Source organism: Mesorhizobium montanum (assembly GCF_033977145.1).
In the GTDB taxonomy this organism is placed as follows: domain Bacteria; phylum Pseudomonadota; class Alphaproteobacteria; order Rhizobiales; family Rhizobiaceae; genus Mesorhizobium; species Mesorhizobium montanum.
Window position 1 is genome coordinate 338,200 of the sequence record NZ_JAVIJF010000003.1, and the last position, 53,049, is coordinate 391,248.

General features: G+C 63.3%; 53 protein-coding genes, 1 tRNA gene and 2 pseudogenes (2 of these 56 cut by a window edge). 20 read left to right on the forward strand and 36 right to left on the reverse strand.

The annotated features are described in order from the left end of the window. Nucleotide 1, forward strand: partial view of a cobyrinic acid a,c-diamide synthase CobB gene (locus tag RFM68_RS06005; protein WP_320231788.1) — a 1-nt sliver only. 1,316 nt of this gene lie to the left of the window's left edge; a 1-nt sliver of its 1,317-nt coding sequence is all that appears in the window; the start codon falls outside the window, past its left edge; its stop codon straddles the left edge of the window (only 1 of its three bases is visible, at nt 1). After that, a protein-coding gene (locus tag RFM68_RS06010) for an adenosylcobinamide-GDP ribazoletransferase (RefSeq protein WP_320231789.1) crosses the window boundary here: on the forward strand, nt 1–765 show its 3' portion. Its footprint begins 3 nt before the window's first position; 765 of the gene's 768 nt are visible here — the last part of the coding sequence; its start codon lies beyond the left edge, outside the window; it ends in the stop codon at nt 763–765. Before RFM68_RS06005 ends, RFM68_RS06010 begins: the two co-directional genes overlap by 4 nt. 24 nt (nt 766–789) lie before the next feature. After that, nucleotides 790–1,815 (forward strand): nicotinate-nucleotide--dimethylbenzimidazole phosphoribosyltransferase, encoded by a 1,026-nt coding sequence (gene cobT / locus RFM68_RS06015; RefSeq protein WP_320231790.1) that lies wholly within the window; start codon nt 790–792, stop codon nt 1,813–1,815. Between the two features lie 212 nt (nt 1,816–2,027). Beyond that, complete coding sequence (locus RFM68_RS06020) at nt 2,028–2,288, forward strand: hypothetical protein (RefSeq protein WP_320231791.1); 261 nt, start codon at nt 2,028–2,030, stop codon at nt 2,286–2,288. A gap of 80 nt (nt 2,289–2,368) precedes the next feature. On the opposite strand, the gene RFM68_RS06025 is transcribed toward RFM68_RS06020, so the two are convergent. Beyond that, nucleotides 2,369–2,444, reverse strand: a tRNA-Lys gene (locus RFM68_RS06025). Nucleotides 2,445–2,549: 105 nt separating this feature from the next. After that, nucleotides 2,550–3,452, reverse strand: coding sequence for a PhzF family phenazine biosynthesis protein (locus tag RFM68_RS06030; protein ID WP_320231792.1), 903 nt, complete (start codon nt 3,450–3,452; stop codon nt 2,550–2,552). Nucleotides 3,453–3,585: 133 nt separating this feature from the next. Between RFM68_RS06030 and RFM68_RS06035 the strand changes: the two genes are divergently transcribed. Genes RFM68_RS06035 through RFM68_RS06045 form a run of 3 tightly spaced genes read left to right on the forward strand, consistent with a single transcriptional unit; the run spans nt 3,586 to nt 6,797 of the window. Continuing rightward, nucleotides 3,586–4,872: an efflux RND transporter periplasmic adaptor subunit gene (locus RFM68_RS06035; protein WP_320231793.1), complete on the forward strand. Its 1,287-nt coding sequence runs from the start codon at nt 3,586–3,588 to the stop codon at nt 4,870–4,872. Between the two features lie 3 nt (nt 4,873–4,875). After that, nucleotides 4,876–5,583 carry an ABC transporter ATP-binding protein gene (locus RFM68_RS06040; protein WP_320231794.1) on the forward strand — a complete coding sequence of 236 codons (708 nt, stop codon included), beginning with the start codon at nt 4,876–4,878 and terminating at the stop codon, nt 5,581–5,583. Then, nucleotides 5,580–6,797, forward strand: coding sequence for an ABC transporter permease (locus RFM68_RS06045; RefSeq protein ID WP_320231795.1), 1,218 nt, complete (start codon nt 5,580–5,582; stop codon nt 6,795–6,797). The genes RFM68_RS06040 and RFM68_RS06045 overlap by 4 nt, the downstream gene beginning before the upstream one ends. Before the next feature lie 26 nt (nt 6,798–6,823). Here the strand turns inward: RFM68_RS06045 and RFM68_RS06050 are convergent, their stop codons facing one another. Together RFM68_RS06050 and RFM68_RS06055 are read right to left on the reverse strand one after the other, a co-directional pair. Further along, a complete protein-coding gene (locus RFM68_RS06050; protein ID WP_320231848.1) occupies nt 6,824–7,540 on the reverse strand; it encodes a hypothetical protein in 717 nt (238 codons plus the stop codon). Between the two features lie 5 nt (nt 7,541–7,545). Beyond that, a complete protein-coding gene (locus RFM68_RS06055) occupies nt 7,546–8,658 on the reverse strand; it encodes an endonuclease/exonuclease/phosphatase family protein (protein WP_320231796.1) in 1,113 nt (370 codons plus the stop codon). A 166-nt stretch (nt 8,659–8,824) separates the two neighbouring features. Here RFM68_RS06055 and RFM68_RS06060 point away from each other — a divergent pair, with 166 nt between their 5' ends. Together RFM68_RS06060 and RFM68_RS06065 are read left to right on the forward strand one after the other, a co-directional pair. After that, entirely contained in the window at nt 8,825–9,400 is a 576-nt protein-coding gene (locus tag RFM68_RS06060) for a BA14K family protein (protein ID WP_320231797.1), read from the forward strand. Nucleotides 9,401–9,673: 273 nt separating this feature from the next. Next, entirely contained in the window at nt 9,674–9,958 is a 285-nt protein-coding gene (locus RFM68_RS06065; RefSeq protein WP_320219322.1) for a PilZ domain-containing protein, read from the forward strand. A gap of 54 nt (nt 9,959–10,012) precedes the next feature. Here the strand turns inward: RFM68_RS06065 and ilvC are convergent, their stop codons facing one another. Together ilvC and RFM68_RS06075 are read right to left on the reverse strand one after the other, a co-directional pair. Continuing rightward, nucleotides 10,013–11,032 carry a ketol-acid reductoisomerase gene (ilvC, locus tag RFM68_RS06070; protein WP_320231798.1) on the reverse strand — a complete coding sequence of 340 codons (1,020 nt, stop codon included), beginning with the start codon at nt 11,030–11,032 and terminating at the stop codon, nt 10,013–10,015. A gap of 129 nt (nt 11,033–11,161) precedes the next feature. Then, a complete protein-coding gene (locus tag RFM68_RS06075) occupies nt 11,162–11,824 on the reverse strand; it encodes a TetR/AcrR family transcriptional regulator (RefSeq protein ID WP_320231799.1) in 663 nt (220 codons plus the stop codon). Nucleotides 11,825–11,960: 136 nt separating this feature from the next. On the opposite strand from RFM68_RS06075, the gene RFM68_RS06080 reads away from it, so the two are divergent. Then, nucleotides 11,961–12,395 (forward strand): anthrone oxygenase family protein, encoded by a 435-nt coding sequence (locus RFM68_RS06080; RefSeq protein ID WP_320231849.1) that lies wholly within the window; start codon nt 11,961–11,963, stop codon nt 12,393–12,395. Between the two features lie 20 nt (nt 12,396–12,415). Here RFM68_RS06080 and RFM68_RS06085 read toward each other — a convergent pair whose 3' ends face one another. Further along, entirely contained in the window at nt 12,416–12,871 is a 456-nt protein-coding gene (locus RFM68_RS06085; protein ID WP_320231800.1) for a MarR family winged helix-turn-helix transcriptional regulator, read from the reverse strand. Between the two features lie 95 nt (nt 12,872–12,966). On the opposite strand from RFM68_RS06085, the gene RFM68_RS06090 reads away from it, so the two are divergent. Continuing rightward, nucleotides 12,967–13,272 carry a Rieske (2Fe-2S) protein gene (locus RFM68_RS06090; protein ID WP_320231801.1) on the forward strand — a complete coding sequence of 102 codons (306 nt, stop codon included), beginning with the start codon at nt 12,967–12,969 and terminating at the stop codon, nt 13,270–13,272. A 1-nt stretch (nt 13,273) separates the two neighbouring features. Beyond that, on the forward strand, nt 13,274–13,993 hold the full coding sequence (locus RFM68_RS06095) for a glutathione S-transferase family protein (RefSeq protein ID WP_320231802.1): 720 nt from the start codon (nt 13,274–13,276) through the stop codon (nt 13,991–13,993). Between the two features lie 27 nt (nt 13,994–14,020). On the opposite strand, the pseudogene RFM68_RS06100 reads toward RFM68_RS06095, so the two are convergent. Beyond that, nucleotides 14,021–14,170: pseudogene (locus RFM68_RS06100) on the reverse strand (FAD-dependent oxidoreductase); the annotation flags it as partial. Between the two features lie 110 nt (nt 14,171–14,280). Beyond that, nucleotides 14,281–14,688, reverse strand: coding sequence for a winged helix-turn-helix transcriptional regulator (locus tag RFM68_RS06105; protein ID WP_320231803.1), 408 nt, complete (start codon nt 14,686–14,688; stop codon nt 14,281–14,283). A 135-nt stretch (nt 14,689–14,823) separates the two neighbouring features. On the opposite strand from RFM68_RS06105, the gene RFM68_RS06110 reads away from it, so the two are divergent. Further along, nucleotides 14,824–15,714 carry an SDR family oxidoreductase gene (locus RFM68_RS06110; protein WP_320231804.1) on the forward strand — a complete coding sequence of 297 codons (891 nt, stop codon included), beginning with the start codon at nt 14,824–14,826 and terminating at the stop codon, nt 15,712–15,714. Nucleotides 15,715–15,748: 34 nt separating this feature from the next. On the opposite strand, the gene RFM68_RS06115 is transcribed toward RFM68_RS06110, so the two are convergent. The 4 genes from RFM68_RS06115 to RFM68_RS06130 all read right to left on the reverse strand — a co-directional run bounded on the left by RFM68_RS06115 (nt 15,749) and on the right by RFM68_RS06130 (nt 21,699). Beyond that, a complete protein-coding gene (locus RFM68_RS06115) occupies nt 15,749–16,789 on the reverse strand; it encodes an SDR family oxidoreductase (RefSeq protein ID WP_320231805.1) in 1,041 nt (346 codons plus the stop codon). 117 nt (nt 16,790–16,906) lie between these two features. Beyond that, nucleotides 16,907–18,820, reverse strand: coding sequence for a potassium transporter Kup (locus RFM68_RS06120; RefSeq protein WP_320231806.1), 1,914 nt, complete (start codon nt 18,818–18,820; stop codon nt 16,907–16,909). 138 nt (nt 18,821–18,958) lie between these two features. Next, nucleotides 18,959–20,872 (reverse strand): potassium transporter Kup, encoded by a 1,914-nt coding sequence (locus RFM68_RS06125; RefSeq protein ID WP_320231850.1) that lies wholly within the window; start codon nt 20,870–20,872, stop codon nt 18,959–18,961. An 86-nt stretch (nt 20,873–20,958) separates the two neighbouring features. Continuing rightward, nucleotides 20,959–21,699 (reverse strand): pyridoxine 5'-phosphate synthase, encoded by a 741-nt coding sequence (locus RFM68_RS06130; RefSeq protein WP_320231851.1) that lies wholly within the window; start codon nt 21,697–21,699, stop codon nt 20,959–20,961. A gap of 107 nt (nt 21,700–21,806) precedes the next feature. Here RFM68_RS06130 and RFM68_RS06135 point away from each other — a divergent pair, with 107 nt between their 5' ends. Next, nucleotides 21,807–22,202, forward strand: coding sequence for a SpoIIAA family protein (locus RFM68_RS06135; RefSeq protein ID WP_320231807.1), 396 nt, complete (start codon nt 21,807–21,809; stop codon nt 22,200–22,202). 12 nt (nt 22,203–22,214) lie between these two features. Here the strand turns inward: RFM68_RS06135 and RFM68_RS06140 are convergent, their stop codons facing one another. The 10 genes and pseudogenes from RFM68_RS06140 to RFM68_RS06185 all read right to left on the reverse strand — a co-directional run bounded on the left by RFM68_RS06140 (nt 22,215) and on the right by RFM68_RS06185 (nt 34,022). Continuing rightward, entirely contained in the window at nt 22,215–23,342 is a 1,128-nt protein-coding gene (locus RFM68_RS06140) for an ATP-dependent DNA helicase (RefSeq protein WP_320231808.1), read from the reverse strand. Nucleotides 23,343–23,514: 172 nt separating this feature from the next. After that, nucleotides 23,515–24,387 (reverse strand): annotated as a pseudogene (locus RFM68_RS06145) (translation factor GTPase family protein); the annotation flags it as partial. A gap of 136 nt (nt 24,388–24,523) precedes the next feature. Next, entirely contained in the window at nt 24,524–24,868 is a 345-nt protein-coding gene (locus RFM68_RS06150) for a nitrile hydratase accessory protein (RefSeq protein WP_320231809.1), read from the reverse strand. Beyond that, nucleotides 24,855–25,514 carry a nitrile hydratase subunit beta gene (gene nthB, locus RFM68_RS06155; RefSeq protein WP_320231810.1) on the reverse strand — a complete coding sequence of 220 codons (660 nt, stop codon included), beginning with the start codon at nt 25,512–25,514 and terminating at the stop codon, nt 24,855–24,857. Before nthB ends, RFM68_RS06150 begins: the two co-directional genes overlap by 14 nt. Continuing rightward, nucleotides 25,511–26,116, reverse strand: a complete 606-nt coding sequence (nthA, locus tag RFM68_RS06160; protein ID WP_320231811.1) for a nitrile hydratase subunit alpha — start codon at nt 26,114–26,116, stop codon at nt 25,511–25,513. Before nthA ends, nthB begins: the two co-directional genes overlap by 4 nt. 79 nt (nt 26,117–26,195) lie before the next feature. Beyond that, the gene (locus tag RFM68_RS06165; RefSeq protein WP_320231812.1) at nt 26,196–29,357 is read right to left on the reverse strand and encodes an efflux RND transporter permease subunit; all 3,162 of its coding nucleotides are present in this window, start codon (nt 29,355–29,357) and stop codon (nt 26,196–26,198) included. After that, the gene (locus RFM68_RS06170; protein ID WP_320231813.1) at nt 29,354–30,640 is read right to left on the reverse strand and encodes an efflux RND transporter periplasmic adaptor subunit; all 1,287 of its coding nucleotides are present in this window, start codon (nt 30,638–30,640) and stop codon (nt 29,354–29,356) included. Before RFM68_RS06170 ends, RFM68_RS06165 begins: the two co-directional genes overlap by 4 nt. Nucleotides 30,641–30,852: 212 nt before the next feature. Continuing rightward, nucleotides 30,853–31,449 carry a LysE family translocator gene (locus tag RFM68_RS06175; protein ID WP_320231814.1) on the reverse strand — a complete coding sequence of 199 codons (597 nt, stop codon included), beginning with the start codon at nt 31,447–31,449 and terminating at the stop codon, nt 30,853–30,855. Between the two features lie 118 nt (nt 31,450–31,567). Further along, nucleotides 31,568–32,140, reverse strand: coding sequence for an acetolactate synthase small subunit (gene ilvN, locus RFM68_RS06180; RefSeq protein WP_042644054.1), 573 nt, complete (start codon nt 32,138–32,140; stop codon nt 31,568–31,570). 130 nt (nt 32,141–32,270) lie between these two features. Continuing rightward, on the reverse strand, nt 32,271–34,022 hold the full coding sequence (locus RFM68_RS06185; protein ID WP_320231852.1) for an acetolactate synthase 3 large subunit: 1,752 nt from the start codon (nt 34,020–34,022) through the stop codon (nt 32,271–32,273). Nucleotides 34,023–34,446: 424 nt separating this feature from the next. Between RFM68_RS06185 and RFM68_RS06190 the strand changes: the two genes are divergently transcribed. Further along, a complete protein-coding gene (locus RFM68_RS06190) occupies nt 34,447–36,249 on the forward strand; it encodes an NAD(P)-binding domain-containing protein (RefSeq protein WP_320231815.1) in 1,803 nt (600 codons plus the stop codon). A gap of 208 nt (nt 36,250–36,457) precedes the next feature. On the opposite strand, the gene tmpB is transcribed toward RFM68_RS06190, so the two are convergent. Together tmpB and tmpA are read right to left on the reverse strand one after the other, a co-directional pair. After that, a complete protein-coding gene (tmpB, locus tag RFM68_RS06195) occupies nt 36,458–37,042 on the reverse strand; it encodes a (R)-1-hydroxy-2-trimethylaminoethylphosphonate oxygenase (protein WP_320231816.1) in 585 nt (194 codons plus the stop codon). Then, complete coding sequence (tmpA, locus tag RFM68_RS06200; RefSeq protein WP_320231817.1) at nt 37,039–38,190, reverse strand: 2-trimethylaminoethylphosphonate dioxygenase; 1,152 nt, start codon at nt 38,188–38,190, stop codon at nt 37,039–37,041. Before tmpA ends, tmpB begins: the two co-directional genes overlap by 4 nt. Before the next feature lie 137 nt (nt 38,191–38,327). Here tmpA and RFM68_RS06205 point away from each other — a divergent pair, with 137 nt between their 5' ends. Next, nucleotides 38,328–39,188: a LysR family transcriptional regulator gene (locus tag RFM68_RS06205; RefSeq protein WP_430694822.1), complete on the forward strand. Its 861-nt coding sequence runs from the start codon at nt 38,328–38,330 to the stop codon at nt 39,186–39,188. Here the strand turns inward: RFM68_RS06205 and RFM68_RS06210 are convergent. The 3 genes from RFM68_RS06210 to RFM68_RS06220 are packed head-to-tail and all read right to left on the reverse strand — an operon-like array spanning nt 39,180 to nt 40,638. Continuing rightward, nucleotides 39,180–39,719 carry a GNAT family N-acetyltransferase gene (locus RFM68_RS06210; protein WP_320231818.1) on the reverse strand — a complete coding sequence of 180 codons (540 nt, stop codon included), beginning with the start codon at nt 39,717–39,719 and terminating at the stop codon, nt 39,180–39,182. The two genes, RFM68_RS06205 and RFM68_RS06210, sit on opposite strands and share 9 nt — an antisense overlap. A gap of 38 nt (nt 39,720–39,757) precedes the next feature. Next, a complete protein-coding gene (locus RFM68_RS06215) occupies nt 39,758–40,066 on the reverse strand; it encodes a hypothetical protein (protein ID WP_320231819.1) in 309 nt (102 codons plus the stop codon). Nucleotides 40,067–40,071: 5 nt separating this feature from the next. Beyond that, entirely contained in the window at nt 40,072–40,638 is a 567-nt protein-coding gene (locus RFM68_RS06220) for a helix-turn-helix domain-containing protein (RefSeq protein ID WP_320231820.1), read from the reverse strand. 153 nt (nt 40,639–40,791) lie between these two features. On the opposite strand from RFM68_RS06220, the gene RFM68_RS06225 reads away from it, so the two are divergent. Beyond that, nucleotides 40,792–42,624 (forward strand): ATP-binding protein, encoded by a 1,833-nt coding sequence (locus tag RFM68_RS06225; RefSeq protein WP_320231821.1) that lies wholly within the window; start codon nt 40,792–40,794, stop codon nt 42,622–42,624. 176 nt (nt 42,625–42,800) lie between these two features. Here RFM68_RS06225 and RFM68_RS06230 read toward each other — a convergent pair whose 3' ends face one another. Beyond that, nucleotides 42,801–43,592 carry a GGDEF domain-containing protein gene (locus tag RFM68_RS06230; RefSeq protein ID WP_320231822.1) on the reverse strand — a complete coding sequence of 264 codons (792 nt, stop codon included), beginning with the start codon at nt 43,590–43,592 and terminating at the stop codon, nt 42,801–42,803. A 126-nt stretch (nt 43,593–43,718) separates the two neighbouring features. Further along, nucleotides 43,719–44,663, reverse strand: a complete 945-nt coding sequence (gene miaA / locus RFM68_RS06235; protein ID WP_320231854.1) for a tRNA (adenosine(37)-N6)-dimethylallyltransferase MiaA — start codon at nt 44,661–44,663, stop codon at nt 43,719–43,721. Between miaA and serB the strand changes: the two genes are divergently transcribed. Then, nucleotides 44,653–45,540, forward strand: coding sequence for a phosphoserine phosphatase SerB (serB, locus tag RFM68_RS06240; RefSeq protein ID WP_320231823.1), 888 nt, complete (start codon nt 44,653–44,655; stop codon nt 45,538–45,540). The two genes, miaA and serB, sit on opposite strands and share 11 nt — an antisense overlap. Further along, on the forward strand, nt 45,537–46,109 hold the full coding sequence (locus RFM68_RS06245) for a GNAT family N-acetyltransferase (protein ID WP_320231824.1): 573 nt from the start codon (nt 45,537–45,539) through the stop codon (nt 46,107–46,109). Before serB ends, RFM68_RS06245 begins: the two co-directional genes overlap by 4 nt. 32 nt (nt 46,110–46,141) lie before the next feature. On the opposite strand, the gene RFM68_RS06250 is transcribed toward RFM68_RS06245, so the two are convergent. The 6 genes from RFM68_RS06250 to RFM68_RS06275 all read right to left on the reverse strand — a co-directional run bounded on the left by RFM68_RS06250 (nt 46,142) and on the right by RFM68_RS06275 (nt 51,976). Next, the gene (locus RFM68_RS06250; protein ID WP_320231825.1) at nt 46,142–47,659 is read right to left on the reverse strand and encodes a DegQ family serine endoprotease; all 1,518 of its coding nucleotides are present in this window, start codon (nt 47,657–47,659) and stop codon (nt 46,142–46,144) included. Between the two features lie 253 nt (nt 47,660–47,912). Further along, a complete protein-coding gene (locus tag RFM68_RS06255; RefSeq protein WP_320231826.1) occupies nt 47,913–48,101 on the reverse strand; it encodes a DUF2065 domain-containing protein in 189 nt (62 codons plus the stop codon). A gap of 5 nt (nt 48,102–48,106) precedes the next feature. Next, complete coding sequence (hflC, locus tag RFM68_RS06260; RefSeq protein WP_320231827.1) at nt 48,107–49,075, reverse strand: protease modulator HflC; 969 nt, start codon at nt 49,073–49,075, stop codon at nt 48,107–48,109. Further along, entirely contained in the window at nt 49,075–50,190 is a 1,116-nt protein-coding gene (gene hflK / locus RFM68_RS06265) for an FtsH protease activity modulator HflK (protein WP_320231828.1), read from the reverse strand. The genes hflC and hflK overlap by 1 nt, the downstream gene beginning before the upstream one ends. Nucleotides 50,191–50,438: 248 nt before the next feature. Further along, entirely contained in the window at nt 50,439–50,957 is a 519-nt protein-coding gene (locus RFM68_RS06270; protein ID WP_320231829.1) for a dihydrofolate reductase, read from the reverse strand. Beyond that, nucleotides 50,957–51,976 (reverse strand): DUF4424 domain-containing protein, encoded by a 1,020-nt coding sequence (locus RFM68_RS06275; protein WP_320231830.1) that lies wholly within the window; start codon nt 51,974–51,976, stop codon nt 50,957–50,959. The genes RFM68_RS06270 and RFM68_RS06275 overlap by 1 nt, the downstream gene beginning before the upstream one ends. A gap of 141 nt (nt 51,977–52,117) precedes the next feature. Here RFM68_RS06275 and cobF point away from each other — a divergent pair, with 141 nt between their 5' ends. After that, nucleotides 52,118–52,882 (forward strand): precorrin-6A synthase (deacetylating), encoded by a 765-nt coding sequence (gene cobF / locus RFM68_RS06280; RefSeq protein WP_320231831.1) that lies wholly within the window; start codon nt 52,118–52,120, stop codon nt 52,880–52,882. Nucleotides 52,883–53,049: the final 167 nt, after the last annotated feature.

The window sequence follows — 53,049 nt, forward strand, 5'->3', positions numbered from 1 at the left end:
AGCGGTCCTTCCGCACCCCGGCAATTGCTTGACGATATCGGCCTCAGCCTCGTCTTCTTCACCAGGCTGAGGCTTCCCTCGAGCGACTTCGGCGGCCGCAGCCTTGCCGATGCGATCTGGGCGGCGCCCTTTGCCGGTCTCGCGGTGGCGATCATCGGCGCGCTCGTCTACGCCATCGCCGATGTCCTCGGCCTTGCCCCCGCACCGGCCTCTGCACTTGCGCTCGCCGCGACGATGCTCGTTACCGGCTGCCTGCACGAGGACGGGCTTTCCGACATCGCCGACGGCTTCGGCGGCGGCAGGACACGCGAGAGCAAACTGGAGATCATGCGCGACAGCCGCATCGGCGCCTACGGCGCCGCAGCACTTGGGCTGTCGCTGCTCATCCGCTGGAGCGCTCTGTCCGAACTCACCGGTCCCGGCCACGTCTTCCTGGCGCTGCTTGCCGCGCATGCCGGCTCGCGCGGCCTGTTCGGCGCCTTCATGCATCTTCTGCCGCCGGCCCGCGGCGACGGACTGTCGGCGGGCGCCGGCGCCATCACCCGCGAAACCGCCATTGTCGGCGCGGCTCTCGGCGCGGCGGCGCTGCTGGCGCTTGGCCTCGGCGGCGCGATCGCGGCGCTCATCCTGCTCGGCTTGCTGTTTGCCGCCTTCCGCTCGCTTTGCCTCAGCCAGATCGGCGGCCAGACCGGCGACACGATCGGCGCGCTGCAGCAGCTCGGCGAGATCGCGGTGCTGCTGACTGCTTCCGTTTGCCTTTCCTGATTCCCTTTCGGAGACCTTGCCCCCATGCCCACCCAGACAACTTCGTTCAAATCGTTCGAAGACCTTCGCGCCGCCTGCCTCGACCTCCCTGTCGGCAGCGACGCTGCCGCCAGCGCCGTCGCCAGGCGGCAGGACACGCTCACCAAGCCGCAGGGCAGCCTCGGCCGTCTGGAGACCATGGCTGCATGGCTTGGCCGCTGGCAGGGCCGCGACATGCCGAAGCTCGACGCGGTCAAAGTCTTCGTCTTCGCCGGCAATCACGGCGTCACCGCACAGGGCGTCTCGGCCTATCCCTCTGAAGTGACAGTCCAGATGGTGGCGAACTTCGCCAGCGGCGGTGCGGCCATCAACCAGCTTGCCCGCATTGCCGGCGCAGAACTCGATGTCATCCCGCTCGATCTCGACCATCCGACCGGTGATTTCACGCAGGTGCCGGCGATGGACGAAAAGACATTTCTCGCCGCGGTCTCGACCGGCTACGATGCGGTGACCAAGGACCTCGACCTCGTCTGCTTCGGCGAAATGGGCATCGGCAACACCACCCCTGCGGCCGCGATCTCGACCGCCCTTTTCGGCGGCGGCGCCGAGAAATGGACTGGCCGCGGTACCGGCGTCGATGACGCAGGCCTGATTCGCAAGGTCACGGCCATCGAGGCTGGCCTCAAGCGCCATGCCGATTCGCTTTCCGACCCTTTGAAGATCGCGGCTGCGCTTGGCGGGCGAGAGCTTGCGGCGATCCTCGGCGCCACGCTAGCCGCGCGCCGCAACAATATCCCGGTGCTGCTCGACGGCTTCGTCTGCACCGCCGCCGTGGCGCCGCTGGCAAGATTGCACCCGACCGGTCTCGCCCACACCATCGCGGCCCATGTCTCGGCCGAGGCCGGCCATCGCCGCCTGCTCGAGGCGCTCGGCCTGCCGCCCCTGCTCGACCTCGGCATGCGGCTCGGCGAAGGCTCCGGCGCCTGCCTTGCCGTCAACCTCGTCCGCTCGGCGCTGGAATGCCATGCCAGGATGGCGAGCTTTGCCGAGGCTGGTGTTTCGGAAAAATAAAATCGGTCGAAATTTCAACACTGTTGAAACATCGAAATAACGTCATCTTGATTATTCCATGAGACGTAGATGTCTCGCGGGAGTATTTGAAATATCTAATATCCGCTGCAATTCTTGTTACCGCGGCTTCGCCGGCCTTGTCCCAGGACCAATATATTCGCCCGCTTCGTCCAGGCGAAGACGGGTCGGCCAGGATCCAGTCATCGATCTCGATGACCTTCCCGGTCAAGGATGATGACGACGCGGCCGCGCAGCAGCAGGTAGCGCTTCGCTCCTTCTACAAGGTCGCGGCCGGCAGTTGCGCCATGGTGCTCGAGACCGTCGCCGATACATGCGAAATCACCGGCATGAGCACCAACCTCAATGCGCGGGACCGCAACCTTGGCGGCTACGGCGGATCGCAGCTCACGGTGAGCGGCCAGATCACGATGAAGGTCAAGTTCAAGGCCAGTACTGGCAAACCAGCGCAGTGAAAGGGGTTTGCCAGTGTCGGCGCGAGAAACGCCAATGCGTTTCCCGCTGAAGGGTCTTTCCACCAAGTCTTTGAAGAATTTGGTGGGTGCGCACAGGATTGAACTGTGGACCCGCTGATTAAGAGTCAGCTGCTCTACCAACTGAGCTACGCACCCACTCGGCCGGCAAAACCGGCGTTGGCGGGCATATAGCCGCCGATGCCGGTCCTGTCCAGCCCTGCCGGAATCATTTCCCGACAAATCGACCGAGGCTCCCCGCACTCAGACGAAAAGCTTGCCCTCGGCCACCTTGATCGCGTGGCCGCCGATGCGCGCGGAGGCCAGTTTTCCGCCATCGACATTGAGCTCGAGCCGGATGCGCGACGGCCTGCCCATTTCCAGCCCCTGCTCGATCCAGAGCTGCGTGATTCCATCGGTCGGAGCGTCGAAATGCATGATCGCGCCGGCAAAGGCGGCGGCCGCCGAACCGGTTGCGGGATCTTCGTAGGACGGATTGCCGGGCACGATCATGCGAACATGAAATGCGCTGTCATGGTGGACCCGCTCGCGGCAATAGACATATGGGCTGGCGAAGGCCCATTCGCTCTTGCGCGGCGCAAGTTCCGACCACGCCTGGTTGTCGAGCCTGATCTTGGCCGCCTCCTCCAGTCCAGCAACGGGAATCGTCACATAAGGCACGCCGGCCGACCAGAAGGCGACGCGGTGATTCTCGAAGCCGATCTCGTGCGGGGCAAGGCCGAGCGCCGCGCCGATCGCTTCCGGGTCGGCCTTGAGCTCCAACGGTTCGGGCAATTTCGCCAGATCGAACTCGGCGAAGGTCGAGCCGTCATGCTTGCTCACCGCGCAACGCACCGGTCCGATATTCTCCTCCAGCACAAAAATGCCGGTGGCTTCACCGGCGAGTTCGGCCAGCGCAATCGCCGAGCCGACCGTGGGGTGCCCCGCGAAAGGCATTTCATAGTCGGGCGTGAAGATGCGGATACGGTTGCGGTGCTTTGGATTGTCGGGAGGCAGCACGAACACCGTCTCGGAAAGATTGAATTCGCGCGCGAGCGCCTGCATGCCGGCAGTGTCGAGCCCATCGCTGTCGAGCACCACCGCAAGCGGATTTCCGGCCAGCCGTTCGGTGGTAAACACATCGTAAAGCAAGTAATTGCGCGCCATGGAGAAAACCTTTCGCCTCGCCTCGAATTTCTGCCTCAATCCCAACATGAGGGAAATTTAATTTGAAATTCGAACCTTAAGGCCCGATTTGTGCACCGATAGGGACTTCGATCTTTCATTATAGGGGTCTGGGGTGGACCAGCTTGTCAATCCGCCAAACGCGGAATCCGGTACTTCCATCGAGGCGGCGCTCGGGCTCGACCGCAAGGGCGTAAGCCGCAAGCGTCGCCGCTTCTGGCTCTACGCACTGCTGGCGATAGCGATCGTCGCGGCCGGCATTGCCCTCTATCGATGGTATGCCGCCGCGCCGCCCAGGGTGGAATACACCACCGTGCCTGCGGCGACCGCCGACCTCACCGTCGAGGTGTCCGCCACCGGCACGCTGCAGCCACTGACCCAGGTCGACATCTCCAGCGAGCTTTCCGGCATCGTCCGCTCGGTGGCAGTCAATGAAAACCAGCAGGTCAGGAAGGGCGACGTGCTGGCGACGCTCGACACCGCCAAGCTGGAGGTCCAGATCGAACGCGCCACCGCCTCCGCCAAGGCGGCTGCGGCGGCCGTCGAGGACGCCAAGGTGACCTTGCAGGAAAACGAGAACACAGTGGTGCGTGCGAACGCGCTCACCAAGCGCGGCATGGCGACGGACCAGTCGCTCGAAGCGGCGACCGCGACGCGCGATCGCTCGAAGGCGGCGCTCGACAGCGCCGAGGCCAATCTCGCCATCGCCCAGGCCGACCTCAAGGCCCAGCAGACCGATCTCGCCAAGAGCACCATCTACGCGCCGATCGACGGCATCGTGCTGACGCGCTCGGTCGATCCCGGCCAGACGGTCGCATCCTCGCTGCAGGCGCCCGTGCTCTTCATCATCGCCGCCGACCTAAGGAACATGGAATTGCAGGCCGCGGTCGACGAGGCCGATATCGGCGCGGTGAAGCCCGGCCAGCATGCCCGCTTCACCGTCGACGCTTTCCCGGACCGGCCGTTCGATGCCGAAATCCGCGACATCTCCTACGCCTCGGTCACCACAGATGGCGTCGTCACCTACAAAGCCCGCCTCGAAGTCGACAATGGCGAGCTTCTCTTGAGGCCCGGGATGACGGCAACGGTTTCAGTCGTCACCCGGCAGGCCAAGGGCGTGCTTACCGTCCCCGCCACTGCCTTCCGCTATCGCCCGGCGCAACGGGCGGACCGCGGCTGGAGCCTGAGCGACCTCTTCACAGGCCGCATGGGCCGCCCCATCCGGCAGCGCGAGGCGGCGAAGGCGCCGACCGACGGCTCGCGCACGCTTTATGTGCTGGAGAACGGCCGGCCGCAGCCGGTCAACGTCAAGATCGGCTCGACCGACGGCGAGCTGACCGAGATCACGTCCGGCCTCGACGAGGGCGCGCAAGTCATCACCGGCGCCCAGCAGCGGAGCTGACCGGTGTCGGCTCCCCTGCTCATCACATTCGCCAAGGTCTGGAAAAGCTACGGCGAAGGCGAGGCCCGCGTGCACGCGCTGGCCGGCGTCGATCTCGCCATCCGCAGAAGTGAATTCGTCGCCATCATGGGCCCCTCGGGATCGGGCAAGTCGACCGCGATGAATATCATCGGCTGCCTCGACACGCCGACGATCGGAACCTACAGCTTCATGGGTGTCGACGCAGGCCGGCTCGACCGCAACCGCCGCGCCTTGCTGCGCAACCTCTATGTCGGCTTCGTCTTCCAGGGCTACAATCTTCTGCCACGCACCACGGCGGCGGAAAATGTCGAGCTGCCGCTGATCTATCGCGGCGTTGCCGCGCGCGAGCGCCGCGATCTCGCCATGCAGGCGCTCGCTCAGGTCGGACTTGTCGGGCGCGAGCATCATACGCCGGGCGAGCTTTCGGGCGGCCAGCAGCAGCGCGTGGCGATCGCCCGCGCCATCGTCACCAGGCCGACACTGCTCGTCGCCGACGAACCGACCGGCAATCTCGACACCGCGCGCACACACGAAATCATGGAGTTGCTGACCAAGCTCAACGCCGACCTCGGACTCTCCATCGTCATGGTCACGCATGAGGCCGATGTCGCGGACTATGCCGGCCGCACCATCCGCTTCCTCGACGGCCATGTCGCCTCCGATACCTTGAAAGCGGAGGAAGCAGCATGATCTGGGAAACCGTCCGCCTCTCGCTGCGCTCGATCCGCCGCAATGTGTTGCGCTCGTTTCTGACGCTGCTTGGCATCGTCATCGGCGTCGCCGCCGTCATCGCCATGCTCACCATTGGCTCCGGCACGACGGAGAAGGTCAAGGCCGATATTTCCAAGCTCGGCAGCAACCTGCTCGTCGTTCGCGCCGGCCGGCCGGCCGGGCCCGGCGGGCCGGGAGGTCTCGACCAGGCGGTGCGGCCGCTGGCCGAAAAGGACGTCACGGCGCTCGTTGCGCATCTGAGCGGCGCGCGGGCGATTTCGCCCGCCTCGCAAAAACAGGTCCGCGTCATCTTCGGCACTGAAAGCCTGACCTCGGGTGTGACGGGAACCGACAGCGCCTATCTCGACGCCCGCGACTGGAAGCTGGTATCCGGGCGGCCGTTCAGCGATTCCGAAACGCGCGCCGGCGCCGGTGTCTGCCTGATCGGCGAAACCGTGCGCCAGCAATTCTTCGGCGCCGGCGATCCGGAGGGCGAGATCATTCGCGTCAACCGCACCTCCTGCAAGATCATCGGCCTGCTCGAGCCCAAAGGCTATACCGGCTTCGGCCAGGACCAGGACAATGTCGTGCTGATGCCGCTGCACGCCTATCAGCGGCGCATCGCCGGCAACCGCGACATCGACAATATCTATATCGCCGCTGACGACCGCACGCCGACCACCGAGCTGCAGCCGCGCGTCGAGGACATTTTGCGCGATACGCGCCGTATCACGCCGGACCGCGATGCCGATTTCGCCATCCGCGATATGACCCAGATCGCCGATGCCATGACGAGCGCCACCACCACCATGACCGGCATGCTGGGGGCCGTCGCCGGCGTCAGCCTTCTGGTCGGCGGCATCGGTATCATGAACATCATGCTGGTCTCGGTCACCGAACGCACGCGCGAGATCGGCATCAGGCTGGCCATCGGCGCGCATGAAAAACACATCCTCATCCAGTTCCTGGTCGAGGCGACGGTGCTGTCGCTTTTTGGCGGCATCATCGGCATCTTGATCGGGCTTTCGTTGGCAGGCCTCGCCTCGATGGCGCTGACGATACCCTTTGCGCCAAGTCCCGCCGTCATCCTGCTTGCCGTCGGCTTTTCGGCGCTGATCGGCATGGTGTTCGGCTTCTTTCCGGCACTGCGCGGCGCCCGCCTCGATCCGATCGACGCGCTGCGGCATGAGTAAGCCCCGGGTAACCGGATGCGGTCGCGCTAATCGCCACCCGCGAAATGCCACTCGATCAGCGGCTTCATGTGCGGCATCAAGCCGTCGGGCAGATCGGTGGCATGCCGGATGATAACAGGCCCCTCGATCTCCGGCTCCGCCTCGGTGGCGACGAAGGCGCTGATGCGGCGCGCCAGTTCGTCGGCCGGTTCGGCAACCCGGTAGCGACGGAAGATCACCGTGCCGCTCGCCGTCGATAGCGCGTGATAGTGCTGTCCCCGTTCGGCCTTCGACAGGTCGAGCCCAGTCTCCTCCCCCACCTCGCGGATCATGTTGAAGTCGACATCGACCTGACCGTCACGGAAGTCGACCGGCTCGAACGAACCGGCGGCGAAATAGACGCGGCCGGCGTTGACGGTGTGCCGACCCATGCGGATCGCCACCAGCGCATTGTCGCCGGCGATCAACATGGCATGCGCGTAGGCGTGCTCGGCGCCGGAATTGTCGCGCCGCTTGCGCCACAGCATGAAGGTCGAATAGTTGACCGAATGACAGCGGCCGGCGAGACAATTGTCTCGGTAAGCAAGCTCGGAAAGCAGCACCACGGTGCCGTCGAACAACGCCGGATTGTCCGCTATCTCCTGCCGCCAATTCGCGGCGATCGCTTCTGCATTGCTCAGCGCGAAGGGATGCGGGCCGGGATCGAGCCGCACGTCGATCGCGTCGACCGGCAGGATGACGTTGCGTGGCAGATCGAAACTCAAGCGGGTCACGCCATGTCCAGGGTGATAGCCACCGGGCAATGGTCAGACGCTTTCGGTCTGTCCCAACCGGCGCGCGGGAAACGCTCGACCTCCTGTCCGGGCGGAAAGATGGTGCGCCAGGGCTGGCCGCTGCGAATGATGTCGGGAACGGTGGTGGCGTTCTTCGCCGCCAGCGCCTTCGACAGGAGGATATAGTCGAGCTGGCACAGATGCCGCTCCTCCGGGCCGCGCGTATGATAGAAGCTCCAGCGGTCCATCTCCGGCCGCCGCTCGACGACGTTCTCGCAGAAACCGCCGGCGGTGAGCACATTGATCGAGGACCGGGCTTCGTCGACAACCTCGAAACGATACCCGTCGATGCTGTCACCCGCGATCTTCACCCGCTGCCGGTAGTCGTTCATGTCGCCGCAGATCGCCCAGCGCTTGTCGACCGCATGGTCCTTGCCGAACCGTTGCTCGATGATGCGGCGCACCGCTTGCGCCTCGGCAATTCGCAGCGGCATCGTCGCCTCGCGGCCGTCCAGTCCGTTGCGCGGCGCGCCCATCGATTTGAAATGCACGAGATAAAGCGTCAGCGGCGCGTTGCCGACCTTCACGTCGATCTCCAGGCAGTCGCGGCGAAAAATACGATCGGCGGCGAGATGCCCGAGCGCGGCGAGTTCCGGCGTGAACAGGCCGAACTGCTCGAAGGTGACATAGGCATAGCTGGTCATGCGCACGAACTCGATCGGCTGCCCTTGCGCGGTTTCGTTGCGCATCATCAAGGCGACATCGATGCCGCGCGCATCGTTGCCGGCGGTGGTGTATTTCTGGCGGTAGCCCTGCCCGACCATCTTGAACAGATAGCCATATTCAAAGGCCTTCAGCGCTTCGATATTGTCGACCTCCTGCATGCAGATGATGTCCGCGCGAGTTGCCGCAATGGCGAGCGCCGTCAACTGCCGGGTGTCGTCGGACTGGGCGATGGTGCGCGCCTGTTCGAGGATCCGGTATTCGGCCTCGCTCTGGATGTCGAAGAGCGCCAGCGTGCGGTCTTCGTTGAGCTGGTTGCGATAGCCCGAAAAATCGAACCTGTTCATCAGGTTCTCGACATTGAAGGTGGCAAGCCGCAGCGACATGGCCGTGACCTTTGCCTGCAAGCGAGGGTGAAGACAAGAGCCCGGCTCGATGCTCGTCATGGTTGACGGAACCTTTCCGTTCATCCCCCGTTCAGACGAGAAGTTCCAACAATAGGCCTCTTCCCGGGGCGTTCTGGGCGTGGGGCCTTACTCCTTGGAGAGTGAAATGAAACCGCTCTTGTCTTCCCTCGGCTCCGGGCTGATGGCTCTGGGCCTCATAACGGGCCTGACGGCGCCGTCGATCGCCGGCCCGATCCTGCAGCCCGATCTCTCGACCGCGACCAGCACGGTGGCGCCCAAGATCATCCCCGTCCGCGACAGCTGGGCCGGCGGCAACAACTACTCGCCGCAGATGTATGACTGGCGCTGGCGGCGCGGTGGTGATTGGCGGGGCCGCGACTTCAGATGGCGCGGCGGCGACTTCCGCGGCCGTCATTTCTCCCGCAACTGGGATGGCGGCGACTGGCGTTGGCGGCACCATCGCCATCATCGGCATTTCGGTGGCGGTGACGCGGCCCTTCTGGGGCTCGGGCTCGGCTTGGGTTTAGGCGCCCTCGCCTACGACAACTATTATGATCCCTATCCGCGCTACTACCAGCCGCGGCGCATCTACCGGACGGAGCGCCTTTCCAGAGCCCACGTCCAGTGGTGCTACGACCGCTACCGGTCATATCGGGCCTGGGACAACACGTTCCAGCCCAATTACGGCCCGCGTCGGCAGTGCATTTCGCCCTATATCTGAGCCAGTCGGCAGCAAGAATGAAGCGGCGCCGATCGCGGCGCCGTTTCTTTTTTCGCCGAAAAGAAATCGCTTGCGGAGGGCAAAACCCTAAATTTAGCAAGGGCGTCTATCCGTGATGCCGGGGCCCCCATATGACGATCGCTGTGTCGCGATTCGCTAAAGCAATTCCAGGAAAAGTATGAAACGGTTTTCCGTCCGAAATTGCGTCAAGACAAAGGGGAAAGCGGTTTAGCGTTTCGGTGAAACGGTGAACCGCTCGAGGACGTACCTGCTATGGCTGAGAACGAGTTGAGAGGCAAGCACAGGCAACGCGTGCTGAAAGGCGCGGCGATCCTCACCGGCATCAACAATTCCGAGGTCAAGTGCACGGTGCGCAATATGCATCCCGGCGGCGCCGAGCTGAAGGTACCTATCGAGGCGCGCGTGCCCGACGAATTCCTGCTCTATGTGCCGACCGACGGCGTCGGCTACAAGGCGATTGTCCGCTGGCGCCGCGAGGATCGCATCGGCGTCGAGTTCACCGGCACCGAGCCGAAGCCGCATTGGCATTACGGCTGAGCATGAAAAAGCCGGCGGATCGCTCCGCCGGCCTTCATGGCAAATTGTGCGAAATTAGTTCTTCGCCTTGTCGACCAGCTTGTTCTTGGCGATCCACGGCATCATGGCGCGCAGCTTGGCGCCGACTTCCTCGATCTGGTGGCTGTCGTTGTTGCGGCGGATGCCCTTGAAGCGGGACAGACCGGCGCGGTACTCTTGCATCCATTCCGAGGTGAACTTCCCGGTCTGGATGTCCTTCAGGATGCGCTTCATCTCGGCCTTGGTGTCGGCGGTGATGATGCGCGGGCCCGAGACATATTCACCCCACTCGGCGGTGTTCGAGATCGAGTAATTCATGTTGGCGATGCCGCCCTCATAGATCAGGTCGACGATCAGCTTCACCTCGTGGAGGCACTCGAAATAGGCCATTTCCGGCGCGTAGCCGGCTTCCACCAGTGTCTCGAAACCGGCGCGGATCAGTTCGACCAGGCCGCCGCACAGCACAACCTGCTCGCCGAACAGATCGGTCTCGCATTCCTCGCGGAAATTTGTCTCGATGATGCCCGAACGGCCGCCGCCGACGCCGCAGGCGTAGGAGAGCGCGAGGTCGAGCGCATTGCCTGAGGCATCCTGGTTGACGGCGACCAGGCACGGCACGCCGCCGCCCTTCTGGTATTCGCCGCGCACCGTGTGGCCAGGGCCCTTCGGCGCGATCATGACGACGTCGACCGAAGCCTTCGGCTCGATCAGGCCGAAATGCACGTTGAGGCCATGCGCGAAGGCGATCGCGGCGCCGTCGCGGATGTTCGGCGCGATCTCGTTTTTGTAGATATCAGCCTGCAATTCGTCGGGCGTCGCCATCATCATCAGGTCAGCCCATTTGGCGGCATCCGCCACGCTCATTACTTTCAGCCCGTCGGCCTCGACCTTGTTGGCAGTGGCGGAGCCGGTCTTGAGGCCGATGGCGATGTCCTTGACGCCGGACTCCTTGAGGTTGAGCGCGTGCGCCCGGCCCTGGCTGCCATAGCCGATGATGGCGACCTTCTTGCCCTTGATCAGATTGAGATCGGCGTCACGATCGTAATAGACACGCATTTGGTTTTCCTTCCCGTTTTGAAAATCAGAGCATGATGCCGAAAAGTGTGAAGCGGTTTTCGGACAACATCATGCTCTATCTCTTTGATTTAGAATCGGATTCAGATTTCCGGTCCACTTGACCTGAAATCATCCGGTTCTAAGGCCCTGCGGCCCGGTTTTTGCTCCGAAAAGAGCGAGAAACTGTTGCGTCGCGCGGCGGGCATCGCCGCCGATCGTCGCCTCAGTCAATTCCACCCGGTCGCCGAGCAGCAGACGGATCTGCACGTCGCGGCCGACCAGGCCGAAAAAGGTGCGGAACGCCGTCTCGGCGTCCTCGAAATCGACCAGCTCGGCCTGCCGGCCTGCTTCAAGCACCGGCTTCAGGCGTCCGGCAAGCGCGAAGCGGCCATTCTGCAGCACGACCGCGCCGAGATCGTCCTTGCCGGAACCGGCATGGCCGACCGCCACGCGGTTCAGCGCGATCGAAGTATCGCTGGAAATCACCTTAAGCCAGTCGAACGCGAAACGCTCCAGGGTTGCGGTCAGCGAGGCGAGGTCCAACCTGTCACGATCGACCGCCGCGACACGCACCTTCGACGCCTGCCACTGCACCGTCGCCGTCAGCAGCCCGTCGCGATCACCGAACCATTTGTAGAGCGTTTCCTTGGAACAACTTGCCCGCCGCGCCACCGCGGTCATGGTCAGATTGTCGCCTTCCTCAACCAGTAAACGAAGTGCCGCATCCAGAACGGCCTGCTGGCGCTCGGTCAGCGCTTCGCTGTCGTCGATGTCGGGCACGCTGTGCAACACACTTCCCTCGGAATACGTTCGCTGTTCACATGATCGATGTGCGTACCGTACGTTACGGTTCGGCTTCTATGCCGTATTGCCCGCACCCATGCAAGCGCTATTTTTCCACCGATGGTTTCTCTTGCTGGAGGGCGAGATGCCGACCGGTTTGCTTGCCTTGGCCGTAACGGCTGCCTTCACGGGTGCAGCAGTCTATGTCAGCGTCGCGGAGCAACCGGCGCGGCTAGCCTTGGACGACAAGGCATTGCTGCGGGAATGGCAGCCTTCCTACAAGCGCGGCGCCGCCATGCAGGCTTCCATTGCCGTAATCGCCTGCGTTCTCGGACTGATCGCCTGGTGGCAAACCGGAGTGCCCGGTTTTTTGGCCGGCGCCGTGGCAATCATCCTGCCCTGGCCTTGGACACTGCTGGTGATGATGCCGACCAATCGCTTATTGGAAGCGATGAAGGTCGAGACTGACAATCCGCAGGCCAGATCGCTGATCGTCAAATGGGGCAAAATGCATCTGGTCCGCGTTGCACTTGGCGTGCTGGCGACAATCGCGTTTCTTTGGGCCTCGCGTCTGCCCTGAAAGCCGGCCGGTCGGCGCGTTCATTCCATGATTGGCGGATCGCGCAGTCGCCCGAGCAGAGTAGCCAGCGTCTCCAGCTCAGCGGCGGAAAGCTTGTCGCCCATCAAATTGGCGATGGATGCGCCATAAACCGCCCAGATGCGGCGGCGCATGTCCCGGCCACTCGGCGTGATGCGCACGGTCTGGCCGCGGCCGTCATCCGAGACCGGCAGCTTTTCCACCAGGCCATCCACTTCCAGCCGGGCCAGCAGCCTTGAAACGCCATACTGTGCCAGGAGAACGCGATCGATCAGCTCGAACGGCCGCAGTCCTCCCTCGCCCGCCTCCGCAAGCTCATGCAGCACGTCATACCAGGCGAGCGGCGGCAGCCCGCCGGCTTTCAGGGCATCCTCGGTCCTTTCGACCAGTTGGCGCGAGACACGCATGAGGCGCGCCCAGGCGGTGACGGTTTCGGGTGATGGCAATGTTTTCGTCATCGGGACAGCCTAAGCGATAGATGCAATCGCATCAAGCTTGACGGTCGATGCAAATGCATCTATATCGATGCAAATGCATCGACATGGGCACCATCATGAAACATGAAATCTGCAAGATCGCCGAGATCCCGCAAACCGGCAGCCTGATCGCGCCGTTCTTCGGCCGCGAGGTTCACGTCTGGCGCAGTGGCGAGCGCATCCGTGCCGCGGCCAATGTCTGCCTGCATTTCGGCGGACCGCTGGACTGCAGGGACGGCACTTTCGTCTGCCAATGGCATGGCGCCCGCTTCGATATGGAAAACGGCGAGCGCCTCGAAGGCCCGGCGCCAAAGGGCTCGCGCCTGATGTTCCTGTCGACCCGGGTCGAAGACGGCGCGCTGAACTATGTCTGGGGGGAGTGAAATGACTACAGAACTCACCCTCGTCAGCCATCACCTGTGCCCTTACGTCCAGCGCGCGGCAATCTCGCTTGCCGAGAAAGGCGTGGCATTCGAGCGGGTCAATGTCGATCTGTCCAGCAAGCCCGACTGGTTCAAGGCCATCTCGCCGCTCGGCAAGGTGCCGTTGCTCCGCGTCCGGCATGGCAATGCGGAAGAAGTCATTTTCGAATCCGCTGTCATCCTCGAATTCCTCGAGGAGACAGAGGCCAATCCCTTACACCCGGCCGATCCGCTGACGCGGGCCAGGCATCGCGCCTGGATCGAATTCGCCTCGGCCATCCTCAATGCGATAGCCCGCTTCTATTCCGCTGCCGATGAAGCCGCTTTCCTCCATGAAAGCAAAGGTTTGTCCGAGATGTTCGCGCGTGTGGAGGCGGAACTGTCGGCCAGGCTAAACGGCCCGTGGTTCGCCGGCGACCGGTTCTCGCTGGTCGATGCCGTCTACGGGCCGGTCTTCCGCTATTTCGACACCTTCGACCGCATCGGCGATTTCGGTATTCTCGACGGCAAGCCGCTTGTCCAGGCCTGGCGCGGCGCCTTGAGTGAACGGCGATCGGTGAACGAAGCCGTCAGCGCGGATTATCCGCAGCGGCTGCATGCCTTCCTTCGGGCAAAAAAATCTTACCTGTCCGAAGTCATCCGGCTGCAGGCCATTGCAACTCCGCAAGCCCGATCGGCCTGAACGGGTCGATCACCGTTCCGGCGACCATGGCTGCAAGATGAGGCCGGAGCCGACAGGCTTCGGTTCGTCGAAACGCTCGAAAATGGTGACGCGGTGCCCGGCCCGCTTGAGATAGAGCGCTGCCGCCAGCCCGGCCGGACCGGCGCCGGCAATCGCGATGTCGAGATTTCTGCTCATTGCCCGCCCAGGCCGACCGACGGGCACAATCCCTGATTGACGGCGCCAAATCAACTTGGCGCCCAAATCAACTTCACACCTTGACGCTTACCGCTGGCAAACGACCAGGCTCAAATCCGGGCATCGAATGCGGCCCGCGCGCCGCGCACCGCGTCATGATTGAGCTCGGCCCATTGGACGAGTTCATAGAGCGGACCGAACATCGATCGTCCGAGGTCGGTCAGGCTGTATTCGACGCTCGGCGGTTTGGTCGGGAACACTTCGCGATGCACATAACCGTCGCGTTGCAGATCGTAAAGCGTCTGCGTCAGCATACGCTGCGAGATATCGGGCACGAGGCGGCGCAACTCCCCGAACCGGTATGGCTTCTCGGCCAAGGCCATGACCAGCAGCGAGCTCCATTTGCCATTGAGTCCCTGGATGACATCTCGGACCGGGCAATCGGCAATGTTTCCGCCGTCGGTCATCGCTTTGTAGACGTCGAGTTTGGATCTCAGATTGACGATCCGGCTTTCCATGACTGGTTCCCTGTGTGTGCCTACCTCCCGAAAAACTGCCTTCTTTACGGCAGTGGGTCAATTCCTATTTTAGCGCTGGTCTCTTTTTGAGACCGCCAACCGAACCGCCTTTCGGCGCAATTTCAGGGACCTCCCATGAGCGCAACTCTTCTCGTCACCGGCGCGTCCGGCCAGCTCGGCCGCGGCGTCATCAACCATCTGCTGGACACGTTCGAGGTACCGGCGGCCCGGATCATCGCCACGACCCGCACACCCGGCAATCTTGCCGACCTGGCAGCACGCGGCGTCACCGTTCGCGAGGCCGATTTCGACGATCATGCCTCGCTTGCCAAAGCCTTCGCCGGCGCCGACCGGGCGCTCATCATTTCGACCAACGAGCTGGCAATCCAGGGAAAGCGGCGCGAACAGCAGCTCGCGGCCGTCGCCGCGGCCAGCAAGGCAGGCATCGGCCACCTGCTTTACACCTCGCTGCCCAACACCGAGCCGGGTTCCGCCGTGCTCTTTGCCCCCGATCACTTCGACACGGAACAGGCGATCAAGGCCAGCGGCATTCCCTACACGATCTTCCGCAATGGCTGGTATGACGAGAACCTGTTCATGGCGATGCCGCAAATCCTTGCATCGGGCCAATGGTATACGTCCGCGGCCGACGGTGCCATTTCCTATGGCGCGCGTGACGATCTCGCCGCGGCCATAGCCGCGAGGCTGGCTTCGGACATCACCGAAAGCACGACTTACACGCTGACCGGCCCAAAGGCCTATACATCGGCCGAAGTCGCGGCACTCGTCACCGAAGTCACCGGCAAGCCGATCCAGGTCGTCCAGCTCTCCGACGAAGCGCTGACCGAGGGGATGAAGGCATCTGGTCTTCCCGAACCGATAGCCAGGCTTCTGGTGTCCTTCGATGCCGCCACGCGCGCCGGCGACCTTGGCATGGTGACGGACTCGGTGGAGACACTTTCCGGTCGGAAGTCGGTACCGCTGAAGCAGTTCCTCGAGGCCAACAGGGCTGCGCTGGCCGGCTGAAACCCGCGCGGCGGGAAGCCTTTCTCCCGCGGCGCTATTTCGGGGTCTTGACCAGCCCAAGTCGGATCAGGCTTTCGCCCGTCGCAATCAGCGCCTCCTCGCGCGATCGCGGCGCCCAGCCGAGCATACGCATGGCCTTGGCGCTCGTTGCGTTCCTGGGCTTGCCCAGTTCCGTCACGATCTGGGCCGCCTGCCCGTCGAAAAGGCCGACGATCCGGACCAGCCAGTCCGGCAGAACTCTCGTGGTAATGCGCGACCCCGCGTTGCCCAACCGGGCTTTCAGGATCCGCGCGATCTCCAGCATCGTCATGAAATCACCGCTGATGGCCAGGAACCGCTCGCCCCTGGCGGCGGGATTGGTCATGGCGCGCAGATGCAGGTCCGCGACGTCGCGCACATCGACCACGCCGAACACCATGCGCGGCAGGCCCGGCATCTCGCCATCCATCAGACGCCGGATGAAATCCGTCGACGTCGAATGATCCGGCCCCAGGACGGGTCCGAAGATGCCGACCGGATTGACGACCGCCAGTTCCAACGCGCCGCCCTCGCCGGCAATGAAATCCCACGCCGCCCGCTCCGCAAGCGTCTTCGATTTCACATAGGCGCTCACCTTCTGCGACAGATTGGTCCAGTTCTCTTCCGTGAACGGATGGCCGGCAACCGGCGCCTGGCCATAGCCAATGGCGGCGAAGGACGAGGTGAGCACGACGCGCTCGACACCGGCATCGCGCGCCGCCCGCAGCACGCGCAAAGCCCCCTCCCTGGCCGGAACGATCAGGTCGTCCTCATGTTTCGGCACGCCGGGCGGAAAAGGCGAAGCGACGTGGAGAACGTACCGGCACCCGGCGACCGCTTCGGGCCAGCCTGTGTCGCTCGTGAGATCGGCGTAGGCGAAGGAAAGCGCATCGCCCGGCTGGACACCTCCAACCTTCAACATGGCGAGAACGTCGGCTTCGCGCTTGGCGGAGCGGACGGTCGTGCGCACGCGGTAGCCCGCGCTCAAAAGCGCGAGGATGCAATGAGCGCCAAGAAAGCCCGATCCGCCGGTCACAAGCACCAACTCACCGCCCATATCCGCCCCTTCGAGAGCAATTCCGGAAAAAGCGCCTAGCGGCTGGGCTCGGCGACTTCGCCGTAGCTTTCCGTCCGGAATTGCGTGACGCCAGACCAGCCTATGCCGTGCAGTTTCTCAGATCGCGACCTGCGTGCCAATCTCCACCACGCGTCCGGTGGGAATCTGGAAATACTCCGTCGCATCCGACGCCGTCTTCGCCAGACCGATGAACAGCCTGTCCTGCCAGATCGGCATACCGGAATTGGGCGAGGCTTTCAGCGAACGCCGCGACAGGAAGAAGGACGTCGTCATGATGTCGAACTTCCAGCCCTGCTTGCGGCAGATCGCCAGGGCACGCGGAATGTTGGGCTGCTCCATGTAGCCGAAGGTCAGCGTCACCCGCATGAACAGCTCGTTGACCATCTCCATCTTGACGCGCTCGCTGTCGGGCACAACCGGCTGCGGCGCCGTCACCACCGACAGGATGACGTTCTTTTCGTGCAGCACCTTGTAATGCTTCAGGCTGTGCATCAGCGCCGTCGGCGCGCTGAGCGGATCGCTGGTCAGGAACACAGCGGTGCCCGACACCAGCTGCGGCTTCTTCTTCAAGAGATTTGCCGCCAGGAAGTCGAGCGGTATCTCGTTGCGGCGCGTCTTGTCGAACAGATAGCGGCTGCCGCGCACCCAGGTCCACATGCCGAGGATGATGGCGAAAGCGACCGCAAGCGAAGCCCAGCCGCCCTCGAACACCTTGACGATGTTGGAGGCAAAGAAGCCGATGTCGATGAAGGCAAACACCGCCGTCAGGCCGGCCGCCGGCCAGATGTTCCATTTCCAGATGCGCGTCATGACGATGAACAGCAGTGTCGTCGTCACCAGCATGTTGCCGGTGACCGAAATGCCATAGGCCGAGGCGAGCTTGCTGGATTCGCCGAAACCGACCACGAGCAGCATCACAACGAGCGCGATCAGCATGTTGACGCGCGGCATGTAAACCTGGCCGGACTGCTTTTCCGACGTATGCAGGATTTCGAGCCGCGGCAGCATGTTGAGCTGTACCGCCTGCCTCGTCAGCGAATAGGCGCCGGAGATGACCGCCTGGCTGGCGATGACCGTCGCGGCCGCCGCCAGCACCACCATCGGGATGAGCGCCCAGCCCTCGTTCATCTCGAAGAACGGGTGGCCGACCGTGCCGCCCTTGGCGAGCACGAAGGCGCCCTGCCCGGCATAGTTCAAAAGCAGGCAAGGAAATACGATCGCCAGCCACGCCAGAACGATCGGCTTGCGGCCGAAATGGCCGAGATCGGCGTACAGCGCCTCGGCACCGGTAACGGCCAGGAAGACGGCGCCGACAGTCACGAAGGACACGTCAGGCGAATTGATGAAGAAAGCCACGATGTAGTGCGGGCTAATCGCCCACAGGATTTCCGGATCGCCGATGATATGCTTCAGCCCGGAAAGACCGATGGCAAGAAACCAGATGGCGGTGACCGGGCCGAACACCAGGCCCACGCCACCAGTGCCGAAGCGCTGGACCGCAAACAGCATCGCAAGGATCAAAAGGGTCAGCGGCACGACGTAAGGCTGGAAGGCCGGCGTCACGACATTCATGCCTTCTACCGCCGACAGCACCGAGATGGCAGGCGTGATGACAGCGTCGCCGAAGAACAGCGATGCTCCCACGATGCCGATGCCAAGCACGATTGCCGAGCGTGTCGGGAAGGTGCCACGCGCCAGCGCCATCAACGACAGCACGCCGCCCTCGCCGCGGTTGTCGGCGCGCAGCACGAACATGATGTACTTGATGGTGACGGTTATCGTCAGCGACCAGATGATCAGCGACAGGACGCCCAGGATGTCGGCACGATTGGCGACGTCGCCGCCTGAGGAAGCGTGCAGCGCCTCACGAAACGCATAGATCGGGCTGGTCCCGATATCGCCATAGACCACGCCGAGCGCGCCCAGCATCAGCACCTTGGTGCTGTGCTGCTCAGTGTGGCTCGATTGGTCTACAGCTTCCGCGTCTGCGCTGCCATTGGCAAGGGCCATGGACGACACTCCGATAAAATGCGCGGTGCTCTACGCTTGCTGCATTGCAATATCAAGTGCCGCGACGTGAGGGCTCCCATGCCGCCGACGCACGGCTTAGCCGTGCCTGGATATTGAATGTATCGCCGGCTTGAAGGGTCAGATGGCGACCTGCGTGCCGATCTCGACGACGCGCCCCGTGGGAATCTGGAAATACTCCGTCGCGTCCGCCGCCGAACGCGCCAGGCCGATGAACAGCCGGTCCTGCCAGACCGGCATGCCGGAATTGGGCGAGGCTTTCAGCGAGCGGCGCGACAGGAAGAAGGACGTCGTCATGATGTCGAACTTCCAGCCCTGCTTGCGGCAGATCGCCAGGGCACGCGGAATGTTGGGCTGTTCCATGTAGCCGAAAGTCAGCGTCACCCGCATGAACAGCTCGTTGACCGTCTCCATCTTGACGCGCTCGCTGTCGGGCACAACCGGCTGCGGCGCCGTCACCACCGAAAGGATGACGTTCTTTTCGTGCAGCACCTTGTAGTGCTTCAGGCTGTGCATCAGCGCCGTCGGCGCGCTGAGCGGATCACTGGTCAGGAACACAGCGGTGCCCGATACCAGCTGCGGTTTCTTCTTCAAGAGATTTGCCGCCAGGAAGTCGAGTGGTATCTCGTTGCGGCGCGTTTTGTCGAACAGATAGCGGGTGCCGCGTATCCAGGTCCACATGATCAGACCCATAAGGCAAGCGACCGTGATCGACACCCAGCCGCCCTCGACGATCTTGACGACATTGGCCGAGAAGAAACCGAGATCGATGACGCCGAAAGGCACCACCAGCGCCAGCGCGAGTCCCAATTGCCATTTCCAGAGCCAGCGCATCACGACGAACAAAAGCACCGTCGTCATCAGCATCTCGCCGGTGACGGAAATACCGTAGGCCGACGCCAGCGCGCTCGAGCTGCCGAAACCGACGACCAGGAGCATCACGCCGAGCGCGACCAGCAGATTGACCCTCGGCATATAGATCTGGCCGCTCTGCATCTCGGAGGTATGCTGCACCTCGATACGGGGCAACAGGTTGAGCTGCACGGCCTGCCTGGTCAGCGAGAAGGCGCCGGAAATGACGGCCTGGCTGGCGATGACTGTGGCTGCTGTCGCCAGGCCGACCATCGGCATCAGCGCCCATTCGGGCAGCATCTGGAAGAACGGGTTGGTGGGCTTGCCGCCATGTGAGAGCACGAAGGCGCCTTGCCCGAAATAATTCAGCAGCAGGCACGGGAAGACAATTGCGAACCAGGCCATCACGATCGGCTTGCGGCCGAAATGTCCAAGGTCGACATAAAGCGCCTCGGCACCGGTAACCGCCAGGAAAACGGCGCCTACGGTGACGAAGGCACCGGTCGGTGTGGTGGCAAGATAGTAGATCGCGTAATACGGATTGATCGCCAGGAAAACGGATGGATCGTCGACGATGTGGTAAAGGCCGGCCGCGCCGATCGCCATGAACCAGGTCGCCGTCACGGGTCCGAACACCGCCGCCACCTTGCCCGTGCCGAAGCGCTGCACGGCAAAAAGCATCGCCAGGATGACCAGCGTGATCGGAACGACATACGCGTCGAGCGCCGGCGTGACGACCTCCAGGCCTTCGACCGCCGAAAGCACCGAGATCGCCGGCGTGATGATGGAATCGCCGAAGAACAGCGCCGCGCCGCACAGACCGATCACCAGGATGAGCTTCGAGCCTTGCGGGTAGGCGCTGCGCGCGAGCGACATCAGCGACAGCGTGCCGCCTTCGCCCTTGTTGTCGGCCCTCAGCACGAAGGCGACATATTTGATCGTGACAATAATCGTCAGCGCCCAGACGATCAGCGACAGCACGCCGAGAACGTCGTGGCGGGCAACCGAGTTCGACGAGGCATGAAGCGCCTCGCGGAAGGCGTAGATCGGGCTCGTGCCTATATCGCCGTAGACGACGCCCAGCGCGCCAAGCATGAGGACCTTGGCGCTGTGCTGCCGCTCGCTTTCGGCATGGCCCGAACGTTCGAGGGATTCTGTTTCGCTGGCGTTGGCTAGCACCATGAACCCCATTTTATCAGATTCGCCGCGCGCCGGGGTCGCCGCAATGCGCGGGACGCATCAAAACCGCCGAAACTACGCAAGGCGCCCTACCATCCGCAGGCCTTCAAGAACCGCCCAACCGCGCCGGCCATGCCATACTCCAGCGCATCCGCTGTCAACCCATGTCCGATCGATACTTCGGCCAATGCCGGAATACGTTTGGCCAAGGCCGGCAGGTTCTCAACGGTCAGATCGTGGCCGGCATTTACGCCAAGCCCGGCCGCGAATGCGGCGTCCGCGGTTTTTCCCAGTCTTTCCAGTTCTTTCGCCGCCTTTGCGGAATCGGAATGAAAGCCGCCATACGGCCCGGTATAAAGCTCGATCCGATCGGCGCCGGTGTCTCGCGCGGCATTCACCACGGCCGGATCGGCATCGGAAAACAGCGACACGCGAAACCCGCCCTTCTTCAAGCGCTTGACGATCGGTGTGAGGAACGCTGCCTGGGCGGCGAAGTTCCAGCCATGGTCCGAAGTTGCCTGCGCTGGGTCATCCGGCACCAGCGTCACCTGCTCGGGCTGGTTCTTCTCGACAAGCGCCAAGAAATCCTCGGTCGGATAGCCCTCGATGTTGAATTCCGCGCTGGGAAACTCATCGTCGATCAACGCCCTGATCTCGGGCAGGTCGGAATGCCTGGTGTGCCGCTCGTCAGGCCTGGGATGCACCGTCAGCCCATGCGCGCCGGCGGCAAGCGCGATGCGCCCCAACCCGGTGACGCTCGGCCATGGCAGGTCGCGACGGTTACGCAGCATGGCGACGGCGTTGAGATTGACCGAAAGCTTGGCGGGCATGAACGGGGTCCAGTGGGTCGGCGGCATCTATACCGCCTTTCCATGGAACAGACAGAGGGTTTTGGGTGTTCCAGGAGATAGATGGAGGTTAACGCAAGGATTTGCCAGTGAATTTCCTCGAAGCAGTGCCGGCGATCCGCCGCCTCGAAACCAATCGCGACGCGCTTTTCGCCATCGACGTGGTCGGCGATGTCTCGCCGGCCGATGCGGAAAACCTGTTTGGCCTGCTTGAGGCCGCCTATGCGCTTCATCCGAGGATCGACGTGCTGGTGCGGCTGACCGACGAGGAAAGCGTGGACTGGGCCAATATTTCGCAAGATACGCTCAAGCAGGGCGTGGTCGGCGCGATGGAACATGTCGTGCGCTGCGCGGCCATCGGCGAGCCGAGTTGGGCTTCTCTCGTCACCGGCCTCTTTCCGAAGGCGCTGCCTTTCGAATTCAAACACTTCGGCGTCGACGACGAAGATGCAGCCTGGCAATGGCTTGGCGCAAGGCCGACATGACGTTCGCAAGCGTCAGCGCACCACCGTCAGCCGCTCGGCGGCGCGGGTGATGGCGGTGTAGAGCCAGCGCTGCCGGGTCTCCTTGAAGGCCCAGCTCTCGTCGAACAGCACGACGTCGTTCCACTGCGAGCCCTGCGCCTTGTGCACGGTCAGCGCATAGCCGTAGTCGAAATCGTCGAAGCGCTTCTTCTGCTGCCAGGGGATCTCGGCATCCGGATCCTCGAAAGCCGCCTTGAGCAGCTTGATCTTGGCGACGCCGCGGTCGGGATCGTCTTCCTCCGGCGAGACCAGCAGGTTGATGCCGGGCTTCACCGTCTCGCGCGACGAGGTCATCACCTTCCACAGCGAACCGTTGAGCAGCCCCTTGGCCGGGTCGTTGCGCAGGCAGACCAGCTTGTCGCCGGCTTGCGGGAAATCCGCATTGAATCCCTTCAGCTCGCGCAGCCTTTGATTGTAGCGCCGGCGCGTGCGGTTGGTGCCGACCAGCACCTGGTCGGCCTTGAGCACCAGATCCTGGTTGACGCCTTCCCTGCCGATCACCTGCGCGGCGCCATAGTCGCCATGCATGAATTCGCGGCCTTCGCGCACGTCGAGCGCCAGCCGGATGATCGGATTGTCGCGCGCCTGGCGGTGGATCTCGGTCAACAGCACATCCGGCTCATGTTCGGTAAAGAAACCGCCGCCCGAGATAGGCGGCAGCTGCGCCGGATCGCCAAGCACCAGGATCGGCGTGCCGAAGCTCATCAGGTCGCGGCCGAGCTGCTCGTCGACCATCGAGCATTCGTCGATGACGACGAGCTTGGCTCGCGAAATCGGGCTCTGCCGGTTGAGCGAGAAGGTCGGCGACATCGAGGTTTTGCCGGTCACCTCGTCGGCAACCGATTCCTCGCCCTTCGGCCGGTAGATCAGCGAATGGATGGTGCGGGCGTTGGTCGCGCCCTTCGAGCGCAGCACCTGCGCCGCCTTGCCGGTGAAGGCGGCGAACTGCACCTGCCCGTCGACATGCTCGGCGAAATAGCGCGCCAGCGTCGTCTTGCCGGTGCCGGCATAGCCGAACAGGCGGAAGACCTGCGGCCGGCCCTCTTTGAGCCAGCGGGCGACCGCTTTCAAAGCCTCGTCCTGTTGGGGAGAAAATTCCATCAGTGCGACAGACCGGATTCGCAGGCGAAAGACAAGATTGGCCGCCATACCGGCCGTTGTCGGCAGCAATCGCCAGCGCATCCGACAACTCAGGCTATCAGCCGCAAATCGGAACGTAAAGAGAACAAAGCAACCAATGCCGTGGGTGAAACTCAGTCCAGCGAGTATCAAGTCAGCCGTAGGCAGCCACTACCGGCGGCGGCGGTGGATCGCGGTCAGCCGTCGGAACGGGCGCGTAGTGGTCGAACTGCATCGTGTAGGTCGCGCGGTCCCGGCTCATCGAGCGCAGGATGTCGACGTACTTGAACACGGTGGCCAGCGGCACCATCGCGTTGACGACGATGGCCTCGCCGCGGCTTATCCGACTCTTGACCAGACCGCGGCGGCCGTGCAGGTCGCCGATAATGCTGATGACATAGATTTCCGGCGTCACCACCTCGACCTTCATGATCGGTTCGAGCAATTGTACGCCAAGCTTGGGTGCGGCTTCACGGAAACAGGCGCGGCCGGCGATCTCGAATGCGAGCGCCGAAGAGTCGGTATGATGGTAGGCGCCGTCCATCAGTGTCGCCTTGACGCCGATCATCGGGAAGCCGGCGAACGGGCCAGAGGCCACGGCGCTGCCGATGCCCTTCTCGACACCCGGGATGTATTCCTTCGGAACCGCGCCACCGACGCTCCTGGATTCGAACACGAACTCGCTGCTTTCCGGGTTCGGTTCGAACAGGATCTTGACGCGAGCGAACTGGCCCGTACCGCCGGTCTGCTTCTTGTGCGTGTAGTCCTGCTCGTGCTTGCGGGTGATGGTCTCGCGATAAGCCACCTGCGGCGCGCCGACATTGGCTTCCACCTTGAACTCGCGACGCATCCGGTCGATGATAATGTCGAGGTGAAGCTCGCCTGTGCCGGAAATAATCGTCTGCCCCGATTCCACGTCGGTCTTGACGCGGAAGGACGGATCCTCGTTGGCCAGCGTCGAAAGGGCGACACGCAACTTCTCGTCATCGGCTCTCGACTTCGCCTCGATCGCGATTTGCAGCAAAGGCCATGGTGCGGCAGGCTTTTCCATCATGACGACATAGTTGCGGGTCGCCTCAATATTTTGCAACTGAGGCCGGAGGCGAAATCCAGACGAAGATAACAGAAGACTAAACCTTGATCTGACGGATCGCAGCCAGCTATCAAGCCCCGGGATCATTCTCCAGCAGGATCGGCTTGCCGTGCGGCGTGGCGTGCGCGGCGCGTTCCCAGGCGGCGGCGAAAGCGTCGACTTCTGACTTGCCGGCAACGCCTTTCAGCGACAGCAATTTTTCCAGCGCCGCTAGCCAATGCTCGTAATAATCGTGGCCGTCCATCGCGGCGCCCGGCTGCTTCACCTCGGCGGACAAAACCTCCGCCCACTCGCTCCACGAGAACAGGCCCTTGTCGTGCAGCGCAACCGTCAGGGCGAAGGCTTCGGCCTGCCACGGCTCGGCGAAGATCGGCTCGTCGAAACCCGCCGGCAACACGCCTTCATGTCGGCTCAAGATAGCTCTCCCAGGCATCGATCGAGACGCTGAGCGTCGGGTCGGCGCCCTCGCCCCAGATTTCCGCTCCGTCGAACACCACCGTATAGACCCATTGCGGGTTCTCACCCCTGCCATGGGCGTTGCTGTCGGGGAAGACGAAGCCGTCGTGCACCGCCTCGATCGTCCCGTTCCTGCCGCGCGCGTAGCGCGGCAGGCGCGTATGTCCGGTCGGGTTGAAATTCTTCGTCCGTACGCGATCGCCCGCCCGGAAACGCGCCGGCGTGGCGATGGGACGGTCGCACGGCCCGCCCTTGGCGAGCACGGCCGGCAGATCCGCTGCTTTCAGCACCCTTTTCGGCGTCGCGGCAGGATCGACAGCCCTCCCGGCGGCAAGATCGCGCTCGGTGACGAAGCCGTGGCGCTTCAGCAGCGTTTCCAGCGCCTTGATCCAGATCTGGTAATAGCTCGATGAATAATAATCGGCGGGATGCAGCGATTCCCGCGCATGCCGGCTCTCATCGATGTTCCAGGCGCCCATGCCGCCGGCGGTGAGCGTGACGCCGAGCGCCCGCCTCTCCCATGCGGCATGGAAATAGGGCTCGTCTTTCTCGGGCGCGACCGGCCCGAAACCCATCTGTCCGCCGAGATCGTGCGGTCCGTTCATGCCGGTTCTTTCGCCAGCGCGGTGCCGATCATCGCATCGCGGCTGACCAGTCCGGCAAGTTGTTCCTCGCTCCAGCCCTCGGTGCCCCGCGGCTGCATCGGCACCACCAGATAGCGAAGCTCCGCGGTCGAATCCCAGACACGGATCTTCTTGTCCGCCGGCAGCGTCAGCCCGAATTCTTCCAGCACGCCGCGCGGATCGATGACAGCGCGCGAGCGATAAGGCGGCGCCTTGTACCAGACCGGCGGCAGGCCGAGTACCGACCATGGGTAGCAGGAGCACAGCGTGCAGACGACGAGGTTATGCGTCTCCTCGCTGTTGAACACGGCCTGCATGTGCTCGCCCTGGCGGCCGGTATAGGAGAGCGATTCGATCGCCGCGGTCGCGTCGCGCTTCAGCCAGTCGGCGTAAGCCGGGTCGTTCCAGGCCTTGGCCACCACCCTGGCGCCGTTGCGCGGGCCGATCTTCGTCTCATAGGTATCGACGATGACGTCGATGGCCGCCGGATCGATCAGGCCCTTTTGAGTCAGGATCGTTTCCAGGGCGCGCACCCGCGCCGCGAATGGGTCGAACTCATTGTCGTGGTCATGATCGTGGGCCATGACCCAAAACTACGACCCCGATCCGCCACTCGCAAGCGCAAGGCCTTGGGCCAGCTTCTATCCGAGCCGCATCATATGGTCATTCGGCCGCTGTTTTCTGCGGCTCCCTCGGGATGTCGTCATTGGTGCCGAACAGAGAGGGCTGGTCGCTGTTTTCAACGACACTCAGCTCCGCCTTCCGCTTCGGCATGAGCCGGATCAGCCAGCCAGAGAAATTCTCCATGTAGACATAGATCACCGGTGTGACGAACAGGGTCAGCGCCTGCGAGGCGAGTAGGCCGCCGACCACCGCGACGCCGAGCGGCTGGCGCAATTCGGCGCTGGCGCCGGTGCCGAGCGCGATCGGGAACGTGCCCATCAATGCCGCCAGCGTCGTCATCATGATCGGCCGGAAACGCATCAGGCAGGCCTTGTGGATGGATTCCGTTGCCGACATGCCCTCTCGCCTGAGTTCCAGCGCCACGTCGACCATCATGATGCCGTTCTTCTTGACGATGCCGATCAGCATCAGGATGCCGATCACCGCTATCACGGACAGGTCCATTCCGGCGAAGCGCAGCGCAACGAGCGCCCCCAGCACCGCCGAAGGCAGGCCGGTAAGAATGGTGAGCGGATGGATGAAGCTCTCGTAGAGCATGCCGAGCACGATGTAGATCGTCAGGATTGCGCCGCCGATCAGCAGACCCTGGTTGGCGAGCGAATCCTGGAACGTCTTGGCCGTGCCGGCGAAGGTTGTCGAAATCTCCTTCGGCATGCCGATCTGGTCCTTGAGCTGTTCAATGCGGGTCACCGTGTCGCCCAGCGATACGCCCTGCGGCAGATTGTACGAAATCGTCACCGCCGGAAGCTGGCCGAGCTGATTGACCGTCAGCGCGCCGGCCGTGCGGTCGACATGCGCGAAGGCGCCAAGCGGCACAAGGCTGCCGCTGGACGTTCGCATCTGGATGGCCAGCATCCGCTCCGGCGACCAGTTGATCTTGGGATCGAGCTCGGTGATGACCTCATAGCTGTCCGCCGAACCGAATATCGTCGAAACCTGGTCGGTGCCGAACCCGCCATAAAGAGCCGTGCGCAGCGTGTCGGTATCGATGCCGAGCTGGGCGGCCTTGTCACGGTCGATCACCAAAGAAGCCTGCAGGGCATTGTTCTGCAGATCGCTGGTGACGTCGGTAAAGTGTGCGTGGTCGGCTACCATCGCGTCATCGAGCTTCTGCGCCCATATGTCGGCCTGACCGGTATCGAGGCCTTGTACCACGAGCTGGTAGGCGCTGGCCGACGACCGCGAGCCCAGCCTGAGATTCTGCACCGGCTGCATATAGGTCTCGATGCCAGCCACATTCGAAAGTTGCCGCCGCAGATCGGCCTGGACCTTCTCAATATCGGGGCGCTGGCTCTTGTCCTTCAACTGCACATAGAGCCGACCTTGATTGAGCGCGCTTTGGCTACCGCCCACCGACCAGGCGACATGCGTCACATAAGGCGAATGCGAGAAGACGTCGGCAACCTGCCCCTGCAGCTTGACCATGGCATCGAAGGAAATGTCCTGGCGCGCGAGCGTCGTCACCGAGATCTGGCTGATGTCCTCTTGCGGGAAGAACCCTTTCGGCGAAATCTGGATCAGCCAGACCGACGCGGCCGCCGTGCCGACGAAGACCAGGAACACCAGGAAGGTGTTGCGCAGGCAGAATCCGAGCAGCCAGTCGTAGCCGCGCGTGACGAGGTCGTGCTTGTGACCGGGGGCGTGCGCTTCGCGATCCGCCTTGGTCACCGACAACAGCCGCGAACAAAGCATCGGTGTCAGCGTCAGCGACACGAACATCGAGGCCAGGATGGCGACGGTCACCACGACGGCGAATTCGTTGAAGATGCGGCCGATAACGCCGCCCATCAAAAGCACCGGAATGAACACCGCCACCAGCGAGATCGAGATCGAGATGATGGTGAAGCCGATCTCGCGCGCGCCCTTCAGCGAGGCGTCGAACGCCGACAGCCCGTCCTCTTCCATGTGACGGAAGATGTTTTCGAGCATGACGATGGCATCGTCGACGACGAGGCCGACCGCTAGCGTCAGGCCCATCAGCGAGATGTTGTCGATGGAAAAGCCGAACAGGAACATCGCACCGAGGGTGGCGATCAGCGAGATCGGCACCGCCACCGCGGGGATAATCGTTGCCGTTACCCTGCGCAGGAACACGAAGATCACCAACACCACCAGCGCGATGGTCAACAGCAGCGTGAACTGAACGTCGTCGACGGCCTGGCGGATCGAGGTCGAGCGGTCGTTGAGGAGCTTGATCGACGCCGCCGCCGGCATCTGGTCCTGGAAGGACGGCAGCATCGCCTTGACCTTGTCGACGACGTCGACGGTGTTGGCGTCGGGCTGGCGCTGGACCGCGAGAATGATCGCGCGGGTGCCGTCGTACCAGCTCGCCGTCGTCGTGGTCTGCACGGAATCGACGACGCGGGTCACCTCTCCCAACCGCACCGGGTGACCGTTCTTGGTGGCAATGATGAGGTTGGAGAAACCGGCGGCGGCGGTAAGCTGGGTGTTGGCGGTGATGGTCAGCTGTTGCTTGTTGTTCTGCAGTACGCCGAGTGGGGTATTGCTGTTGGCGGAAGCGACGGCCGCCTGCAACTGATCGATCGAGATGCCGCGCGCGGCAAGCGCGGTCGGATCGATCTGGATGCGTACCGCGTATTTCTGCTGGCCGAAGATCGACACCTGGGCCACGCCATCGATGGTCGACAGCGACGGAGAGATGACGTTTTCGGCAAAGGCGTCGAGATCGGTCAGCGGGATAGTGTCGCTGACCAGCGACATCAGAAGGATCGGCGCGTCGGCCGGATTGACCTTGCGATAGCTTGGCGGCGACGTCATCTGCGTCGGCAGCGATTTTTGCGTTCGCGCGATTGCCGCCTGGACGTCCGCTGCCGCCGCGTCGATATCGCGATTGAGGACGAACTGGATGGCGATCGAGGTCTGGCCGAGCGAATTGGTCGTCGAGATCGAATCGATGCCGGCGATCGTCGCGAATTGCTTGATCAGTGGCGTCGCCACCGATGTCGCCATCGTCTCCGGCGAAGCGCCGGGCAGGCTGGCCGAAACGTTGACCACCGGAAATTCGGCGCTGGGCAGCGCCGCCACCGGCAGGAACTTATAGGCAAAAATGCCGCCCAGAATGAGGGCGAACGACATCAGCAGCGTGGCGACCGGCCGGCGAATGCAGAATTCGGAAATCATTGGGCAGCCCCGCTGGCCTTGTCGGCTTCCGCGACCTTGGGCGCGGTCTGGCCACCGCCACTGGCAGCCTTGCCTTCATGCACCGCCGCGCCGTCCTTCAGCCGCGTCTGGCCTTCGACGACGACCTTCTCGCCGCTCTTCAGACCGCCGCTGATGGCGCTGTTCGCACCCTCCGTCAGCGCCACCTGCACCGGACGCATCTCCACGGTGCTGTCCGGCTTGACGACATAGACGAACGGGCCCTTCTGGCTGGGCTGGACCGCGACCGTCGGAACCGAGGTCATCTGCGGCATCGTGCCGGCCTCGAGCACCACGTTCACATACTGCCCTGGCCACAACGAAAGATCCGCGTTCGGTATGCTCGCCCGCGTGGCGATGGTGCCGGAGGCCGTATCGACGCTGGAATCGACGAAATCGAGCGTGCCCCTGCCGATCGGCGTGGGATCGCCGTCCTTGGTCAGCGTCACGCCGCCTTGCTGCGGGTCGGCGAGCGCCTTGTGCAGCAAGGCGAGGTTGCTTTCCGGCAGCGTGAAATTCACCTGCAGCGGGTCCATCTGGGTGATGGTGACCAGCGGCGTCGTGCTGCTTGAGTTGCCGTTGCTGGTGGTGACAAGGTCGCCGACCGAGACGTTGACGGCGCCGAGCCTGCCCGAGATCGGCGCCGAGATGGTCGCGTAGCTCAATTGCACGGTATCGGCATCGATGGTCGCCTTGTCGGCATCGATGGTTGCGGCCGCGGCTTTCTGCGCCGCCAGCGCCTGATCGTAGGTCTGCTGCGTGCCGGCCTGCTTTGCGACAAGATCCTTGGCGCGCTGCAGATCGGCCTGGGCGCTCACCAGCATCGCCTGGTCCTTAACAAGCGTCGCCTGGTCCTTGGCCAGTTGCGCCTTCAGCGCGCGGTCATCGAGCCGGAACAGAACATCGCCGGCCTTCACCATCTGGCCGTCCTTGACGTCGATCGACATGATCTGGCTGGAGACGCGGGCATTGATGCTGACCACCGCCGGCGAGGAGACGAAGCCGATGGCATAGCGGCGGATCGGGAAATCGGCGGTCGTTGCGGTGGCGGAGACAATCGAGGCAGAACGCGCGCCGCCGCCTTTCGCATTGTCCGAGGCGTTGGCCGCTTTGTCACCGCCCGCCGTCTTGTCCGTGCTGGCTGCGTCGGCCTGCTTGCCCGAAATCAGCTGCTGGACCTTGGCCGACGTCGTGGGCGAAACGTAGAGGCCTGCGCCCGCCAGACAGGCGAGCGCTACAACTGTAAGGGCGATTTTTCCGCGCATCGACAATAAGTCCTCTACCGACACGCCGATCCCGGTGGTCCATTCTAGCTCGTTTCACGGCCTCGTGCCGCGATTTTCGCCGAATAGATAGGACAAGGCTTTGGCGGAAAAGGGCCAAAACGCGGTATTACGAAGATTTAATGTGCAGTGCACAATAACGAGGCAGCCGGCTAACATACCGTCGCGGACCCGCGTACGGGTCCGAAATGCCCTCAGCGGAGCATGGGCCACAGCGTTGCCGCGAGCAGCACACCCATGGCGATGTTGAACCATTTCAGCCGCACCGGTTCAGAGAGGAAGCCGCGCAGCGCCGTGCCGAATCCGGCCCAGACGGATACGCTGGGCAGGTTGACAATAGTGAAGGCGATCGAGATCAGCGCCACTGAGACGAACGGGTGATCGGGATTGGCGTAGACAGCCATGGCGGTGATCGCCATCACCCATGCCTTGGGGTTGACCCACTGGAAGGCCGCCGCATCGATGAAGCGCATCGGATTAGCCTCCGCCCCTTTTCCATCGCTCATCGAGCGCGACATCGCGATCTTCCAGGCGAGGTAGAGCAAATAGCCGGCGCCCGCGATTTTCAGCACCGTATGCAGTGCCGGAAACGCCGTCAGCACCGCGCCGAGCCCGAAGCCGACGGCCAGCAGCAGGAGCAGAAACCCGATGCTGATGCCCAGCATGTGCGGGACCGTCCTGGCGATACCGAAATTAACGCCGGAAGCCAGCAGCATGAGGTTGTTCGGCCCCGGCGTGATCGATGTCACGAGGGCGTAGACCAACAGGGCAAGGAATGCGTCGAGCGACATGTTATCCTCCCAGATACGTCAGTCTTATTGTCCTTTTTAGCAGACGCGCAAAAGCCACTAGCGGGGGACTGCCGGACCAGAGAGACGATTGGAACGGTGTGAGCGGTACCCGTCTTGTTTACATCCCCTGCGGGCCGCGGTTCATCGCAGCGACGCCGGTGCGGCAGATCTCGACGAGGCCGAGCGGCTTCATGATGGCGATGAACTGGTCGAGCTTGGAGCCCTTGCCGGTGATCTCGAAGATGAAATGCTCGGTGTTGGCGTCGATGACCGAGGCGCGGAAAGCATCCGCAAGACGAAGCGCCTCGACGCGGGCATCGCCGGTGCCCGCGACCTTGACCAGCGCGAGTTCGCGCTCCAGCGGCCGCTCCTGCCCGAGCTCATGCGAGCGCACGGTCAGGTCGACCACCCGGTGCACGGGCACGATGCGCTCGAGCTGATGCTTGATCTGCTCCATCACATGCGGCGTGCCGCGCGTCACGATGGTGATGCGCGACAGATGCTTCTCGTGCTCGGTCTCGGAAACGGTAAGGCTTTCGATGTTATAGCCTCGGCCCGAGAACAGGCCGATAACGCGGGCAAGCACGCCCGGCTCGTTGTCGACCAGCACGGAAAGCGTGTGCGTTTCCGGTTTCTCGGTTTCCTTGGCGATGAAATAAGCCGAACCGGTCGGCTGAAGCTGTGCGTTCATGACGTGAATCTCTGTTTCAAGCGCTTGCGCTAATTCTCTGTTTCCACACGGCTTCCCGCCGCGAACCTAGCAATTCCAGGAGAAGTGCATAGCGGTTCTCCTGGAATTGCGTGAACGTTTCGACCCGCGGCTACACCAGTTCCCTGCCCTTGGCGTCGATGGCGTTGGCGACAGCCTCGTCGGTGGCCTCGTCGGGCAACAGCATTTCGTTATGCGCCTTGCCGGACGGGATCATCGGGAAGCAGTTGGCCAAAGTCGCCACGCGGCAGTCGAACAGCACCGGCTTCTTGACCGAGATCATCTCCTTGATCGCATCATCCAGTTCGCCCGGCTTGTCGCAGCGGATGCCATGCCCGCCATAGGCTTCCGCCAGTTTGACGAAATCCGGCATCGCCTCGGTATAGGAATGCGACAGCCTGTTGCCATGCAGCAGCTGCTGCCACTGGCGCACCATGCCCATATACTGGTTGTTCAAGATGAAGATCTTGATCGGCGCCTCATACTGCACCGCCGAGCTCATTTCCTGCATCGTCATCTGCACCGAGGCGTCGCCGGCGATGTCGATGACCAGCGCATCCGGATGCGCGATCTGCACGCCGAGCGCCGCCGGCAGGCCGTAACCCATCGTGCCCAGCCCACCGGAGGTCATCCAGCGATTCGGCTTGTCGAAATGATAGTGCTGCGCCGCCCACATCTGGTGCTGGCCGACCTCGGTGGTGATGTAGGTGTCCATGTCCTTGGTCAGCGCGTAGAGCCGCTGGATCGCATATTGCGGCATGATGACGTCGTTGTTCATCTTGTAGGCGAGCGAGTCCCTGGCGCGCCACTTCGCGATCTGCTCCCACCACGGATAGAGCGCCTTCTTGTCGGTCTTGGCGGTCGCCCGCCACAGCCGCACCAGATCCTCCAGCACCCGGCCGACATCGCCGATGATCGGCACATCGGTGTGGACGTTCTTGTTGATCGACGACGGATCGATGTCGATGTGGATCTTCTTCGAGTTCGGCGAGAACGCGGTGAGCCTGCCGGTGATGCGGTCGTCGAAGCGCGCGCCGATGCAGATCATCACGTCGCAGTCATGCATGGCCATGTTGGCTTCGTAGGTGCCGTGCATGCCGAGCATGCCGAGCCAGTTCTTGCCCGATGCCGGATAGGCGCCGAGCCCCATCAAGGTCGAGGTGATCGGGAAGCCGGTGAGGTCGACCAGCTCGCGCAGCAGGTGGCTGGCTTCCGAACCGGAGTTGATGACGCCGCCGCCCGAATAGATGATCGGCTTCTTGGCGCCGGCCATCAGTTCGACCGCGGCCTTGACCTTCTCCAGGTCCCCCTGGACCTTCGGCTGGTAGCTGGTGCGCGGCGCCGTCTGCGGCGGCACATAGATGCCCTTGGCGAACTGCACGTCTTTCGGAATGTCGACCACGACCGGACCTGGACGCCCGGTCGTCGCGACATGGAAGGCTTCATGGATGGTGGCGGCGAGCTCGTTGACGTCCTTCACCAGCCAGTTGTGCTTGGTGCAGGGCCGCGTGATGCCGACTGTGTCGCATTCCTGGAAGGCGTCGGAGCCGATCAGCGAGGTAGGCACCTGGCCGGTGAGGCAGACCAGCGGGATGGAATCCATCAGCGCGTCCTGCAGCGGTGTCACCGCATTGGTGGCGCCGGGGCCGGATGTCACCAGCAGCACGCCGGCCTTGCCGGTCGAGCGCGCATAGCCTTCGGCCGCATGGCCGGCGCCCTGCTCGTGCCGGACCAGAATATGCTCGACCTCATCCTGCTGGAAAATCTCGTCATAGATCGGAAGGACCGCGCCGCCCGGATAGCCGAAGATGTGCTTGACGCCGTTGTCCTTCAGCGCCTGCACCACCATCTCCGCGCCAGTCATCTCGGCTCTTGGCATTTCGCGCCGCTCGTTCTGTCTATTGCTCATCGGTCTGGTCCCGTACTGTCCGCCGTCTGGCGATTGCTGGTCGTTTATTTGGATTTCAGGCAATAAAAAAGGCCCCCGAGGGAGCCTGTGTGATGCGCATGGGAGGTTTTCGCCCGGCGGTTACACCGCCTTGCCCACGCGCCTGCCTACGAGAATGAGTGCCGTCTTCATGGTCGCGGACACTAAGGGCGCGAAAGGCGACCTGTCAACGGCAAAAATGACGCCTTTACGCCACTTGCCCGCTCAAGCCATTGAAAACGCGCCAAACTATTGGGGGGCGTGACGCAACAGAGATTTTGCCGGAATAGTTTGCGGATGCCGGTGCCCTATCCGGCCATGCCGCTCACCCAAGAAGCGATCCCAAGCCTGGAGGAAACTGATGCTCGACAAGGCCCCGAACAACAAACTTGCCCACCTGCTCGACAAATTCGGCGCAGCATTATCCGCCGGCGATATCGACAACGCCGTCGCCTGCTTTCAGGAGGATTGCTACTGGCGCGACCTCGTCACCTTCACCTGGAACATCAAGACCATGGAAGGGCGCGACCAGGTCCGCGACATGCTGGTGAGCCAGTTGGCCAAGACGAGGCCGTCGAACTGGGCGATCGCCGATGGCGAAGACGCTACGGAGAGCGGCGGGTTGCTTGAAGGTTGGATCGCCTTCGAAACAGCCGTGGCGCGCGGCTTCGGCCACATCAGGCTGAAGGACGGCAAGATCTGGACGCTGCTCACCACAATGGTCGAACTGAAAGGCCATGAGGAGCCGGCGGGTTTCGACCGCCCGCTCGGCGCAAAGCACGGTCATGGCAAGAACCGGCCGACCTGGAAGGAGGAGCGCGAGAAGGAGGCCGCCGAGCTCGGCTTCACGCGCCAGCCCCACACGCTCATCATCGGTGGCGGCCAGGGCGGCATCGCGCTCGGCGCACGGCTGCGGCAACTCGGCGTGCCGACCATCATCGTCGAGAAGAACGAGCGGGCCGGTGACAGCTGGCGCAAGCGCTACAAGTCGCTCTGCCTGCACGACCCGGTCTGGTACGACCATCTGCCCTATATCGATTTCCCGAAGAACTGGCCGGTCTTCTCGCCCAAGGACAAGATCGGCGACTGGCTGGAAATGTATACCAGGGTCATGGAGCTGAATTACTGGCCCTCGACCGAAGCCAAAAGCGCCACCTATGACGACAAGAACAAGGAATGGACGGTCGTCGTCCGCCGCGACGGCAAGGACATCACGCTGAAGCCGAAGCAGCTGGTGCTGGCCACCGGACAATCCGGCAAGGCCAACATGCCGAACTTCAAAGGCATGGACAGTTTCAAGGGCGATCAGCACCATTCCTCCAGGCACCCCGGCCCCGACGCCTATGCCGGCAAGAAGGCCGTCGTCATCGGCTCCAACAACTCCGCCCACGACATCGCCGCGGCACTTTGGGAAGCCGGCGCAGATGTCACCATGGTGCAGCGCTCGACCACCCATATCTCCAGGTCCGACACGCTGATGGAGGTTGGGCTAGGTTCGCTTTACTCGGAAAAGGCTGTTCAAAGCGGCATCACGACGGCCAAGGCGGATCTCATCTTTGCCTCCCTGCCCTACAAGATCCTGCACGAATTCCAGATTCCCGCCTATGCCGAGATGAAGAGGCGCGACGCCGGGTTCTACAAAGACCTGGAGAAGGCCGGCTTCATGCTGGACTGGGGCGACGACCAGTCCGGCCTGTTCATGAAATATCTCAGGCGCGGCTCCGGCTACTATATCGACATCGGCGCGTCCGACCTGATCATCGACGGTTCGATCAAGCTGAAAAGCGGTACCGAGGTAAAGGAGATCAAGGAGCATTCCGTGCTGCTTTCAGACGGATCGGAATTGCCGGCGGACCTCATCGTCTACGCCACCGGCTACGGCTCCATGAACGGCTGGGCGGCCGACCTGATTTCCAGGGAGGTCGCGGACAAGGTCGGCAAATGCTGGGGCCTCGGCTCCAACACGACCAAGGATCCGGGCCCCTGGGAGGGTGAGCTCCGCAACATGTGGAAGCCTACCCAGCAGGACGCTCTCTGGTTCCACGGCGGCAACCTGCATCAGTCGCGCCACTATTCGCAGTTCCTGTCGCTACAACTGAAGGCCCGGCATGAAGGCATCCCGACGCCGGTCTACGGACTGCAGAAGGTTCATCACAAGGGTTAGACTGGTTTCCGAGCCGCAGTCCAGCGAAGGCGCGGCCCTGGCCGCGCCATTGCTGAACGAGGCGTTGCCCGCAGCCACCGCGAGGCCCTGGCGCTCGCGCGCCAGCTGGGATTCACTGCATCCATCCGGCCGATATGCCGCCAGTCGACGGTCGCCATCGAAGCGGAAACACATCGGCTTTCTCCTCCGAGCTTTGCCGCCGGCTAAGCTATCTTTCAGCCGCGAACTTTTTCACCACGCGCTCCAGCAGCGGCACGTAATCGCGAAAGGCGCGCGTCTTCATGTCGGCGACCTTGCCGCCCTCGTCCCAGATGCGCACGCGCACCGCTTCGTCGTGGAATGGATTGCTGCGGAACTCAGCCACTTCCTCGGCATTCATCGGTCCGCCCTGCAGCGACAGCGTATGCACAGAGGCCGGCGACAGTCTGCTGAAATAGGTCGGGTCGGTGGCGCAAAGGTAACGCTTGGCCGAGACATGCAGCCGCACACATTCGACGATGACCGGGGGAAAGAAAGGCGCAAGCACCTCTCCGCCCGCCTCGTCATGGTGCTTGTCCTCGACGTCGTCCGGCGAATAGGTGCCGAACTCGCTGGTATAGTGGCCAATGTCGTGCAGCAGAGCCGCTGCCACCAATTCGTCCGGCGCGCCCTCCTGCTCGGCCAGCCACGCACCCTGCAGCATATGCTCGGACATCGTGACGGGCTCGCCGAGATAGGATTCCGCCCCGCGGCGCTCGAAGATATCGGCGATGAATTCGACGATGTTGCCTGCATTCAACTCGTTCGGGTTCATTCCGCCGCCTCCTTGAACCGATGCTCGATTGCCGCCAACGTCGACAGCAAGCCATCCTTGTCGGCGTAGCAGCCTTGGAGCCAACGCTTGCCGCTGCCGGAAAACGCCTTGCGCGCATGCATGACGCGGGTGTTGTCGACGATGAAGGATTGCCCCGCTTCGAGCTTGAACGTCACCTCGAAGGCCGGATCCTCGATCAGTTCGGCGAACCGGCGATAGGCCGCGTAATATTTGTCCATCTCGGCGAACGGCACGTCGACGGCCGGCGCCAGCGAGCGGTTGTTGAAGCGGATGCAGATGAGCTCCCCGTCGGGTCCGAGCTCGATCATCGGCCGCTTGGACCGCAGCCGCACACCCGACGAGCCGGCATATTCGAAGCGTGCCGGATGGGAAGAGAGCAGCCGGAAGCCCGCGGGGTTTTCCGCCTGAAGTGCCGCCGCCACCGCGAACCCGTCGACGACGCTGGATTCGCCGCCTTCGACCGTGTTCTCGATGCAGGCCAAGATCTGCAGCGTCGGCACCGGATCGCGATAGGGATTGTCGGTATGCGCCTGCAGGCCGAGATTGGTGTAGGCGAGATTGTTTGGATTGATCTCGGCGCGCACCTCGAACCAGCGCCCGTAATTGGTCTCCCGTATATAGCCGAACAGGTCGGCCACCTTGCACAGTGCGCCGGATTCGGCGGGCAGGCCGTCCATGACTGCAAAGCCGTAATCGCGCACCGCGGCCAACCATTGCCGCAGCACATTGCTGTCGCGACCGGCGTCGGCATAGACGGCGCGCGGCACGGAATTCTGCATCGTGGCTTTGGTCCAGCGCCGTATGTCGCTTCCCGTCCAGCCGGGCTCGCGAGCCTCCTGTCGATCGTAAGCATGGCTGCGAAGCCAGCTTGCGGGAAAGCCGACGGTCTTGCCTTCGGGAACGAACGTGACTTCGAGCACCTCGCCCCTGATCGAAGCCGCGCCGATCCGCGTCTCGGCCGGAATGTCGAGGATTGTGATCAGCCGCTGGCCGTTGCCGGCGCTGCGCGTCTTGTCGTCCAGCGCATTGTCGCGCAGCCACATGGCATGGAAGCGGCTGCGCGCTCCATCCTGCCAGCCAAGCTCGATCGTTCGTCCCTCGTCGCCCAGCGTTGCTCTCGTCAGCATGCCCCACAAGCTCCCAGATTTCCAACCCGCTACTGCGAGCATGGATTGCATGCTGACTTTACCACAGGCATAATTCAAATTATCGTTTTACGGGTAATGACGCTAAATTTGTGATGACTGGAAGAGCCTTGGATAGAATCCCTCCTCTCGACTGGCTGCGCAGTTTCGAGGCAGCCGCTCGCCTGTCGAATTTCACCGCCGCGGCTGCTGAACTCGGGCTCACCCAGGCCGCCGTCAGCCAGCACATCCGCTTCCTGGAAGAGCGGCTTAGGACGCGATTGTTCGCGCGCCTGGCGCGCGGCGTGGCTCTGTCGCCGGAGGGCGCGGCCTACCTCCCCCACATCCAGTCGGCATTCGCGACCATCGGCAACAGCACGAACGAGCTGTTCGAGCCGCGCGCGGTGCAGACCGTCAGCATCCGCGTTCCCATCTCCTTCGCCCTGCTGGTGCTGGTCCCGGCTCTTCCCGACCTGGCAAAGGCGCTGCCGCGCGTCAGGCTCGATCTGGTGACCATCCATCGGCCGACGGATTACGACCAGCCGGGATCGGCGCTCGACATACGCTTCGGCAACGGATCCTTTCCCGGGCGCGAGGCCGATCGTCTGACCGTCGAGCGGCTTGTCCCGGTTGCGGCTCCGACACTCGCCCGTGATGGCGATTGGACATCGTTGCCGCTGCTCCTGGTGGCCGGCGCGCGCGAGATGTGGGCGGAATGGTTTGCCGCGGCGGGACTTGCCGGCCATTCCCGGCGCTCACATCGCTTCGACAGTTTCGTCGCCGCCATGGAAGCGGCGAAAGCGGGAGCCGGAGCACTGCTGGGCTCTCGGCCGCTGGTCGACACCGCGCTCAAGGATAATGTCCTCGTCAGGCTTTCGGATTTCGAGCTTTCGAGCCCCTCGGGTCATTTCCTGACAAGGCCGTCATTGTCGCAGCCATCCGGCGCCGAGCAGGATTTTCGCCGCTGGCTTCTGTCGCGTATTGCCGGGATTTCAGGATAGCGGGTGGGCCGCTGCTCCTATCCCCTTCCAGTAGATAAGGGTACCGGTCAGCCCGCCATGCGGCTTCAGCGCATAGTCCGGGATCTCACCGGCCAAGGTGAAACCAAGTTTCTCATAGAGCCCGGCCGCGCCGTCCTCGCTCGCCGTGTCCAGTACCAGCAGCGTGCGGCCTTTCTCGACGGCCAGGTTTTCCGCGGCGCGCATCAGGCGCGTAGCGACACCTCTACCGCGATGGTCACGGCCGGTCATCAGCTTGGCGATCTCGGCGCGGTGCGGCTGGTTGGCCGGAAAGTCGAGCAGCAGGGTGACGGTGCCGGCAAGCGCCTCGCCCTGCCATGCGCCCAGCACCGCCCTTTCGCCGCGCGCCGCCGCGGCAAGCGACTTGCGCCAGAAGTCCCGTGCTGCTTCCGGCGACAATGGATGCATGAAACTCACCGATCCGCCGGCGGCGACGGTCTCGATCAAAAGATCGGCCAGCACTGCCGTGGTTGCCGCGTCATCGGTCAACGCCCGGATTTCAAGTGAGTTCATGCTGGTGCTCTCCAGGTGATGAAGCATCGGGGACAAGGTCATTCGAAATGGCTGATCCGCCTGCGCGGTCGCGACCGTCTAATTTCAGCGATACGCTCGGCGTCGTCCTCGCTGAGATGGCGGCCGCGCTCCAGTATCTCGAGCGTATATTCCTCATAGGTCAGCCCGAGCCGCTCGGCCCTTGCCAGCCGCATCAGCATGACGGCGTGGCTTGGCGCCTTCCAGGCCTCGTCATGGGCGGCTCGCCAGGCGAGGAAAATGTAGGCGTCGCCATTGCCCCAGGACGGGCCGTCATAGTCGTCGAGCGGCGGCCCGCCATTGTGCGAGCGTTTTGGTCGGCGAGACATCGGGATCAGTCCCTGACCAGCGCCACGAGATACTCCGCCGCATCCGGTCCGGGAGCATGAAAGACGCAGTCCGCGGGCGCGCCCAGCGCCAGGCAGTCACCGGGCTCGAGTCTGTGCACCGCATCGCCCTCGGTGAAATCGAGCCTCCCGTCGATCAGCCATATCTGCTGCTTGATGAAAGCATAGGATGCGGCCGGAAGGCTTACCTTGGTGCCTGCCGGCAGACTGACCCTGACCAGCTCGAGCGGCATCTGCGATGCCGGCGACAGATGCCGCCTGATGTAACCGGTCGCCGGATCCTGCCAGACCGGCTGCTCGCCCTTGCGCGAAAGTCCGCCGCCCTGCATCTCGGCCCGTGCGATCAGCGTCGACAGCGTCATGCCGAAGGCCGCCGCGATGCGCACCAGGAGTGCCGCGGTCGGACTGGTCGTAGCGCGTTCGATGGCGCTCAGCATTGCCTTCGAGACGTCCGAATGCTCGGCAAGCTCGGCCAGCGACCAGCCCCTCACCGTCCTTTCGGAGTGTATCCGTCTACCGATCGTAGCGGTAATGTCATTCGATATATCGGCCATTTGTCCAATATATAGGAATTACCAAAACTGAAAAGAGGCTGTTCGATCGAATTGCCGCGACTGGCTTAACCCCGCCTACACCATTCGACCTCACCTGACTTTAACCCCGATTGGATAGGGTCGACGCTCCAGGGGAATGGGACCAAGTCAGCCATGTTTGTCGAACGCGAAGCCTCCGTTGGCGAACCGACCTCGCAGGAGCGCCGCAATGCCCTGCAAAGCGACAAGCGCATTCTCGGCAACGTCGTGCAATGCGACGGCGCACGCGCCACAATCAGCGCCTATGCCGAGGATGCCGACGGCACGGTGACCGGCCAGTGGACGGTCGGCAAGATGATCTCCATCAATCTCGGCACCACGCGCACGGTCGGCCTTGTCTATGAGATCGGCAAATCGGATCGCGCCTGGAGCAACGAAGGCCAGAACCCGATCGAGGTCAGCATCGAACTGATCGGCGAAGTGCGCGACGGCGCAGAGCCGGGTGCCAGGCCGGTCTTTGACCGTGGCATCACCGCCTATCCGCATATCGGCGCTGTCGCCCATCGCATCCGCACGCGCGACCTGCAGGCGGTCTACGATCTCGCCGGGCGCCATTCGGTCACCATCGGCACACTGTCGCAGGATGAGTCGATCGACGCCAACATCGCCATCGACGACACGCTGGCGCGTCATTTCGCCATCGTCGGCACCACCGGCGTCGGCAAATCCACGGCTGTCTCGCTGCTGTTGCGCAAGTCGATCGAGGCACGGCCGGATCTGCGCGTGCTGATCCTCGATCCGCATAACGAGTTCGCCGCCTCGCTGCCGGAATATTGCGTCAAGGTCGATTCCAAGACGCTCGACCTGCCGTTCTGGATGTTCAGGCTGGAGGAATTCGCCGAAGTGCTGTTTCGCGGCCGCGAGACGGTGCCGGAGGAAGTCGATGTCCTGCGCGACCTGATCCCGGCCGCCAAGAACCTCTACCGCAACCCGAGTTCCGGGACCTATGTCAGGCGCGGCAGCGATGCGCTGACGGCGGATACGCCGGTGCCCTATCGCATCGCCGATCTCATCAAGCAGATCGACGAGCGCATGGGCATGCTCGAAAGCAAGACCGATCGTCCGACCCTGAAATCGCTGAAGACGCGCATCGAATCGGCAGCTGCCGATCCGCGCTATCGCTTCATGTTCAATTCGCGGCTGATCGAGGACACGATCCACGAAACGATCGGCAACATCTTCCGCGTCCCCAGCCATGGCCGTCCGGTGACCTGCTTCGAGATGGCGGGCATGCCCTCGGAAGTCGTCAACTCGGTCTGCTCGGTGCTGGCGCGCCTGGCCTTCGATCTGGCGCTGTGGAGCGAGGGCCGGCTGCGGCTGCTTCTGCTTTGCGAGGAAGCGCACCGCTACATGCCGGCGGATCCGCGCCTCGGCTTCGCGCCGACCAGACACGCGCTGTCGCGTATCGCCAAGGAAGGCCGCAAATATGGTTGCTATCTGGGCGTCGTCACCCAGCGTCCCGGCGAGCTCGATCCGACCATCCTGTCGCAGTGCTCGACCTTCTTCGCCATGCGGCTTGCCAACGAGCAGGACCAGGCAATTATCCGCTCGGCGATCGCCGACTCTTCAGCTTCGACACTGGCGTTCCTGTCCTCGATGGGCCAGCGTGAAGCCATCGCCTTCGGCGAGGGCGTGGCGACGACCATGCGGCTGAAGTTCGAGAAGCTGTCGCAGGAGTTCATCCCCGGTACCGCGAAGGGCGAGCTGATCGAGGCCTCGGTGGACGGCAACGACGTCGATCTGGCCATGATAGTCGAGCGGCTTCGCAATGTGCCGAAGCCGCAGCAGGCGATGGCCTTCGCCGAGGCGGTGGACTCTTCCCGCCAGGCCGGCGACCCGGATTATAAGAAGCCGGCCGGTGCCGCGCGCGTGCAGCCGGACGATGACTTCGACACACGCTACGGCCTGAAGCCCTCAACCTTCGGCATGCGCCAGCTGAACGATTGAGCCTCCGTTCTAGCCGAAGCCGGTGCGAATGGATAAATCCCGTCAGGAAATTCGTCAGGCTGAGTCGAGTGGAGTCGCTGTCGAGAACCGGAGCGGAGCGGACATAAAGTCCGTGAGCACCGGAAGCGGAGAAAGCGGCTCCAGGCGGCCAGCCTCACGAATTTGATGATGGAATTTTAGGCGCAGACGCGGTTGCGGCCCAGCTTCTTCGCCTCATAGAGCTGGCGGTCGGCGCGGCGGTAGAAGTCCTCCGCGCTCTCCTTGTGGTCCCAGACGGCAAGGCCGACGCTGGTGGTGACCTTCAGCCGCACATTGCCAGACAGGATCGACATGCTGGCGATCGCCTTGCGTATGCGCTCGGCGAATCTGGCAAGCAGCTCGACATCCATGTTGGGCGTGACGACGGCAAACTCCTCGCCGCCCAGCCGCGCCACCACATCGTGATAGCGCGTCATACCTCTCAGGCAACTGGCGACGGCCCTCAGCACTTCGTCGCCGACATCATGACCATGCGTGTCGTTGACCTGTTTGAAATGATCGAGATCGAGGATCATCAGTCCGACCGGCCTGTCGATGCGGCGAAACTCATGCAGATATTCACGCAGCGCATCGTCGAAATAGCGGCGGTTCTGCATGCCGGTCAGACCGTCGGTGAGCGCCGCCTGCTCGAGTGTCTGCGAACGGGCGCTGAGCGAAACCGTCATGGCCCTGAGCTTGCCCTCTTCCCGCACCTGGCCGCGGATCAGCGGGTAGATGAAGAAGGTGCCGAAGAACAGCGCGGTCGCCAGCAGCGCGCCGGTCACGAACAGCAATTTGTTGAGATAGATGATTTTGTCGATGCGCGACGCGGCATCGAGGTCGGCGGCGATGTCCTGCAATTGGCCATAGGCATGGAAGGTCACCAGGCCCGCGGCCATGATCACGAAAATAAAGACGAAAAATGCGGATTCCGCCTTATGGAAACGCATCAACTCCCCGCGGTACTGTAACCCTTGACGTTATGGCATGGCGGACCTTACGGACAGTTTAACCCGGACAACCTTTGCGAGAATTAGAGCCAAGGATTTTAAGTCTTTGATTAAAAATGGTATTAGTCAGCCCAGGGCTGCCGGCTCATCGCCCGGCCGCAGCCTGCGCCACTCCGCGCCCAGCTGATGCCTGAACCAGGTCGACTGGCGCTTGGCGTACTGCCGGGTCGCGATCTTGGCGCGCTCGATCGCCTCGGGAAAATCCGATTGTCCGGCCATCGCCGCCTGCAGCTCACGCACCCCGATCGCTTTCATCGCCGGCAGGTCCGGGTCGAGGCCGAGCGCCATAAGCTGACGCACTTCGTCAAGCGCGCCCTTGTCGAGCATCTGATCGAAACGCGCCTCTATGCGCCGCACCAGTTGCTCCCGGTCGGGCTCGATGACCAGAAAGCGCGCGCTGTCGCGGTCGATCAGCGGGCGGCCGCGCGTTGCCTGCCATTCCAGGATCGAGCGTCCCGAAGCGTCGAGCACTTCGAGCGCCCGCACGATACGCTGACCGTCGGTCGGCCTGAGTTGCATGGCGACAGCCGAATCCTCATGCATCAGCCGGCGATGCAGCCTTTCGGCCCCTTGTTCCTTGAGCTCATAGCGCCAGCGATCGCGGACGGACGCCGGAATGTCCGGCATATCCGAGATGCCTTCCGCCAGCGCGCGGAAGTAGAGCCCGGTGCCGCCGACGAAAACGACCGGACGGCCCGACAGGGCGCCGTCGTCGATCAGCTTCGTCACGTCGCGCAGCCAGGCGCCGGTGGAATAGGCCGTGGAGGGATGCACATGACCGTAAAGGAAGTGCGGCGCGCGTGTCATTTCGGAGGCGGTCGGCCGCGCCGTCAAGACTTCGAGCACCGAATAGCCTTGCATGGAATCGGTATTGACGATCACGCCTCCCTTGCGCTCGGCAAGATCGAGCGCCAGCGCCGACTTGCCGCTGGCGGTCGGTCCGGCTATCAGGATCGCGTTCTTGACGCGGCCTTCGCCCGCCTGCCTGCTGGAATTCTCGATGCCGCTGATCGCCACGCTAGTGTCCCGTCCAGAAGCCCGCGCCGTGCCGGCCTCGCTTGCGAATATGGCCTTGCGGGCCGCCGGCGCAAGCACCGTTCATTGGCTGGCTGAAGACGTCGCCTGCGATCTCGTTTTGCCACAGACGCCGGATATCGGCGTAATGACCGCCAATCTGCGCGCCGCGCTGGCTTCCGAGCCAGTCGACGTCATCGTCCAGCCCGCCGAAGGCAGGAGGAAGAAAATCCTACTCGCCGATATGGATTCGACGATGATCGACCAGGAATGCATCGACGAATTGGCCGACGAAATCGGCGTCAAGGACCATGTGGCGGCGATCACCGCGCGCTCGATGAATGGCGAGATCGCCTTCGAGCCCGCCTTGCGCGAGCGCGTCGCCTTGCTGAAAGGCCTCGACACCGCAGTGGTCGACCGTATCATCGCCAACCGGCTGACGCTCGCCGGCGGCGGCCGTGCGCTGGTGCAGACGATGCGCGCCAATGGCGCCTGGACGGCACTGGTTTCGGGCGGCTTCGACGTCTTCACCAGCCGCATCGCCGCCATGCTGGGGTTCCAGGAAAACCGGGCCAACCGCCTGATCGAGAAAGACGGCGAATTCACCGGCATGGTGGCCGAGCCGATCCTCGGCCGCGCCGCCAAGGCCGAAGCGCTGCTCGACATCGCGGCGAGACTCGGGCTGACGACCGAGGATGCCATCGCGGTCGGCGACGGCGCCAACGACCTCGACATGATCCGTCTTGCCGGCACCGGGATCGCGCTGCACGCCAAGCCGGCGGTGGCCGAACAGGCGCGGATGCGCATCGATCACGCCGACCTGACCGCGCTGCTCTACCTCCAGGGCTATCGCCGCGAGGAGTTCGTCGAGTGACACCTATTCGAACCGAGCGCCTTATCCTGCGCAACTGGGAGGATCGCGACCGCGCGCTGTTCCACCGCATCAACTCCGACGAACGCGTGATGGAGTTCTTTCCGTTTCGCCGCGACCGCGCTACCGCCGACGCCATGATGGATGAGTTCCGGTCCTGGATCGCCGAGGACGGCTATGGTTTTGCCGCCGCCGAGATGGCGGCCACCGGCGAATGCATCGGCTTCGTCGGCCTCCTCGAAACCGATCATGTGCCCTCCTTGCCGGCCGGCACGATCGAGATCGGCTGGCGGCTGGCGCCCGAATTCTGGGGCAAGGGCTATGTCACCGAGGCGGCGGAGGCCTGGCTCGCCTACGGCTTCGACACGCTGGGCGTCAACGAGATCGTCTCCTTCGCCGTGGCCGACAATCATCGCTCCACCGCCGTCATGAAACGCCTCGGCATGAGCGCCGACCCGGCCAGCGATTTCGACCATCCCGACATTCCGGACAGCCACCCCGCGCTCAAGCGGCACGTGCTCTACAGGCTTTCGGCCAAGGATTGGCGGGCAAGAAAAAAGGCGGCTAATTAGCCGCCTTTTTTTGATTTCGCCGGATCGAAAGCTCAATCCATCCGGATCGTCACGAAGCGCAGTTCGCCGGTCTTCGAAGCCAGCATCAGCAGCGCGTTCTTGCGGCCCTGTTCCTTCAGCGCGCCGATCCGGTCCATCACGTCCTTCGGCGTGCCGACCGATTCCTGCGCGATTTCGGTGATCACCTCGCCGGGCTGGATGCCGCGCTCGGCCGCCGCCGAATTCTTGGCGACATCGGTGACGACCACGCCCGACACGTCGGCGGCGATGCCGAACTTCTGCCGCGTCTGGTCGTTGAGCTCGCCGACCGTCATGCCGAGCACCGAAGCCGTCGACACCGGAGGGGTTGCCTTGTCGCCTTTGTCCTGGTCGGTGCTGCCGTTCTCGCCGCTGGCCAGCTTCTCGCCGTCCTCGAGCCGGCCGAGCGTCACCTTCACGGTCTGCTCGACGCCTTTGCGCACGATGACGACGTCGACCGCCTTGCCGACCGGGCTTTCGGCGACGACGCGCGGCAGGTCGCGCATTTCATGGATATCCTTGCCGTCGAACTTGAGGATGACGTCGCCGGCCTGCACCGATCCGTTGTCGACCGGTCCGCCCTTGATGACGCCGGCCACCAGCGCGCCCTTGGCGGTCGCCATGCCGAGGCTTTCGGCGATGTCGTCCGTCACCGGCTGTATGCGCACGCCAAGCCAGCCGCGCCGCGTCTCGCCATACTGGCGGAGCTGGTCGACGACGCCGGCGGCGAGCTGCGAGGGAATGGAGAACCCGATACCGATCGAGCCGCCCGACGGCGAGATGATCGCCGTGTTCATGCCGATGACCTCACCGTCGGCGTTGAACAGCGGACCGCCGGAATTGCCGCGGTTGATGGCGGCGTCGGTTTGGATGAAATCGTCATAAGGGCCGGAATTGATATCGCGGTTGCGCGCCGAGACGATGCCGACCGTCACCGTGCCGCCGAGGCCGAACGGGTTGCCGATCGCCATCACCCAGTCGCCGACGCGCATCTTGGTGGAATCGCCGAACTTCACCGCCGTCAGCTTGTGGCCCTTGGGTTCGACCTTCAGCACCGCGACATCGGTCTTGGTATCGGTGCCGACCAGCTTCGCCTTCAGCGTGATGCCGTCGGAGAAATTGACCTCGATGTCGTCGGCATCGGCAATGACGTGGTTGTTGGTCACCACGATGCCCTGCTCGGCGTCGATGACGAAACCGGACCCGAGCGACTGGACTTTCTGCGCCGCACCGCCCTTGTCGCCACCGCGGTTCTTGAAGAAATCGTCGAAAAAATCCTGGAACGGCGAGCCCTCGGGCAGTTGAGGCATCGGCACCGCGCCCGGCCCTTCCGTGCCTTTCACCGTCTGCGAGGTCGAGATGTTGACCACCGCGCCGAGCAGGCGCTCGGCGAGATCGGCGACCGAAGGCGGCCCGTCGGAGGCGATCGTCGGCGTGACGAAGGACGGAACGGCAACAATGCCGACCACGAATGCCGTGGCGCCGGCGAAGAACATGCGCCGCGCCGCGCGCAACAGGGTGTCGGATATCATCGTGGCCTCCCGGTGTTCAAGAAAAGGAAAGGCGCGCTACCGCAAAGACGCCTGTCCCGTTCATGTTGGCAAAAAATACGGCACGTTTGCGGCTATAGCTATCGGCGGAGGATAAATCGTCAATCGCCGCGGCACTAGGGTATGATGTCGTGTGAAGCGGTTTTTGGACGACATCATGCCCTATTTCTTTGATTTAGAGACGGATTCAGATTTCGGGTCGATTCGACCTGAATCATCCGGCTCTAAGAAATTTTCATCGGCCGCGAACCAGCCACACAATGGCGACGCCGACGGCGATTGCGGCCAGCCCCCCGATCCGCAGCGCATTCTCGGGCATCGACAGCACTTCCGTCGCCAGTTTCCGGGCCAAGCCCGGAAACCCGCCATAGACCAGGCCCTCTATCACCAGGACCAGGCCGATCGCCGCGACAAAGTCCTGCACCGCCGCTACTGGGCGGTGCTGGGTTGCGCAGCCGGTGCCGGTGCCGCCGGCTGTCCCGTTCCGAGTTGCGATGCCGCCGGCTGCCCGGGCTGAGGCTTGCTCTCCGGATCGCGGAAGTAGCGGAAGAACTCTGACTCGGGCGAGAGCACCATCGTCGTTCCGGCGTTGTCCAGCGCCGTGCCGTAGGCGTTCATCGAGCGATAGAAATCGAAGAAGGCCGGATCGCGCTTATAGGCGTCCGCGAAGGTCGCGCTGCGTTGCGCCTCGCCTTCGCCGCGAAGGATCTCCGATTCTTTCTGCGCCTCGGCGACGATCTCGACGACCTCGCGGTCGGCCCGCGCCCTGATGCGCTGTGCCGCCTCGTTGCCGCGGGCCCTCAGCCGCTCGGCCTCGGCCAGGCGCTCGGCCTTCATGCGGTCGTAGGTCTGTTGCGAGACCTCCGCCGTCAGATCCGTCCGGCGGATGCGCACATCCTCGATGTCGAGACCGAGCGATGTCGCATCGGGGCGAAGCTGATCGCGCACCTCGCGCATCATGACGCCACGCTCCTCGGAGAGCGCGGCCTCGAAGTCGCGCAGACCGTAGACACGGCGCAACGCCGCATCGAGACGCGTCCTCAGCCGGGCTTCGGCCAGTTCCACCTGTCCAGATACCGCCGCGCGGAAGGTGCGCGGATCCGAAATGCGATAGGCGATGAAGGCATCGACCTCGTAGAACTTGCCGCCGGAGACCTGGACGCGGATGTTGTCGAGGTCGAAGCGCATCACGCGCTTCTCGACCATTTGCACGCTGTCGGCATCGAAGAAGGCGAACGGCGCCTTGAAATAGACCCCAGGCTCGCTCTTGACGTCGATGATTTCGCCGAACCTCAGCACGATCGCCTGCTGGCCGGCATTGACCACGAAGATCGAGGAGTAAAGCAAGAACAACAGGACAGCCGCGATGACGGCGACGATGGGAAGACGGTTGGCCATCACTGGTTACCTCCCGTCGTGCCGCCCATGGGGACCGGCGCCGTCTGCGCTTTCGGCTGCAATGCCGGCAGCGGCAAGTAAGGCAGCACGCCCTGACCGTTGCCCTGCTCGACGACGACCTTGTTCGAGTCCTTCAGGATCTTCTCCATGGTTTCGAGATAAAGGCGCTTTCGCGTGACGTCGGGCGCCTTGGCGTATTCGTTGTAGACGGAGATGAAGCGCTGCGCCTCGCCTTCCGCCTCTTGCACGACGCGGTTCTTGTAGGCGGCTGCGTCCTCGCGGACCTGCGCCGCCTGGCCGCGCGCCTGGCCGAGTTTCTGGTTGGAATACTGATTGGCCTGCTCGACGAACTTGTCCTCGTCCTGCTCGGCGCGCTGCACCTCGTCGAACGCATCGGCCACCTCACGCGGCGGCGCCGCGTCCTCGATCGAGACCGCGTTGACCTGAAGGCCCGTCTTGTAGCCATCGAGCGTGCCCTGGATGATCTCGCGCACCCCGGTTGCGATGCCCTGGCGATCGTCGCGGAAGATGTCCTGCGCCGGGCGCCGGCCGACGACTTCGCGCATGGCGCTCTCGGCGACCTGGGTCAGCATGCCGTCGGGATCGGAAACATCGAACAGATAGGCCCTGGGATCGGAGACCTGGTAGGCAACCGAGAACTGCACGTTGACGATGTTCTGATCGCCGGAGAGCATCAGCCCGGAGCCGCTGGTCGCGCCGCCGCCGATGCTGACAAGCTGCTCGGAGATCTTGGCGGTTTCGACCGTTTCGATCGGCCACCAGTGGAAATGCAGGCCCGGCTGCGAAAGCTCGGACTTCGGCTGGCCGAAGCGCAGTTCGACCGCAACCTCGTCGGGCTGCACGGTGTAGATTGCCTTGAAAGCCCACAGCACGACGAGTGCCAGCGCGATCAGCCCGAGCACGGCCGGGCTGGCGCCGCCGCCGCCCGGAAGCGCGCGCCGCAGCCTGTCCTGACCACGACGGATGATGTCCTCGAGATCGGGAGGCGAACCTTGCGGGCCGCTTGGCCCTTTCGGTCCTTGCCCCCAAGGCCCCCCCTGATTGCCGCCGCCGCCCCATGGGCCGCCGCCGCCGCTTTTGTCGTTCCAGGGCATGAATGTCCTTTCGCTCGGTTCCCTCAGGCCTTACGGCGCAATCCTAGCGCATGACTGCGAAAACCCATATCGGTTTTCGGAAAGGAATCATGCGCCAAAATCAAAGTTTTACAGCAGACCTCTTGCGCGTCCGGTTTGGGCGCGCGCCGCTGTAGCATCGTTCTTCTATAGGGACGCCTTGACCCGCTTTCAACGCGATGTGCCATCGCCACCGTGCGATTTGGATCGGTAGCGACCCTTTGTCGTCGTCAATGAGCGTCGCGCCGGCGTTCGTACACCGTATAGCGCGTGGCGTGGCTGTCCTTTTCGCCGGCAGGAAAATCCTCGACGCTAACGACTTGCCAGAGGCTTGGGTCGATCGGCGGGAAATGCGCATCGCCATCGACGCTGGCCAGCACATGCGTGACATGCAGGCGGTCGGCAAGCGGCAGGGCCTGGGCATAGATCTCGCCGCCGCCGACCAGGCAGATCTCGTCCGCGCCCGCCATGCAGCGGCCGCGCACCTTGGCCAGCGCGATCGCCTCGTCCAGGGAATGGGCTACCTCGATGCCCTCGGCGCGCCAGGCCCTGTCGCGCGTCACCACGATGTTGAGCCGGCCGGGCAGCGGCCGGCCGATACCTTCATAGGTCTTGCGGCCCATGATGATCGGCTTGCCCATCGTGTCGGCCTTGAAGCGCTTGAGATCGGTGGAAAGCCGCCACGGCAGGCCGCCTTGGCGTCCGATCACGCCGTTTTCGGCAATGGCGACATAGATCGCGATGTCCATCAGCCGCCGTTCCCGCCCTTGTCCGAAGGCTTGAGCAGCAGGACGTCGATGTCGTGCTCGGGATAAAAATCCTTGGCCGTCAACTCGAACGTCGTCGGGCCGACCTTGCGGACATTGTCGCCGCAGAAGGACACCAGATTGTCGGCGCTGCCCTTGTCGATGGTCAGCTTGAAGTCGCCTATGGTTCCCGCCGCCCAGTTGCCGCCGGTGGTCAGGATATAGGCGATGCGGCTCTCGTAATATTTCGGGTAACCGTCCGCATTCGCCTTGGCCGCCTTGCGCACCGCGTTCTCGAATGTCTGATCCATGCAATAGCGGCTCTTGTAGGTATCGTATTGCGGGTTCTGGAACTGGCCGTCGGAAAAGAAGCTGACCGAGGACGTGCCGCCGACGCTCGGCTTGTAGCGGTGCGAAACGTGGACCTCCTTGTTGGCAGGGAAGGTCGAGCGCCACCAACAGGTCGAGCGCAGCTGCCAGAACGGCGTGTAGGAAGGCGTCGCGCCCTCACCGTTGTCCGCTTCCGGGTCCTCGATGATGATGCCGCGGTTCTCCCAGTCCTCGGCAACTGCCTTCGGCAATTTCGCCAGCGCCGCCTTGGCGGCATCGCCGAACGGGTTGAACGGCACATTCTGCGCTTTCACGTCGGCGCTGATGTCTATACCCAGCGCGAAAACCTTCTGTTCGAGTTGTGGTTTGGCGGCGACGCCGTCAATGGTCACCTCGAAACCGAGGAAATTGTCGCTCTGGTTCTCCGGGATCGCCGGCATTTCTTCGGGATCGCCGGAAATGTCGGGCATCGGGAAGGCAACGAGCGCATCGACATCCTTGTCGGTGTTGTTGCGGAACACATAGTCGACGGTCACCTTCTCCGGCGAAATGAAAAGGTCCTCGCTTTGCATGGCGACGGCGTCGCTGCGCGACAGAATCAGGCCGCCGGTGCCGAGTTCGGCGACGGAATCATTGGCGAAGGCCGGAGCGGCCATGACTGCCAGCGCTGCGGTCAGTACGGTGCGTAACATGGACCCCCCTGTCTGCGGCGATACCGGGACCGGCCGGATGCGCCCTTTCCATCTACCGTTTCAAGACGGCGTTTCAAAGGCCTTCCTCACCGGTTACCGGGACTTCTGGACACCGTGCCGCCGATCGGGCAGGAGATCGCCATGCGCAAGCTTCTCGTCATCGGCATCGGTGCCGGCAATCCCGACCACATGACGGTCCAGGCCATCGACGGCCTGAACCGCGCCGACGTGCTGTTCATTCCCGACAAGGGAGCCAAGAAGAACGATCTCGCCGATCTGCGCCGGCAGATCTGCGACCGTTTCGTGACCAATCCCAAATCGCGCCGGGTCGAGTTCGATGTGCCGGTTCGGGCCGAGCCGACATCGTCCTATCGCGTGACCGTCGACGACTGGCATGAAGCGATCGCCGAAATCTATGAGACCCTGATCCAAGACGAGCTTGCCGAAGATGGCTGCGGCGCCTTCCTGATCTGGGGCGACCCGTCGCTTTATGACAGCGCGCTGCGTATCCTCGAACGCGTTCGCCTCAGAGGCAATGTCGGTTTCGAGCTCGAGGTCATCCCCGGCATCACCGCGATCCAGGCGCTTGCCGCCAGCCACGCGACCGCACTCAACCGCATCGGCGATTCGATCCTGGTGACGACCGGCCGGCGGCTGACCGAGGAAGGCCTGCCTGCCAATGCAGGCTCGTTGGTGGTCATGCTCGACGGCAAATGCGCCTTCAACACGCTGGCCGACAGGGATGTCTTCATCCACTGGGGCGCCTATCTCGGCACGCCGGACGAAATCATCATCTCCGGCCGGTTGGCCGATGTCGGCGCCGAAATCGAAAAAGTCCGCGAGGAAGCCCGGCGAAGGAAGGGCTGGATCATGGACACCTATCTGCTGAGGAAGCCGGAGGAATAGGCAGTAGGGATTGGGCAGTAGGCAATAGGGAACGACAGCACCTACTGCCTACTGCCTACTGCCTACTGCCTACTGCCTACTGCCTACTGCCTACTGCCTACTGCCTACTGCCTACTGCCTACTGCCTACTGCCTACTGCCTACTGCCTACTGCCTACTGCCTACTGC

What these genes read in the sequence shown, in the direction of transcription:
- RFM68_RS06095 (WP_320231802.1), top strand. Translation starts at nt 13,274, where the DNA reads ATGACTACAGAACTCACCCTCGTCAGCCATCACCTGTGCCCTTACGTC.
- serB (WP_320231823.1), top strand. Translation starts at nt 44,653, where the DNA reads ATGCCGCTGATCGCCACGCTAGTGTCCCGTCCAGAAGCCCGCGCCGTG.
- hflC (WP_320231827.1), bottom strand. Translation starts at nt 49,075, where the DNA reads ATGGCCAACCGTCTTCCCATCGTCGCCGTCATCGCGGCTGTCCTGTTG.
- RFM68_RS06090 (WP_320231801.1), top strand. Translation starts at nt 12,967, where the DNA reads ATGAAACATGAAATCTGCAAGATCGCCGAGATCCCGCAAACCGGCAGC.
- RFM68_RS06130 (WP_320231851.1), bottom strand. Translation starts at nt 21,699, where the DNA reads ATGCCCGCCAAGCTTTCGGTCAATCTCAACGCCGTCGCCATGCTGCGT.
- cobF (WP_320231831.1), top strand. Translation starts at nt 52,118, where the DNA reads ATGCGCAAGCTTCTCGTCATCGGCATCGGTGCCGGCAATCCCGACCAC.
- RFM68_RS06175 (WP_320231814.1), bottom strand. Translation starts at nt 31,449, where the DNA reads ATGTCGCTCGACGCATTCCTTGCCCTGTTGGTCTACGCCCTCGTGACA.
- RFM68_RS06105 (WP_320231803.1), bottom strand. Translation starts at nt 14,688, where the DNA reads ATGGAAAGCCGGATCGTCAATCTGAGATCCAAACTCGACGTCTACAAA.
- RFM68_RS06030 (WP_320231792.1), bottom strand. Translation starts at nt 3,452, where the DNA reads ATGGCGCGCAATTACTTGCTTTACGATGTGTTTACCACCGAACGGCTG.
- RFM68_RS06065 (WP_320219322.1), top strand. Translation starts at nt 9,674, where the DNA reads ATGGCTGAGAACGAGTTGAGAGGCAAGCACAGGCAACGCGTGCTGAAA.
- RFM68_RS06215 (WP_320231819.1), bottom strand. Translation starts at nt 40,066, where the DNA reads ATGTCTCGCCGACCAAAACGCTCGCACAATGGCGGGCCGCCGCTCGAC.
- RFM68_RS06020 (WP_320231791.1), top strand. Translation starts at nt 2,028, where the DNA reads ATGACCTTCCCGGTCAAGGATGATGACGACGCGGCCGCGCAGCAGCAG.
- RFM68_RS06140 (WP_320231808.1), bottom strand. Translation starts at nt 23,342, where the DNA reads ATGGAATTTTCTCCCCAACAGGACGAGGCTTTGAAAGCGGTCGCCCGC.
- RFM68_RS06085 (WP_320231800.1), bottom strand. Translation starts at nt 12,871, where the DNA reads ATGACGAAAACATTGCCATCACCCGAAACCGTCACCGCCTGGGCGCGC.
- RFM68_RS06115 (WP_320231805.1), bottom strand. Translation starts at nt 16,789, where the DNA reads ATGGGCGGTGAGTTGGTGCTTGTGACCGGCGGATCGGGCTTTCTTGGC.
- RFM68_RS06110 (WP_320231804.1), top strand. Translation starts at nt 14,824, where the DNA reads ATGAGCGCAACTCTTCTCGTCACCGGCGCGTCCGGCCAGCTCGGCCGC.
- RFM68_RS06080 (WP_320231849.1), top strand. Translation starts at nt 11,961, where the DNA reads ATGCCGACCGGTTTGCTTGCCTTGGCCGTAACGGCTGCCTTCACGGGT.
- RFM68_RS06055 (WP_320231796.1), bottom strand. Translation starts at nt 8,658, where the DNA reads ATGTCGCTGCGGCTTGCCACCTTCAATGTCGAGAACCTGATGAACAGG.
- RFM68_RS06225 (WP_320231821.1), top strand. Translation starts at nt 40,792, where the DNA reads ATGTTTGTCGAACGCGAAGCCTCCGTTGGCGAACCGACCTCGCAGGAG.
- cobT (WP_320231790.1), top strand. Translation starts at nt 790, where the DNA reads ATGCCCACCCAGACAACTTCGTTCAAATCGTTCGAAGACCTTCGCGCC.
- hflK (WP_320231828.1), bottom strand. Translation starts at nt 50,190, where the DNA reads ATGCCCTGGAACGACAAAAGCGGCGGCGGCGGCCCATGGGGCGGCGGC.
- RFM68_RS06165 (WP_320231812.1), bottom strand. Translation starts at nt 29,357, where the DNA reads ATGATTTCCGAATTCTGCATTCGCCGGCCGGTCGCCACGCTGCTGATG.
- RFM68_RS06190 (WP_320231815.1), top strand. Translation starts at nt 34,447, where the DNA reads ATGCTCGACAAGGCCCCGAACAACAAACTTGCCCACCTGCTCGACAAA.
- RFM68_RS06125 (WP_320231850.1), bottom strand. Translation starts at nt 20,872, where the DNA reads ATGGTGCTAGCCAACGCCAGCGAAACAGAATCCCTCGAACGTTCGGGC.
- RFM68_RS06275 (WP_320231830.1), bottom strand. Translation starts at nt 51,976, where the DNA reads ATGTTACGCACCGTACTGACCGCAGCGCTGGCAGTCATGGCCGCTCCG.
- tmpB (WP_320231816.1), bottom strand. Translation starts at nt 37,042, where the DNA reads ATGAACCCGAACGAGTTGAATGCAGGCAACATCGTCGAATTCATCGCC.
- RFM68_RS06230 (WP_320231822.1), bottom strand. Translation starts at nt 43,592, where the DNA reads ATGCGTTTCCATAAGGCGGAATCCGCATTTTTCGTCTTTATTTTCGTG.
- RFM68_RS06270 (WP_320231829.1), bottom strand. Translation starts at nt 50,957, where the DNA reads ATGGACATCGCGATCTATGTCGCCATTGCCGAAAACGGCGTGATCGGA.
- nthB (WP_320231810.1), bottom strand. Translation starts at nt 25,514, where the DNA reads ATGAACGGACCGCACGATCTCGGCGGACAGATGGGTTTCGGGCCGGTC.
- RFM68_RS06250 (WP_320231825.1), bottom strand. Translation starts at nt 47,659, where the DNA reads ATGATATCCGACACCCTGTTGCGCGCGGCGCGGCGCATGTTCTTCGCC.
- RFM68_RS06060 (WP_320231797.1), top strand. Translation starts at nt 8,825, where the DNA reads ATGAAACCGCTCTTGTCTTCCCTCGGCTCCGGGCTGATGGCTCTGGGC.
- RFM68_RS06210 (WP_320231818.1), bottom strand. Translation starts at nt 39,719, where the DNA reads ATGAACTCACTTGAAATCCGGGCGTTGACCGATGACGCGGCAACCACG.
- tmpA (WP_320231817.1), bottom strand. Translation starts at nt 38,190, where the DNA reads ATGCTGACGAGAGCAACGCTGGGCGACGAGGGACGAACGATCGAGCTT.
- ilvN (WP_042644054.1), bottom strand. Translation starts at nt 32,140, where the DNA reads ATGAACGCACAGCTTCAGCCGACCGGTTCGGCTTATTTCATCGCCAAG.
- ilvC (WP_320231798.1), bottom strand. Translation starts at nt 11,032, where the DNA reads ATGCGTGTCTATTACGATCGTGACGCCGATCTCAATCTGATCAAGGGC.
- RFM68_RS06185 (WP_320231852.1), bottom strand. Translation starts at nt 34,022, where the DNA reads ATGACTGGCGCGGAGATGGTGGTGCAGGCGCTGAAGGACAACGGCGTC.
- RFM68_RS06120 (WP_320231806.1), bottom strand. Translation starts at nt 18,820, where the DNA reads ATGGCCCTTGCCAATGGCAGCGCAGACGCGGAAGCTGTAGACCAATCG.
- RFM68_RS06170 (WP_320231813.1), bottom strand. Translation starts at nt 30,640, where the DNA reads ATGCGCGGAAAAATCGCCCTTACAGTTGTAGCGCTCGCCTGTCTGGCG.
- RFM68_RS06220 (WP_320231820.1), bottom strand. Translation starts at nt 40,638, where the DNA reads ATGGCCGATATATCGAATGACATTACCGCTACGATCGGTAGACGGATA.
- nthA (WP_320231811.1), bottom strand. Translation starts at nt 26,116, where the DNA reads ATGGCCCACGATCATGACCACGACAATGAGTTCGACCCATTCGCGGCG.
- RFM68_RS06045 (WP_320231795.1), top strand. Translation starts at nt 5,580, where the DNA reads ATGATCTGGGAAACCGTCCGCCTCTCGCTGCGCTCGATCCGCCGCAAT.